This is a genomic window from Oscillibacter valericigenes (assembly GCF_021531915.1).
GTDB classification, from domain to species: domain Bacteria; phylum Bacillota; class Clostridia; order Oscillospirales; family Oscillospiraceae; genus Oscillibacter; species Oscillibacter valericigenes_A.
Window position 1 is genome coordinate 1 of record NZ_JAFBIV010000010.1, and the last position, 56712, is coordinate 56712.

General features: G+C 60.9%; 54 protein-coding genes (1 of these 54 only partly in view). 33 read left to right on the top strand and 21 right to left on the bottom strand.

Translation table 11 applies throughout. From position 1 onward, the window contains the following. Together JQM66_RS08020 and JQM66_RS08025 are read left to right on the top strand one after the other, a co-directional pair. The coding region (locus JQM66_RS08020; RefSeq protein ID WP_235229360.1) for a SpoIIE family protein phosphatase at positions 1 to 1350 on the top strand (1350 nt) is incomplete at its 5' end. A 63-nt stretch (positions 1351 to 1413) separates the two neighbouring features. Then, entirely contained in the window at positions 1414 to 1686 is a 273-nt protein-coding gene (locus JQM66_RS08025) for a hypothetical protein (protein ID WP_235229361.1), read from the top strand. A 42-nt stretch (positions 1687 to 1728) separates the two neighbouring features. Here JQM66_RS08025 and JQM66_RS08030 read toward each other — a convergent pair whose 3' ends face one another. Continuing rightward, a complete protein-coding gene (locus JQM66_RS08030; protein WP_235229362.1) occupies positions 1729 to 1995 on the bottom strand; it encodes a hypothetical protein in 267 nt (88 codons plus the stop codon). A gap of 122 nt (positions 1996 to 2117) precedes the next feature. Here JQM66_RS08030 and JQM66_RS08035 point away from each other — a divergent pair, with 122 nt between their 5' ends. Next, a complete protein-coding gene (locus tag JQM66_RS08035; RefSeq protein WP_235229363.1) occupies positions 2118 to 2369 on the top strand; it encodes a helix-turn-helix domain-containing protein in 252 nt (83 codons plus the stop codon). A 27-nt stretch (positions 2370 to 2396) separates the two neighbouring features. On the opposite strand, the gene ribF is transcribed toward JQM66_RS08035, so the two are convergent. The 12 genes from ribF to JQM66_RS08095 form a co-directional block, all read right to left on the bottom strand. Next, positions 2397 to 3302: a riboflavin biosynthesis protein RibF gene (ribF, locus tag JQM66_RS08040; RefSeq protein WP_235229364.1), complete on the bottom strand. Its 906-nt coding sequence runs from the start codon at positions 3300 to 3302 to the stop codon at positions 2397 to 2399. Positions 3303 to 3307: 5 nt separating this feature from the next. Continuing rightward, complete coding sequence (gene truB, locus JQM66_RS08045) at positions 3308 to 4174, bottom strand: tRNA pseudouridine(55) synthase TruB (RefSeq protein WP_235229365.1); 867 nt, start codon at positions 4172 to 4174, stop codon at positions 3308 to 3310. Between the two features lie 215 nt (positions 4175 to 4389). Next, positions 4390 to 5346: a DHH family phosphoesterase gene (locus JQM66_RS08050; protein ID WP_235229366.1), complete on the bottom strand. Its 957-nt coding sequence runs from the start codon at positions 5344 to 5346 to the stop codon at positions 4390 to 4392. 3 nt (positions 5347 to 5349) lie between these two features. Then, a complete protein-coding gene (gene rbfA / locus JQM66_RS08055) occupies positions 5350 to 5742 on the bottom strand; it encodes a 30S ribosome-binding factor RbfA (RefSeq protein ID WP_235229367.1) in 393 nt (130 codons plus the stop codon). A gap of 1003 nt (positions 5743 to 6745) precedes the next feature. Further along, a complete protein-coding gene (infB, locus tag JQM66_RS08060) occupies positions 6746 to 9130 on the bottom strand; it encodes a translation initiation factor IF-2 (protein ID WP_235229368.1) in 2385 nt (794 codons plus the stop codon). A 41-nt stretch (positions 9131 to 9171) separates the two neighbouring features. Next, the gene (locus JQM66_RS08065) at positions 9172 to 9852 is read right to left on the bottom strand and encodes a L7Ae/L30e/S12e/Gadd45 family ribosomal protein (protein ID WP_235229369.1); all 681 of its coding nucleotides are present in this window, start codon (positions 9850 to 9852) and stop codon (positions 9172 to 9174) included. Continuing rightward, positions 9842 to 10120 carry an RNase P modulator RnpM gene (gene rnpM / locus JQM66_RS08070; protein ID WP_235229370.1) on the bottom strand — a complete coding sequence of 93 codons (279 nt, stop codon included), beginning with the start codon at positions 10118 to 10120 and terminating at the stop codon, positions 9842 to 9844. Before rnpM ends, JQM66_RS08065 begins: the two co-directional genes overlap by 11 nt. A 21-nt stretch (positions 10121 to 10141) precedes the next feature. Next, positions 10142 to 11290, bottom strand: a complete 1149-nt coding sequence (gene nusA / locus JQM66_RS08075; RefSeq protein WP_235229371.1) for a transcription termination factor NusA — start codon at positions 11288 to 11290, stop codon at positions 10142 to 10144. Between the two features lie 136 nt (positions 11291 to 11426). Further along, positions 11427 to 11888, bottom strand: a complete 462-nt coding sequence (locus tag JQM66_RS08080) for a ribosome maturation factor RimP (protein ID WP_235229372.1) — start codon at positions 11886 to 11888, stop codon at positions 11427 to 11429. Positions 11889 to 12106: 218 nt separating this feature from the next. Then, positions 12107 to 12916, bottom strand: a complete 810-nt coding sequence (locus JQM66_RS08085) for a metal ABC transporter permease (protein ID WP_235229373.1) — start codon at positions 12914 to 12916, stop codon at positions 12107 to 12109. Then, positions 12913 to 13626, bottom strand: coding sequence for a metal ABC transporter ATP-binding protein (locus JQM66_RS08090; protein WP_235229374.1), 714 nt, complete (start codon positions 13624 to 13626; stop codon positions 12913 to 12915). Before JQM66_RS08090 ends, JQM66_RS08085 begins: the two co-directional genes overlap by 4 nt. Next, positions 13613 to 14029, bottom strand: coding sequence for a Fur family transcriptional regulator (locus JQM66_RS08095; protein ID WP_235229375.1), 417 nt, complete (start codon positions 14027 to 14029; stop codon positions 13613 to 13615). Before JQM66_RS08095 ends, JQM66_RS08090 begins: the two co-directional genes overlap by 14 nt. Before the next feature lie 160 nt (positions 14030 to 14189). On the opposite strand from JQM66_RS08095, the gene JQM66_RS08100 reads away from it, so the two are divergent. From JQM66_RS08100 to JQM66_RS08120, 5 genes are all read left to right on the top strand, one after another. Next, positions 14190 to 15104, top strand: a complete 915-nt coding sequence (locus JQM66_RS08100; protein WP_235229376.1) for a sugar phosphate nucleotidyltransferase — start codon at positions 14190 to 14192, stop codon at positions 15102 to 15104. A 191-nt stretch (positions 15105 to 15295) separates the two neighbouring features. After that, complete coding sequence (locus JQM66_RS08105; protein ID WP_235229377.1) at positions 15296 to 16165, top strand: GDSL-type esterase/lipase family protein; 870 nt, start codon at positions 15296 to 15298, stop codon at positions 16163 to 16165. A gap of 647 nt (positions 16166 to 16812) precedes the next feature. Further along, the gene (locus JQM66_RS08110; protein WP_235229378.1) at positions 16813 to 17250 is read left to right on the top strand and encodes a MarR family winged helix-turn-helix transcriptional regulator; all 438 of its coding nucleotides are present in this window, start codon (positions 16813 to 16815) and stop codon (positions 17248 to 17250) included. Continuing rightward, positions 17247 to 18983 carry an ABC transporter ATP-binding protein gene (locus JQM66_RS08115; protein WP_235229379.1) on the top strand — a complete coding sequence of 579 codons (1737 nt, stop codon included), beginning with the start codon at positions 17247 to 17249 and terminating at the stop codon, positions 18981 to 18983. The genes JQM66_RS08110 and JQM66_RS08115 overlap by 4 nt, the downstream gene beginning before the upstream one ends. A gap of 4 nt (positions 18984 to 18987) precedes the next feature. Next, positions 18988 to 20883 carry an ABC transporter ATP-binding protein gene (locus tag JQM66_RS08120; protein WP_407946012.1) on the top strand — a complete coding sequence of 632 codons (1896 nt, stop codon included), beginning with the start codon at positions 18988 to 18990 and terminating at the stop codon, positions 20881 to 20883. Between the two features lie 42 nt (positions 20884 to 20925). Here JQM66_RS08120 and JQM66_RS08125 read toward each other — a convergent pair whose 3' ends face one another. Further along, positions 20926 to 22164, bottom strand: coding sequence for a helix-turn-helix domain-containing protein (locus JQM66_RS08125; protein ID WP_235229380.1), 1239 nt, complete (start codon positions 22162 to 22164; stop codon positions 20926 to 20928). A 205-nt stretch (positions 22165 to 22369) separates the two neighbouring features. Here JQM66_RS08125 and JQM66_RS08130 point away from each other — a divergent pair, with 205 nt between their 5' ends. After that, positions 22370 to 23713 carry an MATE family efflux transporter gene (locus JQM66_RS08130; RefSeq protein WP_235229381.1) on the top strand — a complete coding sequence of 448 codons (1344 nt, stop codon included), beginning with the start codon at positions 22370 to 22372 and terminating at the stop codon, positions 23711 to 23713. A 50-nt stretch (positions 23714 to 23763) separates the two neighbouring features. Here JQM66_RS08130 and JQM66_RS08135 read toward each other — a convergent pair whose 3' ends face one another. Beyond that, on the bottom strand, positions 23764 to 24285 hold the full coding sequence (locus JQM66_RS08135; protein ID WP_235229382.1) for a GNAT family N-acetyltransferase: 522 nt from the start codon (positions 24283 to 24285) through the stop codon (positions 23764 to 23766). 59 nt (positions 24286 to 24344) lie between these two features. After that, entirely contained in the window at positions 24345 to 26531 is a 2187-nt protein-coding gene (gene ftsH, locus JQM66_RS08140) for an ATP-dependent zinc metalloprotease FtsH (protein WP_235229383.1), read from the bottom strand. 184 nt (positions 26532 to 26715) lie between these two features. On the opposite strand from ftsH, the gene rlmB reads away from it, so the two are divergent. The 5 genes from rlmB (at position 26716) to JQM66_RS08165 (ending at position 33722) form a co-directional block, all read left to right on the top strand. Further along, positions 26716 to 27483, top strand: a complete 768-nt coding sequence (gene rlmB / locus JQM66_RS08145) for a 23S rRNA (guanosine(2251)-2'-O)-methyltransferase RlmB (RefSeq protein ID WP_235229384.1) — start codon at positions 26716 to 26718, stop codon at positions 27481 to 27483. A 37-nt stretch (positions 27484 to 27520) separates the two neighbouring features. After that, complete coding sequence (locus JQM66_RS08150; RefSeq protein ID WP_235229385.1) at positions 27521 to 29599, top strand: hypothetical protein; 2079 nt, start codon at positions 27521 to 27523, stop codon at positions 29597 to 29599. A gap of 269 nt (positions 29600 to 29868) precedes the next feature. Continuing rightward, positions 29869 to 31944: an elongation factor G gene (locus JQM66_RS08155; protein ID WP_235229386.1), complete on the top strand. Its 2076-nt coding sequence runs from the start codon at positions 29869 to 29871 to the stop codon at positions 31942 to 31944. A gap of 185 nt (positions 31945 to 32129) precedes the next feature. Next, entirely contained in the window at positions 32130 to 32693 is a 564-nt protein-coding gene (locus JQM66_RS08160; protein WP_235229387.1) for an NADH peroxidase, read from the top strand. A 483-nt stretch (positions 32694 to 33176) separates the two neighbouring features. Continuing rightward, positions 33177 to 33722 carry a hypothetical protein gene (locus tag JQM66_RS08165; protein ID WP_235229388.1) on the top strand — a complete coding sequence of 182 codons (546 nt, stop codon included), beginning with the start codon at positions 33177 to 33179 and terminating at the stop codon, positions 33720 to 33722. Between the two features lie 49 nt (positions 33723 to 33771). On the opposite strand, the gene JQM66_RS08170 is transcribed toward JQM66_RS08165, so the two are convergent. Both JQM66_RS08170 and JQM66_RS08175 read right to left on the bottom strand, forming a co-directional pair. Next, positions 33772 to 34389 carry an NUDIX hydrolase gene (locus JQM66_RS08170; protein ID WP_235229389.1) on the bottom strand — a complete coding sequence of 206 codons (618 nt, stop codon included), beginning with the start codon at positions 34387 to 34389 and terminating at the stop codon, positions 33772 to 33774. Continuing rightward, on the bottom strand, positions 34386 to 35273 hold the full coding sequence (locus JQM66_RS08175; RefSeq protein ID WP_235229390.1) for a diacylglycerol/lipid kinase family protein: 888 nt from the start codon (positions 35271 to 35273) through the stop codon (positions 34386 to 34388). The genes JQM66_RS08170 and JQM66_RS08175 overlap by 4 nt, the downstream gene beginning before the upstream one ends. A gap of 152 nt (positions 35274 to 35425) precedes the next feature. Here JQM66_RS08175 and JQM66_RS08180 point away from each other — a divergent pair, with 152 nt between their 5' ends. The 7 genes from JQM66_RS08180 to JQM66_RS08210 all read left to right on the top strand — a co-directional run bounded on the left by JQM66_RS08180 (position 35426) and on the right by JQM66_RS08210 (position 42866). Beyond that, positions 35426 to 36688, top strand: a complete 1263-nt coding sequence (locus JQM66_RS08180) for an AI-2E family transporter (RefSeq protein ID WP_235229391.1) — start codon at positions 35426 to 35428, stop codon at positions 36686 to 36688. Between the two features lie 193 nt (positions 36689 to 36881). Next, positions 36882 to 38429 (top strand): ABC transporter substrate-binding protein, encoded by a 1548-nt coding sequence (locus tag JQM66_RS08185; RefSeq protein ID WP_235229392.1) that lies wholly within the window; start codon positions 36882 to 36884, stop codon positions 38427 to 38429. 51 nt (positions 38430 to 38480) lie between these two features. Next, positions 38481 to 39431: an ABC transporter permease gene (locus JQM66_RS08190; protein ID WP_235229393.1), complete on the top strand. Its 951-nt coding sequence runs from the start codon at positions 38481 to 38483 to the stop codon at positions 39429 to 39431. Further along, positions 39428 to 40243 carry an ABC transporter permease gene (locus tag JQM66_RS08195; protein WP_235229394.1) on the top strand — a complete coding sequence of 272 codons (816 nt, stop codon included), beginning with the start codon at positions 39428 to 39430 and terminating at the stop codon, positions 40241 to 40243. Before JQM66_RS08190 ends, JQM66_RS08195 begins: the two co-directional genes overlap by 4 nt. Beyond that, positions 40243 to 41034: an ABC transporter ATP-binding protein gene (locus JQM66_RS08200; protein WP_235229395.1), complete on the top strand. Its 792-nt coding sequence runs from the start codon at positions 40243 to 40245 to the stop codon at positions 41032 to 41034. Before JQM66_RS08195 ends, JQM66_RS08200 begins: the two co-directional genes overlap by 1 nt. Further along, positions 41031 to 41765 carry an ABC transporter ATP-binding protein gene (locus tag JQM66_RS08205; RefSeq protein ID WP_235229396.1) on the top strand — a complete coding sequence of 245 codons (735 nt, stop codon included), beginning with the start codon at positions 41031 to 41033 and terminating at the stop codon, positions 41763 to 41765. Before JQM66_RS08200 ends, JQM66_RS08205 begins: the two co-directional genes overlap by 4 nt. A 3-nt stretch (positions 41766 to 41768) precedes the next feature. Further along, entirely contained in the window at positions 41769 to 42866 is a 1098-nt protein-coding gene (locus JQM66_RS08210; RefSeq protein WP_235229397.1) for a DUF3810 domain-containing protein, read from the top strand. Positions 42867 to 42954: 88 nt separating this feature from the next. Here the strand turns inward: JQM66_RS08210 and JQM66_RS08215 are convergent, their stop codons facing one another. Next, a complete protein-coding gene (locus JQM66_RS08215) occupies positions 42955 to 43518 on the bottom strand; it encodes a GNAT family N-acetyltransferase (protein WP_235229398.1) in 564 nt (187 codons plus the stop codon). Next, positions 43515 to 43802 (bottom strand): hypothetical protein, encoded by a 288-nt coding sequence (locus JQM66_RS12805; RefSeq protein WP_407946011.1) that lies wholly within the window; start codon positions 43800 to 43802, stop codon positions 43515 to 43517. Before JQM66_RS12805 ends, JQM66_RS08215 begins: the two co-directional genes overlap by 4 nt. A gap of 292 nt (positions 43803 to 44094) precedes the next feature. On the opposite strand from JQM66_RS12805, the gene JQM66_RS08225 reads away from it, so the two are divergent. Continuing rightward, a complete protein-coding gene (locus JQM66_RS08225; protein ID WP_235229399.1) occupies positions 44095 to 44619 on the top strand; it encodes a helix-turn-helix domain-containing protein in 525 nt (174 codons plus the stop codon). A 215-nt stretch (positions 44620 to 44834) separates the two neighbouring features. Here the strand turns inward: JQM66_RS08225 and guaA are convergent, their stop codons facing one another. Beyond that, entirely contained in the window at positions 44835 to 46124 is a 1290-nt protein-coding gene (guaA, locus tag JQM66_RS08230; RefSeq protein ID WP_235229400.1) for a glutamine-hydrolyzing GMP synthase, read from the bottom strand. Between the two features lie 168 nt (positions 46125 to 46292). Here guaA and JQM66_RS08235 point away from each other — a divergent pair, with 168 nt between their 5' ends. The 11 genes from JQM66_RS08235 to JQM66_RS08285 form a co-directional block, all read left to right on the top strand. Beyond that, positions 46293 to 47417 carry a glycerate kinase family protein gene (locus tag JQM66_RS08235; RefSeq protein ID WP_235229401.1) on the top strand — a complete coding sequence of 375 codons (1125 nt, stop codon included), beginning with the start codon at positions 46293 to 46295 and terminating at the stop codon, positions 47415 to 47417. An 81-nt stretch (positions 47418 to 47498) separates the two neighbouring features. Beyond that, positions 47499 to 48224, top strand: coding sequence for an SdpI family protein (locus tag JQM66_RS08240; RefSeq protein WP_235229402.1), 726 nt, complete (start codon positions 47499 to 47501; stop codon positions 48222 to 48224). Positions 48225 to 48432: 208 nt separating this feature from the next. After that, positions 48433 to 49203: a FadR/GntR family transcriptional regulator gene (locus JQM66_RS08245; RefSeq protein ID WP_235229403.1), complete on the top strand. Its 771-nt coding sequence runs from the start codon at positions 48433 to 48435 to the stop codon at positions 49201 to 49203. A gap of 262 nt (positions 49204 to 49465) precedes the next feature. Then, entirely contained in the window at positions 49466 to 49978 is a 513-nt protein-coding gene (locus JQM66_RS08250; RefSeq protein WP_235229404.1) for a TRAP transporter small permease, read from the top strand. Continuing rightward, positions 49975 to 51285: a TRAP transporter large permease gene (locus JQM66_RS08255; protein ID WP_235229405.1), complete on the top strand. Its 1311-nt coding sequence runs from the start codon at positions 49975 to 49977 to the stop codon at positions 51283 to 51285. Before JQM66_RS08250 ends, JQM66_RS08255 begins: the two co-directional genes overlap by 4 nt. A 66-nt stretch (positions 51286 to 51351) precedes the next feature. Continuing rightward, entirely contained in the window at positions 51352 to 52413 is a 1062-nt protein-coding gene (locus tag JQM66_RS08260) for a DctP family TRAP transporter solute-binding subunit (RefSeq protein WP_235229406.1), read from the top strand. A gap of 273 nt (positions 52414 to 52686) precedes the next feature. After that, positions 52687 to 53388, top strand: coding sequence for a GntR family transcriptional regulator (locus JQM66_RS08265; protein WP_235229407.1), 702 nt, complete (start codon positions 52687 to 52689; stop codon positions 53386 to 53388). Between the two features lie 160 nt (positions 53389 to 53548). After that, a complete protein-coding gene (locus JQM66_RS08270) occupies positions 53549 to 54313 on the top strand; it encodes an MBL fold metallo-hydrolase (protein WP_235229408.1) in 765 nt (254 codons plus the stop codon). A 64-nt stretch (positions 54314 to 54377) separates the two neighbouring features. Beyond that, positions 54378 to 54851, top strand: a complete 474-nt coding sequence (locus JQM66_RS08275) for a PPC domain-containing DNA-binding protein (protein ID WP_235229409.1) — start codon at positions 54378 to 54380, stop codon at positions 54849 to 54851. 129 nt (positions 54852 to 54980) lie between these two features. Then, entirely contained in the window at positions 54981 to 55925 is a 945-nt protein-coding gene (locus JQM66_RS08280) for a thiamine pyrophosphate-dependent enzyme (protein WP_235229428.1), read from the top strand. Continuing rightward, positions 55922 to 56712, top strand: the 5' portion of a protein-coding gene (locus JQM66_RS08285) for an alpha-ketoacid dehydrogenase subunit beta (RefSeq protein WP_235229410.1). It continues 193 nt past the right edge of the window; 791 of the gene's 984 nt are visible here — the first part of the coding sequence; its start codon is at positions 55922 to 55924; its stop codon lies beyond the right edge, outside the window. The genes JQM66_RS08280 and JQM66_RS08285 overlap by 4 nt, the downstream gene beginning before the upstream one ends.

The window sequence follows — 56712 nt, forward strand, 5'->3', positions numbered from 1 at the left end:
GGCTGGGCGAAGGGATCGCTGGCGGGGAGCCGCCAGGGGTGTCGGCGCGTGGGGGCGGCCGGGGCCTTTCTGGCCGCAGCCATGGCGGCTCTGCTGCCCGCCAGCGATCCCTTCGCCCAGCCTCTGCTGATGGAATCCATCCTGGGGATGCTGCTGTTTCTGATGCTGCCGGGCAGGCTGTTCGGCGGCAAGCGGATCAAGCGGGCGGAAAAGGCGGACTCTCCCGGTGCTGCCCAACTGAAGGAACGGCTCACCAAGGCGGCAGGGGCCCTGCGGGACCTGTACGACAGCATGGGCCGCAGCACCCCCCGGTCCACGGAGGAGAACCCCGCCATCGTCTTTGACCGGGCGGCGGAAAAGGTCTGCCGGGGCTGCGCCCTGTGCGACCTCTGCTGGCAGCGGGAGTACACCGGCACCTTCAACGCCCTCAACGACGCCACCCCCAACCTGCTGGAGCGGGGCCGGGCCCTGGCCAAGGACTTTCCCCGGTACTTTGCGGACCGGTGCATCCACCTGCCGGACTTTCTGACGGCGGTGAACGGGGAGCTGTCCGCCTTCCTTCTGCGGCGGCAATACCGGCGGCAGCTGGAGGAGACCCGCCGCAGCGCCCGCGGTCAGTATGCCCAGCTCAGCGAGCTTTTGACCGCCACGGCGGCGGGACTGGGGGAGACGGTCCCCGCTTCCGGCACGGCTCAGCCCCCCTGCCGGGTGGGGGCGGCCCTGCGGCCCAAGGAAGGGGAGACGGTCTGCGGGGACACGGTGGTGTCCTTTCAGCGGGAGCGGGGAGATTGGTGCCTGCTGCTGGCGGACGGCATGGGCAGCGGGGAACCCGCCCGCAAGGAATCAGCCCTCACCTGCCGCCTGCTGCGGCAGTTTCTGGAGGCTGGGATCGAGCCGGAGGCAGCCCTCAAGACCCTGAATGCTGCCATGGCCCTCCGGGGGGCGGAGACCGGCAGCTTCACCACCATCGACCTCTGCGTCTTCGACCCGGCCGGGTCGGAGGCGGCCTTCTACAAGTATGGCGCAGCCCCCAGCTACCTGAAAAAGGGCGGCGCCGTGCGGCGGGTCACCGGCGGCAGCCTGCCGGCGGGCCTGCGGGGGACCCCGGCACCCCCGGACGTGACCCGTATCCGGTTGGAGCCAGGCAGCTTTGTGGTTATGGTCAGCGACGGCGTGGCGGACCCGGGCCGGGACGACTGGCTCCAGGACCTGCTGGCGGGCTGGGAGGGGGAGGACCCCCAGACCCTGGCGGGGCTCATCCTGGCGGAGAGCATCCGCCGGGAGCATCTGCAGGACGACTGCGGCATCCAGGTGCTGTACCGGCCCCTGCCCGGTGAAAAAATGGTGTGAGTGTGGTATAGACCGGCGCCCGGCGCGGAAAAATGGAAGTATCAACATCAGGAGGCAGGGACTATGGTGAAAGGTATTTCCAGACGGGTCGTGGTGGTGGATTCCCCGGACCAGAGGTTTTTCGAGCAGGCCATCTTCATCGTGCGGAACGACGCCGCCGGGGAGGGGGTCACCTCCAAGGAGCTGGTGGAGGAGGCCCGGCGGGTGGCCCGCAATTACGCCGGGGGGGACCACGGACGGTTCAGTCGGGTCTGGCGGGAACTGAGCCCGGCGGTCTACACGCTGATGGGCGCTGGGTGCATCGGGCTGGTGTGGCTCATCGCGGCACTGGCCTGAGGGAGAACAGGGAAACGCCGCAGGCAAATGCCTGCGGCGTTTTCAGCTGAAATCGTGGCGGGGGACGGTGGTGTAGCCCAGCAGTTCCAGAATGCGGATGATCTCGTCGATGCAGGCAAAGTCCCCGGTATCCGCCCGCAAAGCGGCGGCGATGGCGTCCAGGGCGTTCGCCTGGGCAGACTGCTGATGCTGGGCCAGCGCCTCCCAGACAGCCGGATCGTGGTCCGGGGTCACGGAGAAGGAGAGGTCCACGCCGCAGTCCAGCATGGCTTTGGCGATCAGTTGGAGAAAAAGCTGTACGGAAGTCATAAAAACGCTCCTTTATATAACAATGACAGATTAAAAATTAACCAGCAGTTCAGGTCAATTATAGTGCCATTATTACATAAAATAACCTCATTGACAAGTACAACAGGTCAAATGAGGTGTCTATGTATAAGACAAAAGGCCCGGATGGACGATTGAATATCTGCGGTATGAACATTGCGAGGCTCCGGACTGCCATGGTTCCGAAATGTTCACAGCGTGCCTTTGCGGATAAATTGCAACTGTTGGGCATCAATATCACAAAAAATGCGATACAGTGCATTGAAAGCGGGAATCGCTTTGTAACAGATATCGAGTTGAAAGCAATCGCCAAAGCGCTGGAGGTCCCCGTGGAGGAACTTTTGAAGGAAGAATAAAAGGACGGCATCAGCCGTCCTTTTTATTTATTCCAGCTCCGCCAGACACCGGCGGGTGGTCTCCGCGTCCCGCATGATCTGGGCCTTCAGAGCGTCCAGAGAGTCAAAGCGGACTTCGTCCCGGATGTGCTTCAAAAACTCCACCCGGACCGTCTGGCCGTAGAGGTCCCCATCAAAGTCCAAAATCCAGGCCTCCACCGTCACATCGGTGCCGTTGTTCACAGTGGGCCGGGTGCCCACGTTGGTGACGGCGGGGTGGCTGGCACCGTCGGGCAGCACCACCCGGGTGGCGTAGACGCCGTGGCTGGGCACCAGCACATGGGGCGGGGCCACCAGGTTGACGGTAGGGATGCCGATGGTGTGGCCGATGCGGCGGCCGTGGCGGACCTCCTGGGTCAGCACATGGGGATGCCCCAGGAAGGCATTGGCCCGCTCGATCTGCCCCAGCTCCACCAGCCGGCGGATGTAAGTGGAGCTGACGGTGATGCCGCCCACCTCCACCTTGGGGATGATGTCGCAGCCCAGACCCAGCTCGGCGCATTTCTGGACCAGCAGCTCGGGAGAGCCCTGGTTCTTGTGGCCGAAGTGGTGGTCGTGGCCCGCCACCAGATGGACGGCGTGATACCGCTTCACCAGGATCTCTGTGACGAAATCGTCCCAGGCGGTGGTCCGCATCTCGTCGTCAAAGGGGACCATGAGGACCTCCCGGATGCCGTACAGGCGGCGCACCAGGTCCTTCCGGTCCTCCGGAGAGTTGATGAGGGGGCAGGGAATGCCGGTGACCACCTCTTTTGGCACCCGGTCAAAGGTGAATACCGCGGGGGCGGCGCCCCGGGCGGCGGCCACCTCCACCGTGCGCCGCAGCAGGGCGGCGTGGCCCAGATGGACTCCGTCAAAGAAGCCCAGGGCAATGACTTTTTCCTTCGTGGACATATCGTTTACGCTCCAAAGAAGTTCTTGATGGATGTGAGCGTGCCGTTTTCGGCACGGGAGAGACAGAGAAATTCACCGTTCTGGCCACAGACTCGGTAGGTCCCGTCCGGGGTTCCCGGCATGGTGATGGGATTGCCGCAGCGGACCCGCTTCTCCTTTTTCTCCGAGGAGAGGGTCAGCACCGGATGCTCCGCAAACAGGCTGTCCGTGGGCCGCAGCAGGGCCTCGCCCTGGGCCTGCACGTCCTCCAGAGTGACGGCCTGGTCCAGGGTGAAGCCAGCCACCATGGTCCGGCGCAGGGAGTATAGGGTGCCGCCGCAGCCCAGGACCTGGCCGATGTCGTGGCAGAGGGTGCGGATGTAGGTGCCCTTGGAGCACACGCAGCGGAACGTATAGTCCGTTTCGCTGACCTGCTCCAGAAGCTCCAGCTCATAGATGGTGATGCTCCGGGGCTTCCGCTCCACCTCCTTGCCCTTACGGGCCAGATCGTAGAGCTTCTGACCATTGATCTTGATGGCGGAGTACATGGGGGGAATTTGCTGAATGTCTCCCAGGAAGCGCCCAAGGGCGGCTTCCACGTCAGACCGGGAGGCGGTGACGGGATGGGTCTCCAGGGTCTCGCCGCTGGTGTCCTGGGTGTTGGTCACCTGGCCCAGCCGCAGCCCCGCCACGTATTCCTTCCGGCTGTTTTCCGCAAATTCCACAGCCCGGGTGGCCTGTCCCACGAATACCGGCAGCACGCCGGTGGCCATGGGGTCCAGGGTGCCGCCGTGGCCCACCCGCTTTTCCCGCAGGATGCCCCGCAGCTTGGCGCAGACGTCCATGCTGGTCCAACCGGCGGGCTTGTCGATGATGACGATGCCGTTAGGCATAGGAACGCACCCCCTTTCCTCGCGGCACAGCCCAGCGAAGCGGGTGTGCTGCGAAAAGGAGGAGTCGCCCGCCCGGATAAGCCGAATCGTTTCCGATTCGGCGTTCCCTCAGGGCGAACTCCGATGCGGTCCAGCCGGCGGGCTTGTCGATAATGATGATCCCATGAGGCATTGGGGAGTTCTCCTTTGTTGGGAATATCCTCCGACTGGGGGACTTATCTCGTAAAATCCGGCACGTTTTGAGCGATGGCCGCCAGAACCCGGTCCCGGCAGTCGGCCCAGGGGCCTTCGATGGTGGCGCCCGCAGCAGCCCGGTGGCCGCCGCCGCCCATCACCCGGCAGACCTCCGTGGCGTTGACCCGGTCTCCGGTGCGGAGGGACAGCTTCCACACGTCCGGCTGCAGCTCCCGCATGGTGACGGCGCAGTCCACACCCTGGATCTGACCGCCTAGGGCGCTGAGGTCCTCGGCGTCGCTCTCGGTAGCCTGGACCCGTTCCATCAGGGAGATGGGCACGGACAGAATGGCGACACGGTCACGGTCATAGAATTCCATCGAATCCAGCATGGCGCCCTCCAGCTGCATCCGCTTGCGGGTCTTGGTGCGGAAAAAGACCTTGTTGACGGTTTTATAGTCAATGCCGGTCTGCATGAGGGCTGCCGCCACCGCGTGGGTCTGGGGGGTGGTGTTGGCGTAGGCGAAGCAGCCGGTGTCCGTGGACACGGCCACATACAGGGGCAGGGCCATCTCGGGCGTGATGGGGCCCAGGGCCGCCAGAATGTCGTACATCAGCTCGCCGCAGGCGGCGGCCTCAGGGCGGACGATGTTGGCCTTGCCGAAGTGCTCAAAGGAGGGGTGGTGGTCGATGGCCAGGTCCACCCGTCCGATATAGGGCTTGGCATTGTCGGGGAACAGGCCCACGGTGGCGATGTCCGTGGACACCACCTTGTCCGGAAAGAAGCCGTCAGGGGCGGCGTAGGAGATGAAATAGGGGGCGGTGGTGTCCGTCAGGCCCGGGTTGGGCAGGAGATACGCAGTCTTGCCCAGGGCCCGCAGGCCGGCGCACAGGGCGGCGGCGCAGCCCACGGTGTCGCCGTCGGGGCGGATGTGGGTGAGAATGAGGATGTTGTCAAAGGTCCGCAGCGCTTCTGCGGTCTCGGAGACGGTCAGCATGGCTCACTCCTCCTCGGGCAGGACGGCGTCGTTGTCGGGGTTCACGGGCTTCACCTTGTCCGGGTCCCGCAGGACCTCCAGAATGTGGGCGCCGTACTGGATGGAGTCGTCGCCGATGAACTGCAGCTCCGGGGTGTAGCGCAGCTGCAGGGCGCGGCCCAGCTCCCGGCGCAGGAAGCCGGAGGCGGACTTGAGGCCCTTCAGCACGTCCTTTTCCTGGTTCTTGTCCAGAACGCTGACATAGACCCGGGCGTAGCGCAGGTCGCCGGTGGTGTCCACCCGGGTGATGGAGACCATGCCCACCTGGGACACGCGGGGGTCCTTCAGATGGCGGAGCTGGTCGGCCAGCTCCCGCTGGATCTCTTCGTTGATACGGCCAATTCGATTGCTGGGCATAGGGAAGTACCTCCTTTTGGGTCCCCTGGCAGGGGACGGGGGAATGCGCCGCTTGGCGGCGCGGGAAGTTGAACCCCCCCATTTCTCTTTTTGAAGCGTCAAAAAGAGAAACGGGCCGTTCACGGTCCAAAGAGAAAAACGCTTGGGTGGTCAAATCGACATGTTTATGTCGATTTGACCGCAAAACGGGAGTCGCCGCAGTTGGTGCGGCGGAGAACTGCGGGTTTGTGCCGGGTGCGCCCCACATCGGTGGAACAGAGAGCTCTGCCGCCGCAGCTGGGACTTCCGGTGTGCTTTCGGGGCGGTTGACGAATGGAGCTGCTCCGATTTCTACACTCAGCGCTGTCCTGGCATGCAGCCAAAGTCTGCCAAGCAACAGGCGAGATACTTTAGCAACTACTCACTTTTTTGCATTTACCTGCCGATATGATTTGTAGGGGCGGCTATCAGCCGCCCGTGCAGGGTAACCGCTTTCGAAAAACGAAGGGGCGGCGACGCGGTCGCCGCCCCTTTATCCTTTGCGGTTATATGGCTTTTATCAGAGAAATACAGTGGAAAAGGACTTATCTGGGGATCTCCTCCATGGTGAAGCCCTCAATGACATCCCCTGTTCCCATGAAACCGGGGGGTTCATGGGGTCCCATCGGACATCCTCGGCAGGCAAAGCCCGCCTGCGGCAAGGCTTTGCCGCGAAGCGTCAAAACGCTTGGACGCGCTGATGCGCGGCGCCGCCTTGCGGCTCAGGAAGGCGACCGGAGAAAGACGCAGGTCCTGGAAAAGGGCTTATCTGGGAATCTCCTCCATGGTGAAGCCCTCGATGATATCCCCTGTTCCCATGAAAACAGAGTTTTCATGGGGTCCCATCGGACATCCTCGGCAGGCAAAGCCCGCCTGCGGCAAGGTTTTGCCGCAAAGCGTCAAAACGCTTGGACGCGCTGATGCGCGGAGCCGCCTTGCGGCTCAGGAAGGCGACCGGAGAAAGACGCAGGTCCTGGAAAAGGACTTATCTGGGGATTTCCTCCATGGTGAAGCCCTCAATAATATCCCCTTCCTTGATGTCGTTGAACTTCTCAATGGTCAGGCCGCATTCGAAGCGCTGGACGACTTCCTTGGCGTCATCCTTGAACCGCTTCAGGGAGGCCAGGCTGCCCTCGTGGATCACGATGCCGTCCCGGACCACGCGGACGGAGCAGGCGCGGACGATCTTGCCATCCTGGACGTAGCAGCCGGCCACGGTGCCCACGCCGGAGACCTTGTAGGTCTGGCGGACCTCGGCGTGGCCCAGGACCACTTCCCGGAACTGGGGCGCCAGCATGCCCTTCATGGCGGCCTCGATCTCGTCAATGGCGTCGTAAATGACCCGGTACATCCGCATATCCACGTTCTGGCGGACGGCGCTCTCACGGGCGGCGGCGTCGGGACGGACGTTGAAGCCAACAATGATGGCATTGGAGGAGGCGGCCAGCATGACGTCGGACTCGTTGATGGCGCCCACGCCGCCGTGGATGACACGGACGTTGACCTCGTCGTTGGAGAGCTTCTCCAGAGAGGCTTTCACGGCTTCCACGGAGCCCTGGACGTCGGCCTTGACGATCAGGGCCAGCTCCTTGCGCTCACCGGCCTGGATCTGGTCGAACAGGTTCTCCAGGGATACCTTCTGGGTGGGAGCCAGGGACTTGGCCTTCTCCTCGGCCTTGCGCTGCTCCACCAGCTCGCGGGCCATGCGCTCGTCGGCCACGGCGAAGAAGGGGCTGCCGCCGATGGGGGCCTCGCTGAGGCCCGCAATCTCCACGGGGACGGAGGGACCGGCCTCAGTCAGACGGGTGCCCTTGTAATCCAGCATGGTGCGGACACGGCCCACGGCGGTGCCGGCGATGATGATATCGCCCTGCTTCAGCGTACCGTTCTGCACCAGCAGCGTGGCCACGGGGCCGCGGCCCTTGTCCAGACGGGACTCGATGACGGTGCCCTGACCGGCCCGGTTGGGGTTGGCCTTCAGCTCCTGGATCTCGGCCAGCAGCACCAGGTTCTCCAGCAGGTTGTCGATGCCGATGTTCTTCTTGGCGGAAATCTTGCAGACGATGGTCTCGCCGCCCCACTCCTCGGGCACCAGACCGTGCTCGGTCAGCTGCTGCATGACGCGGTCGGGGTTGGCGTTTTCCTTGTCGATCTTGTTGACGGCCACGATGATGGGGATGTTGGCGGCCTTGGCGTGGTTGATGGACTCGATGGTCTGGGGCATGATGCCGTCGTCCGCCGCCACCATCAGGATGGCGATATCGGTGACCATGGCGCCGCGGGCGCGCATGGAGGTGAAGGCCTCGTGGCCCGGGGTGTCCAGGAAGGTGATGGACTTGCCGTTGATCTGCGTCTGATAGGCGCCGATGTGCTGGGTGATGCCGCCGGCCTCGCCCGCAGCCACGGAGGTGTTGCGGATGGTGTCCAGCAGGGAGGTCTTGCCGTGGTCGACGTGGCCCATGACCACCACCACGGGAGCGCGGGGGAGCAGGTCCTCGGCCTTGTCCTCGGAGACGTCGATCAGCTTCTCCTCAATGGTGACCACCACTTCCTTCTCCACCTTGCAGCCCATCTCCTCGGCGATGATGGCGGCGGTGTCGAAGTCGATGATCTGGCTGAGGGAGGCCATGATGCCGTTCTTCATCAGGCACTTGACCACCTCGGCGCCGGTCTTCTTCATGCGGGAGGCCAGCTCGCCAACGGAAATCTCGTCGGGGATCTGGACCTTCACGGGGGCCTTCTTGGCGATCTCCAGCTGCAGCTTGCGCATCTTCTCAGCCTCGTCCTGACGGCGCTTGTTGGAGAAGGTCATGTTGCCCTTGCGCTGGTTGTTGCGGAACTTCTCCTTGCCGCCCTTCTGCTGCATCCGCTGACCGCGCTCGCCGCCCAGATCCTCCAGGCGCTCGTCGTACTTGGCCAGGTTCACGTCGCCGCCCTTGCGGGTGTCCACGATCTTCTTCTGGGGGACACGGGTGGTGGGCTGCTGCACGGGCTGCTTCGCCGCCTCGGCAGGCTTCTGTGCGCCCTGCTGGGGAGCGGCCTTGGGAGCAGGTTTGGCCTGCTGCGCGGGCTGCTTGCCGGGAGCGGACTTGGCGGTCTGGTTCTGAGCCACCTGCTGGGGAGCGGGAGCAGCCTGGGGAGCGGGCTTGGGCTGCTCCTTGGGCTGGGTGTCGGCGTAGATCACCTGGATGCCGGACACCTGGTTGTGCTGGGTCAGATAGTCGAAAATGACGGACAGCTCATGGTCCGACAGGACCTGCATGTGGTTCTTGGGCGCGGCCACATACTTGGTCAAAATCTCGGTAATGGTCTTGGTGGGCAGGCCGAAGTCCTTAGCCACCTCATGGACCCTGTATTTCTCAATAGCCAATCAAAACACCTCATTTTTGGGGGATTTATATATCAATGGGATCAGGTTTCCTGCTTGCGGAAGGAGCCCTTGCCCTTTTTCACCGGGCGGCTGTGGGCGTAAGGGTTGTATGCGCTCCGGGACTTGGGACGGTTGCCCTTGGAGGGCCGGGACTTGCCGGGGCCGGGACGGCCGGTCCGGGGCTTTCCGGCGGCGGGAGCGGTCCTGGTGTCCTTCCGGGCGGCGGGCTTTGCGGGAGCGGCCTGTTTGGGCGCCGCCTTTTCGGGCACCGCCTGTTCGGGGACCTCCTTTTTCGGCTTGCGCTTACCGGTGCGGAGGTTCTTCTCATGGGCCAGTTGCTCGGCCCGCCGCTCGGCGGCCCGTTTGGCCTTCAGCTCCAGCTTGGCGGCGGCCTCGTCATACTTGACGGGGTCCAGCTCCGCTAGACGGTGGACGATGGTGTTGGCAAGGCCGATGTCCGTCACCGCTGTGACGGCGGCGGAGGAACGGCCCACGGCCCGGCCCAGCTCCGCCTTGGTGAAGGGGACCCGGAGCCACAGGCACTGGCCTGCCTCGGCGAAGTGCTCCACCCGGCGGCGGGTGTTGTCCGCCGCGTCGGAGGCCAGCAGCAGCACACGGGCGTCTCTGGCCCGGGCCACGGCCTCCACGGGCTCCTCGCCTACGGCCAGGTTCCCGCCCCGCAGGGCCAGACCCAGCAGGGAGAGGATACGGTTACTGTCCATCCGCACCTCGCAGTTCCGCCTCCATGGCGTCGTAGACCTCGGGGGGAATGGCGGTCTCAAAGGCCCGCTCCAGCGCCCGGGTCTTCCGGGCCTTTTTCAGGCACTCCACGTCGTGGCACACATAGGCGCCCCGGCCGGGCTTTTTGCCGCCGAAGTCCAGGCTGACGGCTCCCTCCGGGGAGCGGACCACCCGCAGCAGCGCCTTTTTATCTTTCATTTCCCGGCAGCCAACACACTGCCGCTGGGGAATTTTTTTCACTTTCGGCATGGCTCAACCGCCTTTCCGCAATTATTCGGTGACCTCGTCCAGGATCTCCACGTTGTCCTCGTCCACACCCTCCTCGGGGTCCTTGTAGCTCTGGGGCTTGATGTCGATCTTGTAGCCGGTGAGGCGGGCGGCCAGGCGGGCGTTCTGGCCCTCCTTGCCGATGGCCAGGGACAGCTGATCGTCGGGCACGATCACGCGGCAGGCCTTGCCCTCGTCGGCCATCCACACGTCCACCACGTCGGCGGGAGCCAGGGCGGCGGCGATGAAGGCGGCGGGGTCCTCGCTGTACTTGATGATGTCGATCTTCTCGCCCCGCAGCTCGTCGACGATGTTGGCCACCCGCTGGCCCTTGGGGCCCACGCAGGCGCCGATGGGGTCCACGTTCTCGTCGTTGCTCCAGACGGCCATCTTGGTGCGGCTGCCGGCCTCCCGGGCGATGGACTTCACCTCTACGGTGCCGTCATAGATTTCAGGCACCTCCAGCTCAAACAGGCGCTTGACCAGGCCGGGATGGGTGCGGGAGATCAAAATCTGGGGCCCGCGGGTGGAGCGGCGGACGTCCACCACATAGACCTTTACATGCATGCCCTCGGACAAAACCTCGCCGGGGACCTGCTCGCCGGCCATCAGCAGGGCTTCGGTGGCCTCGGTGCCGGTGCCGATGCGCAGGGACACGTTGCCGTTGCGGGGGTCCATGCGGGTCACCACGCCGGTGAGGATCTCATGCTGCTTGCTGTTGAACTCGTCGTACACCATGCCCCGCTCGGCCTCCCGGAGGCCCTGGATGATGACCTGCTTGCCGTTGCCGGCGGCGATGCGGCCGAACTCGGTGTTGTCCACGGGGATATTCACGATGTCGCCGATCTCATACTTGGCGGAGAGGGCCTTGGCCTCGGCCAGGGTCATCTCGTTGGCGGGGTCCACATAGTCCTCCTCGTCCACCACGTTCTTCTGGACGAACATCTTCAGGGTCTGGTGCTCCTCGTCCACGTCCACGATCACGTTCTCCACGCCGTCGTGGTCCCGCTTGTAGGCGGTGGTGATGGCCTGGATGATCTTCTCCATCATAAAGGTCTGGGGGATGCCGCGCTCCTTCTCCAGCAGAGCCAGGGCGGCGAAGATCTCCGCGGGGTTCATACCAACGGGTTCCTTCTGTTTTTTGCCTCTCATTGTCTGATTCTCCTTATTCTTTTTTCAAATACGTCTTTTCCTGACGGGGATTGGTTGATTGGGGCGGGGGAGCCCTCCCCCTCATCCGGCCCCTGCGGGGCCACCTTCCCCACGGGGGAAGGCTGAAAGGAGTGGATTAGAATTCCACCCGCAGGCGGACCAGGGCCACGTCCTTCTTGCCGAAGGTCATGTCCTCCTTGCCCACGGTGACGGTCACGTCGCCGGTGGCCTCATCATAGGCGGCCAGGGTGCCGGCGAATTCCTTCCGGCCGTCCAGGTTCCGGTACAGCTTCACCAGCACGGGGCTGCCCAGATAGCGCTGAAAATCGGAGGGGCGCTTCAAAGCCCGCTCGGCGCCGGCAGAGCCCACCTCCAGGGTGTAGCTGCCCTCAATGGGGTCCACCTCGTCCAGCAGGTCGCTGAGCTTGCGGGAGATGGCCTCGCAGTCCAGGATGTCCACGCCGCCCTCCTTGTCCAGCAGCACCCGCAGATACCAGGTGCCGGCCTCCTTGACGTACTCCACGTCCCAGAGGGTGCAGCCCTGCTCCGCAATGGCGGGAGCGGCCAGCTCGGCGGTCAGTTCCGTGATCTTCTTCATGGAAAAACCTCACTTCATTTGACAGATTTTTCAAGTTTTAGGCAGTCAAAAATGACCAACAAAAAGAGCGGACCTTTGGGTCCACTCCGCAGCTTACTCTTTCTAACATACGCAATATATCACAGTTTACTCTCAAGCGCAAGGGGTTTTCCACTTTTTTATTAAAATAAGTAGGCAAAAAGCAGATAAAACAGGCCGGCGGATGCCGGCCTGCTGGCTTAACGATGGAGAAAGCGGAAGAGACAGGAGAGAAGGAACAGGGTCAGGTTGGCGGCCACCACCGTGGCGCCCACCGGGGTGGAGAAGGCGAAGGAGATGGTCAGGCCCGTACAGAAGCAGACCACCGATGTGACGGCGGCACAGACCACCACACCCCGGAAGCTGCGGAACAGCCGCATGGCCGTCAGGGCCGGGAAGATCACCAGGGAGGAGATCAGCATGGCGCCCATCATCCGCATGCCCAGCACGATGGTCAGGGCCGTCAGGATGGCCAGCAGGGTGTTGTACCGGCTGACCTTCAATCCGGTGGCCCGGGAGAAGTTCTCGTCAAAGGTGATGGCGAAGAGTTTGTGGTAGAACAGGATGAACAGCACCAGCACGGCGGCGCACAGCGCCACGGCCAGGGCCACGTCCGTCTTTGTCATGGCCAGCACGCTGCCGAACATGTAGTTGTCCACGTCGGTGGTCATGCCGGTGGTCAGGGAGATCACCAGAATGCCCACGGCCAGGGAGGAGGCGCTCATGACAGCGATGGCGGCGTCACTGTTCCAGCGGGGGTTGTCCGCCACCCGCAGCAGCAGAAAGGCCGCCAGGATCACCACCGGGATGGAGAACCACAGGGGCGTCACCCCCAGAGCCACGGCAATGGCCAGGGCACCGAAGGACACGTGGCTCAGGCCGTCGCCGATCATGGAGTACCGCTTCAATACCAGGGACACGCCCAGCAGCGCGGCGCACAGACTCACCAGCACCCCGGCGATCAGGGCCCGCTGCATGAAGGGGTAGGAAAACATCTGCAGAATGTTCATGGCTGCTCCTCCCGGAAACGGCGACCCATGGGGGAGGCCAGGTATTCGGCGGGCGTCCCCAGGAAGGTCCCCCGGCGGCCGATGTGCAGCACCGTCCGGGCACTGCGGAGGGCGGCTTTCAGGTCATGGGTGACCATGACCACCGCCATGCCCTCTTTTTCATTCAGATAGGCCAGGGTTTTGTAGAGGTCCTGGGCGGCGGCGGGGTCCAGGCCGGTGATGGGCTCATCCAGGATCAGCAGGCGGCTGGCGGCGCACAGGGCCCGGGCCAGCAGCACCCGCTGCTGCTGTCCGCCGGACAGGTCCCGGTAGCTCTGGTCCTTCAGCTCCAGAATGCCCAGCTTGCCCATGTTCATCAGGGCCTCGGACTTCTGGGCCGAGGTGTAGAAAAACCGCATGCCCTTCCGGTTCAGACAGCCGGACAGCACCACCTCAAACACGGTGGCGGGGAAGTCCTTCTGTGCCTTTGTCTGCTGGGGCAGATACCCCACGGCCCCCTTTTCCAGCTCCGATGCCCGCCGGATCGTGCCGGACTGGGGCGCGATCAGCCCCAGCAGCCCCCGCAGCAGGGTGGACTTGCCGGAGCCGTTGTCCCCCACGATGCAGAGGTAGTCCCCTGCCCGGATGGTCAGGTCCAGGCCCGTCAGCACGCTCTGCCCCTCGTAGCCCAGGGAGACGTTTTCGCAGACGATCAGTTCATTGCAGCTCACAGGCGGCCTCCTTTTCCTCGCAGGACCGGCACCGGCCGGTCAGAATGGTCCGGCGGGGGTCGATGCGGAAGTGGTGCTGCTGCTCCAGATGCCGGTACAGTTCCTCCAGATGGCTGCAGTCCAGATGGACCATGCGGCCGCAGGATTCGCACCGCAGCAGAAAGCAGCCGTGGTCTGCCTCGGGATGGGGGCAGAACTGGAAAAAGGCGCCCTCCTCCGTGTGGACCTTATGGACCCGGCCGGCGGCCTCCAGCTTTTCCAGCTGGCGGTAGATGGTGGCCAGCCCCACCGGGCAGCCCTCCCGGCGCAGGTCCTCCGCCAGCTGGTTGGCGGAGAGGGCCTCCTCCGCCCGCTGCTCCAGACAGCGGAGGATGGCCTGATGCTGTTTTGTAGTATATGCCATAACATGCCTCGTCAAAAATGAAATTGAGAATCGTTTTCATATTATAGCCGAACGTGAAAAAAAGTCAAGAGCGGTTGCAAACCTGACTCAAATGGGGTAAGGTAGAGACAGGAAAACCTGTTGCGTAAACATACGTGAAAAACGATAGGAGATCAATACAATGAAAGTTTCACTGGTCATCATGGCCGCGGGACTGGGCTCCCGCTACGGCGGCAGCAAGCAGGTGGACGGCATCGGCCCCAACCATGAGATTTTAATGGAGTACTCCATCCACGACGCCCTGCGGGCGGGCTTCAACAAAGTGGTGTTCATCATCAAGCCGGAGATGGAGGAGATGATGGAGCGGCTCTGCGGCTACCTGCGGAACAAGACTGCGAAGGACGGCAGCCCCGTGGAGGTGGCCTACGCCTTCCAGGACTTCTCCTCCGTGCCGGACTTTTACCGCATCCCTGCGGAGCGGACCAAGCCCTTTGGCACGGTCCATGCCCTGCTGTGCGCGGCGGACGTGGTGGACGGTCCCTGCTGTGTCATCAACGCCGATGACTATTATGGCATCGACGCCTACCGGACCATGTACGAGGCCCTGACTGACCTGCCTGCCGACGGCCAGGCCGTCATGGTGGGGTATCTGCTGAAAAACACCGCCAGCCTTCACGGCACCGTGTCCCGGGGCGTCTGCACCGTGGAGAACGGCAAACTGCGGAGCGTCCGGGAGGCCCTGAAGATCCAGCTGTATCCCGACGGAACGCTGCGTGATTTGGCGGAGGACCGGGAGCTGAGCCCGGAGACCATCGTCTCCATGAATTTCTGGGGCTTTGCCCCCTCCATCTTCCCGGCTTTGAAGGAGTATTTCGAGGACTTCCTGCAGAACGAGGCGGGGGACAACATCAAGGCGGAGTGCCTGCTGCCCGTGATGGTGGACCACCAGATGCAGGCGGGAAAGCTGGAGGTCACCGTCCTCCACTCCGCCGACAAGTGGTTTGGCATGACGTATCAGGAGGACCGGGCCACCGTGGCGGCGGAGCTGAAAAAGCTCCACGACAGCGGCGCCTATCCCGAAAGCCTGCGGGCATGAGGCTGTGAGAATGGAAAAACACGGGCGGCTGTGGCCGCCCGTGTTTTTTTGGAGCGGCATGCCCGGAAAATATTTGTCGGTTTCCATAAAAAATGCCGCCAAAATTCTCATAATTTGCTTCGACTTTTTTGCCCTGTTTTCGTCTATAATAATAGACAGGAAAAACCGGGCAGAGAAATGGGGCAACGATGTTGGGAAAGAGAGAAAAAAGAGAGGGCCGTCTGCGGCTTCCGGCCATTCTGGTGTTGACGGTGATGGTGGCGCTGGTGGTGGCCTCGGGGGGGCATCAGACCGTGGCGGCGGATTCCCCGGTGGAGGCTCCCGTGGAGCGCCGGATCCAGCTGAAGGAGGCCGCCGAAGCGGTGCGATCCGTGCTGGCGGAGGAGGTCCGTGACCCGAAGCCGGAAGTGCCGGAAACTCCGGCAGGTCCGGTGCCGGAGGGCGGCCCGGTGGAGGATACATATTTTGAGAACATCGCCTTCTTGGGGGATTCCCGGACGCAGGGCTTCCAGCTTTACAGCGGCTTGAAGGCCGGGACCTATTACACCGCCGTGGGGGCGACGGTGGAGTCTGTGTTCACCAAAAAGGTGGAGACAGAAGCAGGGAAGATGCCCCTGCTGGACGCCATGGCGAAGCAGGACTTTGATAAGATCTATGTGATGCTGGGCGTCAACGAGCTGGGCTGGAACGGCACGGAGATTTACCATAATCAGTACGCCAAGCTCATCGACCGCCTTCGCCAAGACCATCCGGACAGTGAGATCGTTTTGCAGACGCTGATCCCGGTCAGTGCAAAGCAGGAGGCCAAAAAGAGCTATGTGAACAATACCCGCATCGCCGCCTATAACGAGGTCATCCGTCAGCTGGCGGAGGAGAAGCAGTGCCCCTATATCGATGTGGCCCCGGCCATGACCGATGAAAAGGGCTGCCTGCGGGCCGACTGGACCTCCGATGGCGTCCACCTGAACACCAAGGGCTGCAAGGCATGGCTGGACTACCTGCGGACCCATCCTGTTGGAGAGGTCCCGGAGAGCGAGCCTGCCGCTCAAGCGGAAAGTTGAATCAAAAAAGGAGCTGCTCCACGCAGCTCCTTTTTTGGCGTCATTCACCGCCTGCCATCCGGAAAGCACAGAAAAACAGGAACCGGGACAGCCCTTGCGGACTGTCCCGGTTCCTGCCAGTATGTCGAAAAATCTCTGTTTGAAGAGAAACCGTTCGGTTTCGCAGGGGGAGTACGAGGGGGCGGGAGCCCCTTCGTGTTGAATCGAATGTCTGCAAAAAGCCTGCTGTGGCAGGCGTTTGCGCCGCATAGCGGCAGCTTTTCGGGCCGCAGTGCGGTCAGAAAAGCGAGACATTAGGAAGGCTGTCGGAAAAGTCAGCGGACTTTCCGACAACCTGACAGGAACCGGGACAGCCCTTGCGGACTGTCCCGGTTCCTGTTTGATATAGAGAAAGGAGAGGGAAAATGGTGTGTGTCAATCAAGCGTTCCTGTTTGATGGCCTTATCATACAGGGGCGGAAAAAGAATGTCAACGGCCCGGAAGCAACCTTCACAATTTGTTTACAAGAATGGAAAATATATGGGTTTTCGTTCACAAATCGTTCAAAATATATCGTGATTTTGCACATTGACGGTCATGCGCTGATATGGTATTATTTAGCCTGCTAATATTTAGTACACTAAATAATTTGGAAGAGGGAGGAGCGTATGGAGTATCCGAAAGCGCTGGGCCCCATGCTGGGCTGCTGCGCCCATCTGGCCCGGGAACGGATGGACGCCCGCATGTCCCGGTTTGGCATGACCCCGGCCCAGACCCATGTACTGCTGCATCTGCACCAGAGCGGCGGACAGCTGCCCCAGCGGGAGCTGCTGGACAGTCTGAAGGTGAAGCCCTCCACCGTCAACGGCATTCTGGACCGGATGGAGGAAAAGGGACTGGTGGAGCGCACCGTCAGCGGCACCGATGCCCGCCAGCGGCTGGTGGCCCTGACTCCCGCCGGACAGGAGCGGGAGAAACAGGTGAAGCAGACCTTTCTGGAGGCGGAAGCGCTGATCGCCCGGGGCCTGACGGCGGAAGAGACGGACACGCTCCGCAGTCTGCTGGAGCGGGTGATACACAATCTGGAGGAGGACCGAACCGTATGATCAAAAAACTGTGGCCTCACGCCAGACCCTATGAGGCCTGGATCGCCGCAGGCATCGCCTGCAGCGCCGGTGAGGCGATTTTTGAACTGCTGATCCCGCTGGTGATGAGCGATATCGTGAATATCGGCATCCCCGCCGCGGACCAGTCCTATATCCTTTGGCACGGCTTGAAAATGGTGCTGATGGCCCTGGTGTCCCTGGCCCTGGGGGCGGGGGCGGCGGTGTGCTCCTCTGTGGCCGGCCAGGGCTTCGGCGCAAACCTGCGCCGGGCGGAATACGAGCACATCCAAGAATACGCTTTCTCCAACATCGAGAAGTTTTCCACCGCGTCTCTCGTGACCCGCCTGACCAGCGACGCCAACAACATGCAGATGTCCCTGATGATGAGCATGCGCCTGCTGGTGCGGGCTCCGGTGATGCTGGTGGCGGCGCTGGTGCTGTCCATCCGCATCAGCCTGCGGCTCAGCAGCGTGTTCCTGGTGGCATTGCCCCTGCTGGCAGTGGTGGTGGCCACCATCCTGATCCGGACCGGCCCCGTCTTCCGTTCCCTGCAGGAGCGGACCGACGCGCTGAATCTGGTGGTGCAGGAGAATCTGGCCGGTATCCGGGTGGTGAAGTCCTTCGTCCGCGCGGACTATGAACAGGAGAAGTTCACCAAACGGAACCGGAACCTGAAGGAGACCTCCGAAAAGGCATTCGGCATGGTGGTCATCAACATGCCCATCATGATGCTGATCGTCAACGCCACGCTGATCGCCGTGATCTGGTTCGGCGGCGGACTGGTAAACCGTGGGGAACTGCTGACCGGAGATCTGATGGCCTATTTCACCTATATCATGCAGATCATGATGTCCCTGATGATGGTCTCCATGGTGTTTATGATGCTGACCCGCTCCGTGGCCTGTGCCCGCCGCATCGTGGAGGTGCTGGAGGAGCGGCCTGCCATGACCGACGAGGCGGCGAAGGAAGACGCCGTGGTCCGGGACGGCAGCATCGACTTTGACCATGTGTATTTCAAGTATCATGAAAACAGTCCGGAGTGGGTCCTGCGGGACGTGGACCTGCACATCAAGTCCGGTCAGACCGTGGGCATCCTGGGCGGAACCGGCAGCGCCAAGACCACCCTGGTATCCCTGATCCCCCGGCTGTATGAAGCCCAGGAGGGCACCGTCCGGGTGGGCGGACGCCCGGTGAAGGACTACACCATGGTCCACCTGCGGGACGCCGTCAGCATGGTGCTGCAAAAGAACACTCTGTTCTCCGGCACCATCCGGGAAAATCTACTGTGGGGCGCCCCTGACGCCACCGAGGAGCAGCTGTGGGCGGCCTGCAGGGCCGCCTGCGCCGATGAATTCCTGGAGCGGATGCCGGACGGCCTGGACACGGACCTGGGCCAGGGCGGCGTCAACGTCTCCGGCGGCCAGAAGCAGCGGCTGTGCATTGCCCGGGCCATTCTGAAGCAGCCCAAAGTGCTGATCCTGGACGACTCCACCAGCGCGGTGGACACGGCCACGGACGCGAAGATCCGGACTGCCTTCGCAAACGAGCTGAAGGATACCACCAAGATCATCATTGCCCAGCGGGTGACCTCCGTCATGGAGGCGGATCAGATCTTGGTAATGGACGACGGCCGTCTGGTTGCCCACGGCACCCATGAGGAATTGATGAAGACCTGCGACATCTACCGGGATGTCTACCAGGCCCAGCAGGAAGGAGTGAGCATCGGTGGCTGAGAAAATGACGAGACCCGGCCGTGGTCCCGGCGGTCCCCACGGCCCCGGCGGCCCTCACGGACACGGCTTCCAGAAGCCCAAGGACCTGCGGGGGACCCTGGGCAAGCTGATGCGCTATCTGGCGGGCTACAAGGGCTGGCTGATGCTGGTACTGGTGCTGCTGGTGATCAGCTCCGCCTGCACCGTGGGCGGCTCCTATCTGCTGAAACCCCTCATCAACGACTATATCCTCCCCGGCGACTTCCCGGGCCTGGCCCGGATGCTGGTGGTGATGGCGCTGATCTATGTGACCGGCGCGGCCTGCACCTTCGGCTATGCCCGCATTATGGTGCGGGTAGCCCAGACCACGGTGGCGAAGATCCGGGAGGACCTGTTTGAGAAAATGCAGGCCCTGCCCCTGAAATACTTCGACACCCACACCCATGGCGAGCTCATGAGCCGCTATACCAATGACATTGAGACGGTGTCCGAAGCCCTGAACAACAGCTTCGGCAGCCTGATCTCCTGCACCCTGAACTTTACCGGCACGATCGTGATGATGCTGGTGCTGAGTCCCATCCTGACCCTGGTGACCTTCGCCATGCTGTTCGTGATGCTGCAGGTGGTCAAGGTCATCGGCGGCCGCAGCCGCCGGTATTTCGCCGCCCAGCAGAAGGCGGTGGGCGCGGTGAACGGCTATATCGAGGAGATGATCGAGGGTCAGAAGGTCATCAAGGTCTTCAACCACGAGACCGCGGCCAAGGAGGGCTTCAACCAGCTCAACGAGGCCTACCGCCAGGCCGGCACCCGGGCCCAGATCTTCGGCGGCATCATGATGCCCGTCATGGGCAACCTGTCCTATGTGAACTACGCCCTGACCTGCTGTGTGGGCGCCATCTTCGCCATCCAGACGGGGGCCTTTGGCCTGGGCGACCTGGCGGCCTTCCTGCAGTACTCCCGGCAGGTGAGCCAGCCCATCACCCAGATCTCCCAGCAGGTGAACACCATCCTCTCCGCCGTGGCCGGCGCCGAGCGCATCTTCGAGGTCATGGAGACGGAGCCGGAGGTGGACGAGGGCAAGGTCCAGCTGGTGCGGGCCACGGAGCAGCAGGACGGCACCGTGACCGAGGCAGACTTCCACACCGGCGTCTGGGCCTGGAAGAAGCCGGACGGGGAGCTGGTGCCCCTGCGGGGCGACGTGCGGTTCGATCATGTGGTGTTCGGCTACGACGAGCGGAAGGTGGTGCTGAACGACATCTCCCTGTTCGCCAAGCCGGGACAGAAGATCGCCTTCGTGGGCTCCACCGGCGCCGGCAAGACCACCATCACCAGCCTCATCAACCGATTCTACGAGATCCAGTCCGGCACCATCACCTATGACGGCATCGACGTGCGGGAGATCGAAAAGGACTCCCTGCGCCGCTCTCTGGGCGTGGTGCTGCAGGATACCCACCTGTTCACCGGCACCGTGGCGGACAACATCCGCTACGGCCGCCTGGACGCCACCGACGAGGAGGTGGAGGCCGCCGCCAGACTGGCGGGGGCCGACAGCTTCATCCGCCACCTGCCCGACGGCTATCAGACGGTCCTTTCCGGTGACGGCGGCAACCTGAGCCAGGGCGAGCGGCAGCTGCTGAACATCGCCCGGGCATCCTGCGCCAACCCGCCGGTGCTGATCCTGGACGAGGCCACCTCCTCCATCGACACCCGGACGGAGAAGATCATCGAAAAGGGCATGGACCGGCTCATGGCGGGCCGTACCGTGTTCGTCATCGCCCACCGGCTCTCCACGGTCCGCAACGCCAAGGCCATTATGGTCCTGGAGCAGGGCCAGATCATCGAGCGGGGCGACCACGATGACCTCATTGACCAGCATGGAAGATACTATCAGCTGTATACAGGCCAGATGGAACTGGACTAACGCAAAGCGCCCGGACGCAGGTCCGGGCGCTTCCTTTTGCGCTCAAAATTCCCAGTGGGATGGGTCGGTATCCAAATCAACTTCATCCGGCCAGGTGAGCTCTTCACCGGTCTCATCCAGAACATAAGACATGCCGGGACAGACGGTGGTGCGCCCGTATTGGTCCGTGAGGATGGCGGCAAAGCAGAGGACGTCTCCTTTTGCCAGGGGGAGCTGCAGGTCTGGAAGGGCGTAGAAGTCATAGCGGTCAAACCCCTGAAAACTGTCCGGCTGGTCGCAGGGCTCCGCCCAGGAGACCAGGGTCTGGTTTTTGAACAGACCTACCCGTATCGTTGAGATGGCCGGAGTATCGCCTTTCTGCGCCGGGTCGATCAGCACATAGCGAACGGAGGAGTCCTCTGGAACGGGGATGGCAAAGAGACCGGGGTCTGCCAGCTTGGAGTACATCAGGTTATCTATGGAAATATCCACGCGGGGCAGAGAATCGGTATAGAGGTACTCATAGGTGTCCAGCAGCTGGGTCTGGAGCGTGCCGTCGGGGTAGAGAAAAGAGACAGAGAGGGCGATGCTGTCCGTCAGCTCGCAGGCCAATGTAGCGGAGAAGCGCTGGTTGAAGCCCTCCTCGCCCATGCTGCTCTGGATGCCCCCGGTGCCGTTATCGGCGGAGAACTTCACTGTCATGCCCTCTATGTAGGTCTTGGGTACAGCGTAGACGTTGAATACCACCTGATTTTTCTGGAGATTGGTGTGGACGATTTCCGTACCATATTCCGCCGTCAGGTTATTCTGCGCCTTCAAAATCTCCTCCACCCGGTTGGAGATGCTGCCGATCTGGCTGTTGACGGAATAGGTGACATTGTTGACGGAATTCTGCAGGTTGTCGTACTGCTGGTCCATTTGGTCCAGACGCTGGAACAGGTTCCATCCCACAAGGAGCAGCGCCATGGCTGCCAGCACCCAGGGCCATCGCCGCCGGGGCTTCGGCCTGGGCAGGGCGGCGATGTAGCGGTCCACGATCTCCTCCACCATCTTCAGCTGCGCCTCCGTCAGCTCGCCGGAGGGGGCGGTCTCCGGGGCGGCGTCCTCCTCCACCCCCAGCAGCCACCCCACCGATACGCCGAAGAGCCTGGATAAAGCAATGAGCTTTTCCACCTCCGGCAGGGCGGAGTCCGATTCCCATTTATAGATGGACTGGCGGGATACTCCCAGCCGGTCTCCCAGGGCCTCCTGGGACAGGCCCAGTTCCTTTCGTTTCTGCGCGATGCGCTGGCCGATGCTCATAGACAGGTTCCTTTCTGTGGATGTTGGGACCAGTATAGCGGAAAACGGCCCCGATTTCCACCAACCGGGGCCGTTCTTTTTGTCAACCGACGGTTAGCAGTGAGAAAAATACAGGGAATTTGGGGGAAATCACGGTTGAGAAGACCGATTGCCTATGCTACACTGGGGAGCGAAAACGAAAGAGACGCAAAGGAGCGTGAGAGGAATGAAGACGGCGCAGCAGGACCTGACCACAGGCCCGCTGGGAAAACAGATCCTGGTGTTCAGCATCCCGCTGATCCTCTCCAACCTTTTGCAGGTCCTGTTTAATATGGCGGACGTGGCGGTGGTAGGCCGCTTCGCGGGCCCCGTGGCCTTGGGCGCGGTGGGCTCCACCACCATTCTGGTGTCCCTGTTCACCGGATTCCTTATCGGTCTCTCCGGCGGCGTCAGCGTGCTGGTGGCCCATCATTTCGGCGCCGGGGACCGGAAGAGCCTGTCGGACACGGTCCACTCCGCCGCTCTGGTGTCCGCGGCAGTAGGCATCCTGCTGCTGGCGGCGGGCTGCGGTTTTGCGCAGATGATCCTGGAGATGCTGCACACCAAGCCGGAGCTCATCGGCGGCGCGGTGCGGTACTTCCGCATTTACTGCCTGGGCATGCCGGCTCTTGCCATGTACAATTTTGGCAACGCCGTGTTTTCCGCCGTGGGCAATACCCGGCGGCCCCTGTGCTATCTCTCCGTCGCGGGCGTGGTCAATGTGGCGCTGAACCTGCTGTTCGTCATCGTCTGCCGGCTGGATGTGGCGGGCGTGGCCATCGCCAGTGTCATCTCCCAGTATCTCTCCGCCGTCCTGGTGCTGGCGGCCCTGTTCCGCAGCCGGGAGGCCTACGGCCTGCGTCTGGGAGACCTGGGGTTCCACAGAACGCGTACGAAGGCGATTCTGGCCATCGGCATTCCCTCTGGCATGCAGAACGGCATCTTCGCCCTGGCGAACCTCTTCATTCAGATGGGCGTCAACACCTTCAGCGCCACCATGGTGGCGGGCAACTCCGCCGCCACCAATGCGGACGCCCTGGTCTATGACGTGATGGCGGCCTTCTATACCGCCTGCGGCAGCTTCATCGGCCAGAATTACGGCGCCGGGAAAAAGGACCGCATCCGCCGGAGTTTTTCCATCAGCATGGGCTATTCCTTCGGCGCCGGACTGGTCCTGGGCCTGCTGCTCCTGGCGTTGGGCCGCCAGTTTCTGGGCCTGTTCACCACGGACCCGGCGGTCATTGAGGCGGGCATGCACCGCCTGACCATCATGAGCCTGTCCTACTGCGTGTCGGCCTTCATGGACTGCACTATCGCGGCCTCCCGGGGACTGGGCAAGAGCGCGGTGCCTATGGTCATCGTGATCCTGGGCTCCTGCGTGTTCCGTATCCTCTGGGTCTACACCGTCTTCGCCTGGTTCCGGACCATCGCCTCCCTGTACCTGCTGTATGTGTTCTCCTGGACCATCACGGCGGCGGCGGAGATCGCCTACTTCGTCCGCATCTACCGAAGGGCCACAAGGGACATGTGATATCCGCACGAAAAGCGCCCCATGGAATTTTCCATGGGGCGCTGGTATGTTCACAGTGCTTTTTCGTAGCAGTTCAAAATTTCCCGGATAAAGCCCTGGAAGAAGAACTCCGCAGCTCCGGCGTACCGGTAGCCCAGGGCGGGATACATCCGGTTGGCGGGGAGATTCCCCTCCCAGGTGTCCAGCCGCATGACGGTTTTGCCCTGGCGGCGGGATTCCTCCTCGCAGAAGGCCACCATCTGTTTGGCCCGGCCCTGTCCGGAGGCGGCGGGGTGGATGCAGAGGGTGTGAATGACAGCCACCCGGTCCCTTTCAGCGGGGATAGTCCAGGGGATGACGTCGTACTCCGGCAGCTGGATACCGTTCAGGTTCACCACGCCCCAGAGAAAGCCGTTTTCCTCGCCTACATACAGGGTCCCGGCCTCCAGGGCCTGCCGGGCGGTGTCCGCGGTGGGGTATTTGCCCCGCTGCCAGTTGGTGTACACGGGACCGGCTTCCTCCCGGTCCAGAATGGCGTCGTAGATGGCGGTGATGGCCGGAATGTCGGCGGCGGTGGCGGGACGGATATTCATAGCGGTTTCTCCTTGTAAAAACCAGGCGCGCCTTGTCCGGGCGCGCCTGGTTTGATTGATTACTTGGGCTCTTCTGCGGATTCGTCAGCCGGTTTTTCGGGCGTTTCCCCGGCGGGCTTTTCCGAATCTTCCGCGGGCGCCTCCGGGGCTTCGATCTTCTGGGAGATCATGTGGACCTTTTTGGCGGGAGCCTCAATGACCGCGGGCTGGGAGGGGCGGAAGCCCTTTTCCTCCCGGGCACGGGTGGAGGCGTAGGCGTCCTCCACCAGCTCGGGGTCCCGGCCTTCGATGATGGCCACCATCTCGGCGCCGGTGATGGTCTCCTTCTCCAGCAGGTAGGCCACCACCTTGTCCATGTCCTCCCGGTTTTCCTTCAAAATATCCACCGCGGACTGGTAGCACTTGTCCAGGATCTCCTTCACCGCCTGGTCCATCCGGGCGGCGGTGTCCTGGGCGCAGTCCATGCCGTAGCCGCCGTCCAGGTACTGATTTCTCCGGGAGGCCAGGGCCATCATGCCGAACTCGTCGCTCATGCCGAACATGGCCACCATGTTCCGGGCCACCTGCGTGGCGTCCTGGATATCCTGGGATGCGCCGTTGGTCATGGTGTTCATCACCACTTCCTCGGCGGCGCGGCCGCCCATGGAGACGGTGATCTTCGCCATCAGTTCATCCCGGGTCCGCAGTTCCGTTTTGTCCTCCTCGGGCATCAGCAGGGTGTAGCCCAAGGCGCCCTGGGTGTGGGGGACAATGGTGATCTTCTGGACGGGCTCGCTGTTCTTCTGCTTGTAGGCCACCATGGCGTGACCCACCTCGTGGTAAGCCACCAGCTTCTTCTCAAACTCGGTGAGGACGCTGCCCTTTTTCTCCGTGCCGGCGATGACCAGCTCGAAGGCGGCCAGCAGGTCTTCCTGGGTCACCAGCTTGCGGCCCTTGCGGACGGCCCGCAGGGCGGCCTCGTTGACCAGGTTGGCCAGGTCCGCGCCCACGCAGCCGGCGGTGGCGAGGGCCACCTTCTTAAGGTTCACGTCCTCCGCCAGCTTGATGTTACGGGTGTGGACCTGGAGGGTCGCAAGTCTGCCCGCCAGGTTGGGCCGGTCGATGATGATGCGGCGGTCAAACCGGCCGGGCCGCAGCAGGGCCTGGTCCAGGACCTCGGGCCGGTTGGTGGCGGCCAGCAGGATGATGCCCTTGGTTGGGTCGAAGCCATCCATCTCCGCCAGCAGCTGGTTCAATGTCTGCTCCCGCTCGTCGTTGCCGCCCATACGGTTGTCACGGGATTTGCCGATGGTGTCGATCTCATCAATGAACACGATGCAGGGGGCAACTTTGGAGGCTTCCTTAAACAGGTCGCGGACACGGGAAGCGCCCACGCCCACGAACATCTCCACGAAGTCGGAGCCGGAGATGGAGAAGAAGGGCACGTTGGCCTCGCCGGCCACGGCCTTGGCCAGCAGGGTCTTGCCGGTGCCCGGAGGGCCGACCAGCAATGCGCCCTTGGGCAGCTTGGCGCCGATCTCAGTGTATTTGCCGGGATTGTGCAGGAAGTCGATGATCTCCGTCAGGGATTCCTTGGCCTCGTCCTGGCCCGCCACGTCGGCAAAGGTGACGCCGGTGGATTTTTCCATATACACCTTGGCGTTGGCCTTGCCCACGCCGCCGATACCGCCGATGCCGCCCATGCCGCCCTTCTTGGCGGCGATGTTCATGATCAGCAGCATGACCGCCATGATGATGAAGAAGGGGGCCATGTTGATCAGGAGCATCATCATGATGCCCATGGGGGCCTTGTAGTCCTCGTTGATGTCATAGACGCCGTGCTCATTCAGGAAGGTCACGATGGCGTCGTTGGACTGGACCTTCACTGTGAAGAGCTGCAGGGAGACGGGGGCGCTGCCCATTTTATCAGAGGTGTAGACAGGATTGCCCTTTTCGTCGGTACCCTTGGTGTACACGGTGCCATCCTGTGCGGTATGGGTATAGCCGTCCACTGGGGTGACAATGAGGATATCCTCCTCGTTGTCGAAGTCCACGGACTGCACGTCCCCGGCAATGACCATCTGCTGGAAGTCACCATATTCCAGCTCCACGGAGGAGGCCCGGCGCCCGGCGCTGTTCATGTAGTTGGTGGCATAGCTGACGATGATGGTCAGCAGCAGCGCCCAGCTGATCAGGGACAGCAGACCCCGCCAGTTGCTGTTTTTCCCGCCGTCTGGGCGGGAATTCTTTTTGTTGTTTTGATTCATATATGGAAAACTCCTTTCAAAGAGGCAAAAAACTGAAACATAATATACCATAAACCCGGGGAGGGGGCAAGGCGCGGGGGTGCTTTTTTCATGAAGTTTCTGTAAATTCATGCTTTATTGTATCCCGCTGGTATGGTATACTAACTTCTGAATGTAACAATATTCTGTATGAGAGGGAAAAAGTATGGACGAACAGAAGAAAAACGCGCTGACCGCCGAGGCTGACGGCGTCATCGAGGGCCGCAACGCCGTCATCGAGGCCCTGCGGGCGGGGGAGACCATTGATAAAATTTATATCCTGAAGGGCGAGACGGACAAGACCCTGGGGCATATTGCCTCCAAAGCCCGGGCCGCCGGCATCGTGGTGGTGGACGCCGACCGGCGGAAGCTGGACAACATGAGCCGCACCCATGCCCATCAGGGCGTCATCGCCCTGGCGGCGGTGCGGGAGTACGTCACCGTGGAGAGCATTCTGGAGGGCGCCGCCGCCAGGGGGGAGAAGCCCCTGCTGGTGATCTGTGACGAAATTTCAGACCCCCATAACCTGGGCGCCATCATCCGTACCGCCGAGTGCGCCGGGGCCCACGGCGTGGTGATCCCCAAGCGCCGCAGCGCGGGCCTGACCGCCGTGGTGGCAAAGACCTCCGCCGGCGCGGTGGCCCACATGCCCGTGGCCCGGGTGCCCAATATCCCGGCCCTGCTGAAGGATCTGAAGAAGCAGGGCGTGTGGGTCTTCGGTACGGCGGCCGACGGCACCACCAGCCTGTACGACGCCGACCTGAAGGGCCCCGCCGCCATCGTCATCGGCAGCGAGGGCGACGGCATGACCCGCCTGGCCGCTGAAAACTGTGACTTCCTGGTCAGTATCCCCATGCGGGGGCGGCTGAATTCCCTGAACGCCTCCGCCGCCGCGGCCATTCTGCTGTACGAGGCGGTCCGCCAGCGGGGATGAGGCACTGACCGGATACCAAGCCAAAGAGGAGCTGCGCATGTCTGAACATCAGGAAACAACCAAATATGACGCGCCGCTGACGGACGTTCCACCTCTGGCGGAGGACTTCTCCCTGGAGGAGATCCTGGCGGAATACGGCGGCAGTCGGGAGCAGAGGATCATGGAGGACGTGGAGCAGGCGGTCCGGGAGACGGAGCCGGCCCCGGCTCCGGAGGAGCCTCCCGCCCCGCCGCCCCGGCGGACCGCGCCCAAAAAGCCGGAGTCAGAGCCGGGACCGCAGGAGCCGCCCCCCGCTCCAAAGCCCCAGCCGGAGCCCATTCCTGAATCCCCCCGGCCCATCTCCCTGGAAGAGGTGGTGGGCAGCACCGTGGACGCGGTGATGGAGGAGAAGGCGGAGCCGCTGTTAAAGCCCCGCCGGGGCCTGTTCTCCCGGCGGAAGCTGGAGGAGACGGAGGAGCTGTACGACAGCCCCGCCCCGGAACCGGAGCCGGAGATCGAGCCCATCGGTCCGGAGCTGGAGCCCTGCGAGGCGGCGGAGGACTACCGGCGGGAGTACCGGAGCCGCAAGGGCGGATTGCTGCCCGCCCTGCTGACGGCTCTGATCCCCGTGGTGCTCATGGCGGTGGAGCAGTACGGTTTGACCATCCCCATGTGGACCGGGGATTTCCGGTTCCAGAGCATCATTTTGATGGCCTGCCTGGCCGTTACGGCGCTGCTGTGCCGCCAGATGATCGTCAAGGGGGTCACCATGCTGCGGCGCAAGCGCTGCGTCAGCGAGCTGCTGATCTCCATCTCTGCCCTGGCGGCCCTGGGGGACTGCGGGGCCTGCCTGCTGCTGCCGGACCGCAGCCCGGTGCCGCCCTACGGCGCCGCGGCCTGTCTGGCCCTGGTGTTTGCCCAGTGGGGCATCAGCCGGGAGAGCCGGGGGATGTACGACACCTTCCGCACGGCGTCCCTGGACGATGAGCCCCCCTATCTGGTGACGGACACGGACCAGGGCGCCTGCAAGCAGCGGGGGTCTGTTCCAGGCTTTTACACCACGGCCATGCGGGAGGACGTGTCGGTCCTGTGGCAGACGGCCCTGCTGCCGGTGGTGCTGGTGGCCTCCTTTGTCTTCGCGGGTCTCAGCTCCCTGGGCCAGGGGCGGGGGAGCGACTTCCTGCTGAACTGGTCCGCCATCCTGGCGGCGGGCGCCACCTTCGCCCTGCCCCTGTGCTGGGGACTGCCCTTCTCCGGGCTGGCCCGCCACCTGCAGAAGGCGGGCTGCGCTGTGGCCGGCTGGTCCGGCGCGGAGAAGATCAGCCGCCGCAAGACCATGATCGTCACGGACGCGGACCTGTTCCCGCCGGGGACTATCCAGCTCAACGGCATCAAGATCTACGGCGAGGAGCGCCGGAAGGTCATGGCCTACGCCGCCACCATGGCCCGCTGCGCGGGCTGCGGCCTGGAGCGGCTGTTTGACGGCCTGCTGCGGAGCGAGCTGGGCTTTTATGAGAAGGCCGACGATTTCAGCTTCTACGAGGAGGGCGGCTGGTCCGCCAGCATCCACGGGGAGTCCGTGCTGCTGGGAACCACCTCCTTCATGCGGAAGATGGATGTGCGCATCCCGGGGGACATCAAGCTGAAGACCGGCGTCTTTCTGGCGGTGGACCGCCATCTGACGGCTGTGTTCGCGGTGAAGTACAACCCGGCGGAAAACGTGGACTTCGCCCTGCGGCTGATGCGCCGCAGTCATATCACCCCCATTCTGGCCTCCCGGGACCCCAACATCACCCCGGCCCTTCTGAAGCGGAAGTTCCACAAGAGCGTGCGGGTGGAGTACCCGGATCTGACCAGCCGGGTGGCTCTCAGCGAGGCGGAGAACGACCGGGACCTGCCCCGGGCCCTGCTGTTCCGGGAGGGCCTGCTGCCCTACGCGGAGATCGTGGTGGGCAGCCGCAGGCTGTGCGGCGCGGTGCGGAAGTCGGCGGTGTTCGGCCTACTGGGCAGCATCGTGGGGACCCTGCTGGTGTTTTATATGGTGTTCCAGGGAGCCTACGGCCTGCTGACGCCTCTGCTGCTGGAGGTGTTTTTGCTGCTGTGGACCCTGCCGGTGCTGATCCTTTCCAAAAATTAGAAATCAGAAATGAGAAATCGGAAATCGGGAGACTGAGGTGTGCGAAACCATTCCTCGTTCCTGATTTCCGATTTTTATTTTTGCGTACTTGTTAAAAATTTCAGGACTTTTTTCTACCTCCTGCCCAAAATGTAGAACCTGCCAAAATTTGTGTTGTATTGCCCCCGGAAATGTTGTATACTTTCTACATTAGGACTTTTGACACCCGTCAATTCCCTATCGCGGCCCTGTGCCGTGTCGACAGCACAACATAAGGAGTGGAATGAACAATGAGCTATTCAGTACAGAACATCCGCAACGTCTGCCTGCTGGGCCACAGCGGCAGCGGTAAGACCGCCCTGACGGAGAGCCTGCTTTATATGACCGGCGCCATCGACCGCATGGGCCGTGTGGCGGACGGCAACACCGTCTGCGATTATGATCCCGAGGAGACCAAGCGCCAGATCTCTCTGAGCACCGCCGTCGCTCCTCTGGAGTTCACGGGCTGCCGCATCAACGTGCTGGATACCCCGGGCGCTTTTGATTTCTCCGGCGAGGTCATGGAGGCTCTGCGTGCCGCGGACGCCGCCATCATCGTCTGCTCTGCCAAGGACGGCATTTCCGTTGGCCTGGAGAAGGCCTGGAAATACTGCGAGGAGCGGAACATGCCCCGCTTTATCTATATCTCCAAGACCGACGAGGATAACTCTGACTACAACGCCACCTTCGAGGCCCTGCGTGTCAAGTACGGCAACAAGATCGCTCCCCTGGTGGTCCCCATCTGGAACGAGGACAAGAAGGTCACCGGCATCATCGATGTGCTGAACAAGCGCGCCTATGAGATGCAGAACCTGAAGCGGGTGGAGATCGAGGTCCCCGACGACAAGATGGACGTCATCACCGAGTTCAACGACGCCCTGAAGGAGTCCGTGGCCGAGACCAGCGAGGAGTTCATGGACAAGTTCTTCGGCGGTGAGGACTTCACCTACGCCGAGATGATCCAGGGCCTGCGCCAGGGCGTCCGGGATCTGAGCATGTTCCCCGTGCTGTGCGGCTCTGCCGTCAACTGCATGGGTAGCCTGATGCTGATGGACTACATCGTTGACCTGCTGCCCAACCCCATGGAGGGCAACTATCACAAGGCCACCCGCGCTGACGGCGAGACCGAGGAATTCGTGGTCTCTCCCGGCGGCGTGCCCACCGCTTTCGTGTTCAAGACCGTCTCCGACCAGTACGGCAAGTACTCCTTCGTGAAGGTCCTCTCCGGCTCCATCACCCCCGATCTGGCCATGGTCAACGCCCGCACCGGCAGCACCGAAAAGCTGGGCCGCCTGTACACCATGCGCGGCAAGAAGACCACCGAGGTCAAGGAGCTGGGCTGCGGCGACATCGGCGTCATCGCCAAGATGGACAAGGTCAAGACCGGCGATACCCTGTGCGACCCCCGTAAGGTGGTGGCCCTGAAGAACATCCCCTTCGCCGAGCCCTGCTACTCCGTGGCCATCGTGCCCAAGACCCGGGGCCAGGAGGACAAGATCGCCCAGGGCCTGGCCCGCCTGAACGAGGAGGACCCCTCCTTCTCCGTGGTCAACAACGCCGAGACCCACCAGATGGTCCTCTCCGGCGCCGGAGACATGCAGGTGGACGTGCTGGTCAGCAAGCTGAAGAGCCGCTTCAACGTGGAGGCCGAGCTGAAGCCCACCCGCGTTGCCTACCGTGAGAAGATCCGCAAGACCGTTCAGAAGCAGGGCCGCCATAAGAAGCAGACCGGCGGCAGCGGCCAGTTCGGTGACGTGTGGATCCGCTTCGAGCCCCAGATGGAGCAGGACGACATGATCTTCGCTGAGGAAGTCTTCGGCGGCTCCGTGCCCAAGAACTTCTTCCCCGCCGTGGAAAAGGGCCTGCGTGAGGCCTGTGTCCATGGTCCTCTGGCCGGCTATCCCGTGGTGAACCTGAAGGCCGTCCTGTACGATGGCTCCTATCACCCCGTGGACTCCTCCGAAATCGCCTTCAAGACCGCCGCTCAGCTGGCTTACAAGGCCGCTCTGCCCGAGGCCAACCCCGTGCTGCTGGAGCCCGTGGGCGAGCTGAAGGTCACCGTGCCCGACAACTACATGGGCGATGTCATCGGTGACCTGAACAAGCGCCGGGGCCGCGTCATGGGCATGGACCCCACCGGTACCGGCGATCAGGTCATTACTGCCGAGGTCCCCATGGGCGAGATGGGCACCTATGCCATCGACCTGCGCGCCATGACCCAGTCCCGCGGCAGCTTTACCTTCCACTTTGTCCGCTATGAGGATTGTCCTCCCGCGGCCCAGGAGAAGGCCATCGCCGAGGCGAAGGCTCTGGCTGAGAAGGAATAAGCTAATCGAATGTCAGGCCGGGGAGCTTCTGGCTCCCCGGCCCTTTTTAAAATAAATTTCTGGTATTGTTGCATAAGCAACTGGCGTATATCAGAATATCCTGATATACTCATACCATCCCGAAGGGGTAAACAATAAATCAATCAAGATCATGATACATGATAAAAAACGAGGAGGAAATCATTATGAAAAAGTGGGTTTGCCAGGTTTGCGGTTATGTTTGGGAAGGCGAGACTGCCCCCGAGAAGTGCCCCCAGTGCGGTGTTCCCGCCTCTAAGTTCACCGAGCAGAAGGGCGAGATGAGCTGGGCTGCTGAGCATGTCCTGGGCGTGGGTAAGTCCTTCGGCGCTGACGTGCCCGAGGAGGTCCAGAAGGAGATCATCGACGGTCTGAACGCCAACTTCATGGGCGAGTGCACCGAAGTCGGCATGTATCTGGCCATGGCCCGCGTTGCCCATCGTGAGGGCTATCCCGAGATCGGTGAGTATTGGCGCCGCGCCGCTCTGGAAGAGGCTGAGCACGCTGCCAAGTTCGCCGAGCTGCTGGGCGATGTTCTGACCGATTCCACCAAGAAGAACCTGGAGATGCGCGTCGAGGCCGAGAACGGCGCCACCGCCGGCAAGTTCGAGCTGGCCAAGCTGGCCAAGAAGTACAACCTGGACGCCATCCACGACACCGTGCACGAGATGGCCCGCGACGAGGCCCGTCACGGCAAGGCTTTCGCCGGCCTGCTGAAGCGTTACTTCTAATCGACTGAAATCCCTGATACAGCAAGGATTTATCCAAGAGGAGATCACGAAAGTGGTCTCCTCTTTTTTTGTGCCCTCCGCCGGGTGGGGTGGAAGTTTCTGTGGAAGTCTATCTCTGTTTTTCTTCTGAAAATGCCAGATGTGGAAGTCAGCAATGTGGATGTCTGTATTATAAACTTTTAAGTGTTCAGGAAACCAGATGTTTGAACTAAATTATACATCTTCGCACATCTTTTATCGCCTTTGAAGGACAACGAACAAGTGTGGAACGACTTTGAACTTAAACCACGCATCTTCCGAGAGAAATAAAGAAAAAGAATATGAATTATCTTTATGGGGTATCCAGAAATATTGGATACCCCTTTTGCTATAATAAAGCCAGAAAGTGAGAGATGAAACAAAGCAAATCTCACCGAAAAAAATTAAAGGGTCTGGCTCCCGAATAACAGCCACCGTTCCAAAAGGAACAAGAAAGGAAACATTATGAAGAAGAACACTGTCAGCGCCGTCCGTTTCACCATCAACTTCATCGAGAATCAGATCATCGGCACCAAAGCCAGTTTTGACAAGGCAAGCAAGGGCTTCGGCCCCATCTACGAGGAATTGGCCGAGAAGGTTGCCAAGCATCCCGACTTCACTCTGATCGTTAAGGAGCAGAAGAAGCACACCACCAAGGCCAAGAAGACCTACAACGGTATGGACTTCGCCTTTATGAAGGCTTACATCTCCACCCGGAAAAACGCCGAGCAGATTATGAAGGAGTATGAGGCTGTTAAGAAGATGGCTGAGGATGAAGGCATCAGCGTTTATCCCTTCGTGAAAAAGTGGTTCCTGGGTGAGTTTGACCCCGACAAGCAGGGCTTTGATATGGAGAAGGCCAAGAAGGAAATCAGCGATTATCGTATGGATAAGGCTGTTATCAGTGCCAGTCCTTCTTCCAGCATTGTCTTTATTACCTGCTCTTTAAATTCCGGCGTATATCGTTTATTTGGTACTCCTTTTGGCATAGCAAAACACCCCACTTGTTAGATAGTATATCATACTGTCTAACAAATGGGGTGCAGTTCAACCGAGGCGGTCATGTTTTTTCAATATTCAGAATGTCTTTCACGATCCTTGCGGTCATGCCCCAGACGGCATGGCCCTGCCAGTACCACACCGGCACCTCCGTGCGCCCCTTTGCCCAGGGGTAGTCCCGTGTAATACCCACGGCTTCATAGGGGAAGTCCTCCGGTACCCGGGGCAGCAGGTCATAGGCCCAGGCCTGGGGCGGATTTTCCCGGAAAAAGGCCAGGGGAACGGTAAAGACCTCCGCCACCTCCGCAGGAGAGGGCCGCAGGGCCTCTATGCCGGCGGGGGATACCACGCCCAGAACGGGCCGCAGCAGAAAGCCCCGCTGATTGCAGATGAAATCTGACGCGCCGAATACGTCGACTTCACCGCGGGGGATGGACAGCTCCTCCTCCGTCTCCCGCAGGGCACATTGAACAGGCGTTTCCCCTGGCTCCATGCGGCCGCCGGGAAAGCAGACCTCGCCGCCCTGCCGCAGGCCCGCCGCCCGCACCTCGAACAGCAGGTGGGGGCCGTCCTCCCGCTCCACAAAGGGGCAGAGGACGGCGTATTCCTTCCGGGCGCCCATCAGTCCCGGCTCATGGCCCCCATAGCGGCGGCGCAGGGCCTCCAGCGCCCCGCTCACAGCAGCATGGTCAGCGACCGCTGACGGTTCTCAATGTCTACCACGGGAGTGCTGGCGGCGTACTCGCCGTCCAGGGACCAGGGCAGGTCCTGCTCCGTCTCCAGATGGATGGAGGACACGTGGCGGAACACCAGACCCTCCCGGTCATAGTGCTGGTCCAGTAGGGCCAGCACCAGGTTCTGGAGGTCCTGAGCCGTTTTGGGGTTGGGGATCAGCAGCATCTCGAACTGGCCGTCGTCCAGCACCACACGCTCCGGGTCCAGCTTCATGAGGCCGCCGATGGAGGTGGAGTTGCACACGGCGCCGAACAGGTACTCGCCGTCCAGCACCTCGCCGTCGGCGGTGAGCTTGACCTGATAAGGCCGCAGGGTGTTCAGATCCTTCATGCCCTCCAGGATATAGGCGAAGTGGCCCAGGGCGTTCTTGGCGGCCTGGGGCGCGGCGTAGGAACTGCGGGTAAAGGCCCCGAAGGAGGCCACATAGACAAAGTGGCGGTCATTCCACCGGCCGATGTCCAGCTGACGGGGAGCGGCCTGGGCAATGGCGGCGGCGGCCACGGCGGGTTTGTTGGAGATGTGCAGGCTGGAGGCAAAATCGTTGGTGCTGCCCTGGGCCAGATACCCCAGCATGGGGGGATGCTCCAGCCGCAGCACGCCGGAGACCACCTCGTTCAACGTGCCGTCGCCGCCCACGGCCACGATCACGTCGTACTGCTCGCCCTCCCGGGCTGCCGTCTCGGCGGCGTCGCCGGCGCAGGCGGTGGTGTGGATGGAAATGAGATAGCCGGCCTGGGAGAGGATGGCCGCCGCGTCAAACAGCGGTCCCCGGGACTTGCTGCGGCCGGCGGATGGATTGACGATCATCAGCAGTTTTTTCTGCGTCATAAAATTGCCTCCTGGAAAACGAAAAACAGATGCTTACAGGGAAGAAATCGCCGTTTCGGGCGTGTAAAAAACAGTATATCACGGGAAAATGGTGATTGCAATTCCTCTGGGAGCCGTGTAGAATAAAATTAAATCACTATGGGGGAACGGACATGATCTGGAAGAACCGCTATGTGAAATGGGGGCTGACGGCGTTTTGCACCGTGGGCGCCATTTTGCTGTTTTACGATACGCTCTTCGGCAGCCATGCCCTGATGGCCTTTGCCCGGAAGCTTCTGAAAGCGGCACAGCCGGTGCTGTACGGAGCTTTTATGGCCTATCTGCTGGCCCCGGTGGTGAACTTCTTCGAGCTGCGCCCCTTTGCCCAGGTGTCCCGGAAGCCCCTGCCCAGAGAGCCGGAGCGGCAGCGTATCTCCAAGGGTGTCCGGGCTGTCAGCATCCTGCTGACCTGGGCGTTGATCCTGGTGATGGTCTACGTGCTGTTCTCCATCCTGATCCCGGAGCTGTACAAGAGCCTGCTGCAGCTGGTGTCCAACATCGAGACCTATTACAACACCATCAGCGGCTGGGTCCAGCATCTGCTGGAGACCAACCCGATGCTGGAGCGGTGGGCCACCCTGCAGATGGAAAACTACTTCAAACTTCTGGAGGACTGGGTGAAAAACGACCTGCTGCCCCAGGCCACCACTCTGATGGGGGTGGTCTCCGGCGGCGTGTTCAGCGGGGTGTACAGCCTGGTGCGTTTTTTCGGAGACCTGCTGGTGGGCATCATCGTGTCGGTCTATTTCCTGGCCACCAAGGAAACCTGCGCCGCCCACGCCCGCAAGGTGGTGTACAGCCTGTTCTCTGAAAAGCATGTTTACTGGGTCCTGCGGGGCAGTGCCCGGGTGGATGATATCTTCTCCGGCTTCGTCCGGGGCAAGCTGCTGGATTCCCTGATCATCGGCATCCTGTGCTTCTTCGGCTGCACCCTGCTGAAAATGCCCTATACGCCCCTGATCTCCGTAATCGTGGGCGTCACCAATATCATTCCCTTCTTCGGTCCCTTTCTGGGAGCCATCCCCAGCACCTTCCTGATCCTGCTGGTGTCCCCCATGAAGGCCGTGTACTTCGTGATCTTCGCGCTGGCTCTCCAGCAGCTGGACGGCAATGTCATCGGCCCCAAGATCCTGGGCAATCAGACCGGCCTGTCCAGCCTGTGGGTCATCATCGCCATCCTGGTGGGCGGCAGCTTCTTCGGCCTGGCTGGCATGTTCTTCGGCGTGCCGGTGTGCGCCTGTCTGTACAGCCTGGCGGACTTCCTGGTGGAGTCCCGGCTGAAGGAGAAGGACCTGCCCATGGACACGGCGGCCTACGGCCCGGACGGCCCAAAACCGGAGCCCAGGGTGGAAAACGGCCCGAAATCAGAGGAATAAACCGGAAAAAACTCTTGCAATCCCGGTATATATCCTGTACAATACTGCCTTGCGGGATGCTCGTTATAAAAATAACGACATACCGCAAGGCTTTCTATTTGACAATTGAATAGAGCCGAAGATTCTGATTGGATGGCCGGAAGCCATCCCACATTGACCCCGAATGGGGCAGTGATGAAAGGAGAAACAAATCATGAAGAAACGACTCACCGCATTCCTTCTGCTGGCAGCTCTCCTGTGTGCCGCACTCACCGGCTGCGGAGGCGGAAGCACAGAGCAGACGCCCGCTGAGAAGGAACCCAGTACCCCTGACGCCCCCGTGGCCAATGAGATCACCGTGGGCATCGCACAGGACCTTGACGACAGTCTTGACCCTCACAAAACCGTGAAGGCAGGAACCAGAGAAGTCATGTTCAACGTATTCGAGGGGCTTGTGAAGCCCACTCCCGACGGAGATTTGACCCCTGCTGTTGCTGAAAACTACACGGTTTCCGAAGACCGCCTGACTTACACCTTCACCCTGCGGGAAGGCGTGAAGTTCCATAACGGCGACACGGTGACAGCAGAGGATGTGGTATATTCCATCAACCGCTGCGCCGCCGCCACTGAGACGGGTATCGTCCAGGTGGAGGCGTTTTCTGTTATCCAGAATATCGCGGCCGCGGATGAGCGCACCGTGACCATCACCATCGCCGAGCCCAGCAACGAATTCCTGTCCTATCTGACGGTTGCCGTTTTGCCCTCTGATTACGACAAGCAGGACACCGCCCCCATCGGCACCGGCCCCTTCAAGTTTGTCTCCCGGGCCGCCCAGGATTCCATGGTGCTGGAGAAGTTTGACGAGTACTGGGGCACCCCCGCCAACCTGGACAAGGTGACCCTGAAGATCATCGAGAACGCCGACAGCCTGATGATGAGTCTCCAGAGCGGCGCCATCGACCTGTGTTCTCACCTGACCAGCACCCAGGTTGCCCAGCTGGGCGACGATTTCAACGTGGCCGAGGGCACCATGAACCTGGTCCAGGCCATGTACCTGAACAACGCCGAGAAGCCCTTTGACGACGTGCGGGTCCGCCAGGCCCTGTGCTATGCCGTGGACAAGCAGGCCATCATCGACATCGCCTTCGACGGCTACGGCAGCCCCATCGGTTCCAGCATGTACCCCGCCTTCGGCAAGTATTTTGACGACAGCCTGACCAACTACTACACCAAGGATGTGGACAAGGCCAAGGCCCTGCTGGCGGACGCCGGTTATCCCAATGGCTTCGAAATGACCATCACTGTTCCCAGCAACTACAAGCCCCACATGGATACCGCCGAGGTGCTGGTGCAGCAGCTGGCGGAGATCGGCGTCAAGGCAACTATTCAGCCCATCGAGTGGGAGAGCTGGGTGTCCGATGTGTACGTGGGCCGGCAGTTCCAGTCCACCGTGGTGGGCGTGGACGCCTCCACCATGACCGCCCGGGCCCTGCTGGAGCGGTTTACCTCCACCTACGGCAAGAACTTCATCAACTACAACAGCGCGGACTACGATGCCCTGTTCCAGCAGGTGCTCTCCAGCAGCGACGACGCGGAGCAGACCTCCCTGTACAAGCAGATGGAGCAGAACCTCACCGAAAACGCTGCCAATGTCTACATCCAGGACCTGGCGGATCTGGTGGCAGTGCGGAAGGGCCTGGAGGGTGTGACCTTCTACCCCATCTATGTGCTGGACCTGGCCACCATCCGTTACGCAAAATAAAATGAGCGGCGGCACCTTGTATGCCGCTGACCCGAAAGGAGACGATGACCCATGAAGTACGCGGCCAAGCGCATCGCCATGCTGCTGCTGACCATGGTCATCGTCTCCCTTTTGGCGTTTGTGGCCTTTGACCTGATCTCCGGCGACCCCGCCACCGCCATGCTGGGCACCGAAGCCACCCCGGAGAAGGTGGCCGCCCTGCGGGAGCAGCTGGGCCTGGACCGGCCCCTGCTGGTCCGGTACGGGGAGTGGCTCCTGGGCTTCTTTACCGGAAACCTGGGTGTGTCCTACAGCTACCGCCAGCCGGTGTGGGACCTGATTGCCCCCAAGGTGCTGGTGACCCTGTGTCTCAGCGGATTGACTTTTGTGCTGATCGTGGTGGTGTCCATTCCCCTGGGACTCCGGTCCGCCCGGTCCTCCGGCGGTGTCCTGGATGGGGCCCGCACCATGGTGAACCAGCTGTGTATGGCGGTGCCGCCCTTCTTTACCGGTATTCTGCTGAGCTGGCTGTTCAGCACCTTGCTGAAGTGGTTCGTCCACGGAAAGTTCCCCTCTCTGACGGAGGACTTCGGCGGCGCCGTGAAGTACCTGTTCTTCGCCGCCCTGGCCCTGGCCATTCCCCGCATCGCCATGACCGTGCGGATGCTGCGCAGCACCGTCCAGGGAGAGATGCAGAAGGACTATGTCCGCACTGCCATCTCCCGGGGCAATGACCGGGGCGGCGTGCTGTACCGCCATGTGCTGAAAAACGCCCTGGTGCCGGTGGTGACCTTCCTGGCCCAGACCATGGCCGAGATCGTGGCCAGCAGCATCGTGGTGGAGCAGGTCTTCGCCATCCCCGGTCTGGGCCGGATGCTGGTGACCTCCATTTCCAACCGGGACTATCCCACGGTGCAGGCCATCGTGGTGATTTTGGCCTTCTGGGTGGTGCTGGCGGGCACCGTGGCGGACCTGATCAACCAGCGGATCGACCCCCGCCTGCGGCTGGGAGGTGCGGCATGAAGAAAGCAAAGCTGAATGGCTATCTGAAAGCCGGCCTGATTCTGACGGCCATCCTGACGGTCCTGATCATCCTGGGCTTCTTCTGGACGCCCTACGACCCCGAGGCCATGATGACCGGTCCCAAGCTCCAGGGACCCACCTGGCAGCATCTGATGGGCACCGACAAGTTTGGCCGGGACATCTTCAGCCGGGTCCTCCGGGGTGCCGGCAGCACCTTTACCATCGCGGCCTCCGTGGTGGCCATCGGCGCCGTCTGCGGCACCGCCGTGGGCGCCCTCACCGGCTATTTCGGCGGCATGGTGGACGAGACCCTCATGCGGCTCAATGACGCCCTGACCGCCTTCCCCAGCATCCTGCTGGCCCTGGTGATCATCTCCATCCTGGGTCCCGGTAAAAAGTATAACGTGATCGTGGCTCTGGGACTGGTGTTTATCCCCAGCTTTGCCCGGGTCACCCGCACCGCCTTCGCCGCTCTGCGGGATGTGAACTATGTGAAAAGCGTCCGCCTCATGGGCGCTTCCAACGGGCGCATTCTGCTGGTCCATATCCTGCCCAACACCATGTCGGTGCTGCTGCCCGCCATTACCATCGGCTTCAACAACGCCGTCCTGGCGGAGGCATCCATGAGCTTCCTGGGCATCGGCGTCACGCCTCCGGATGCCTCACTGGGCTACATGCTCTCCGAGGCCCAGGGCATGTTCGTGGCCGCTCCCTGGTACGCCCTGGGCACCGGTATCACCATCGTGCTGCTGGTGTTCGGCGTGGGTCTGATCGGCGAGGGTCTGCAGCGCCGGAACGGGGAGGTGGCCTGATGCTTGAGATCAGAGACCTGCATGTGAAATTCCACACCCGGGACCGGGAGGCCGTGGCCGGGGTCAGTCTCACCATCCACGACGGTGAGATTCTGGGCCTGGTGGGCGAATCCGGCTCCGGAAAGTCCGTCACCGCCATGAGCGTGGCGGGCCTGCTGCCCCGGAAGCAGTGCGCCTATTCCGGGGAAGTGCTGCTGGACGGCACGGAGCTGCTCCACGCGGACCGCTCCATCCTGCGCAAGGTCCAGGGCAGGGACATCGGCGTGGTATTTCAGGAGCCTATGAGCGCCATGAATCCTTTGATGAAGATCGGCCCCCAGGTGGAGGAGGTCCTCCGCATCCACACGGACATGTCCCGGGAGGAGCGGAAGCGGATGGCCCTGGAGGCCCTGGACGCCGTGGAGCTGCCGGACCCGGCAGCGGTCTATGAAAAGTATCCCCATGAGCTGTCCGGCGGCATGCTGCAGCGTGCCATGATCGCGGCGGCCATCATCGCCCAGCCCAAGCTGCTGCTGCTGGACGAGCCCACCACCGCCCTGGATGTGACCATCCAGGCTCAGATTTTAGAGCTGCTGAAAAAGCTGAACCGGGAGTCCGGCATCTCCATGCTGTTCATCTCCCACAACCTGAACGTGGTGCGGAAGCTCTGTACCCGGGTTGCCGTGATGCAGCGGGGCGTTCTGGTGGAGGAGGGGAACACCGACCAGGTGTTTTACCATCCCCGGCACCCCTACACCCAGCGGCTCATCGCCGCCATTCCCACCCGGAAGCGGAAGGAGGACACCCTATGAACGAGGAACTGGTGCTCTCCGTCTCCCATGTCAGCGGCGGCTACCATGAGGGCGGCCCCTTCCGTAAGGGAACCTATCAGGAGGTCCTCCATGATGTGACCTTCGATGTTCACCACGGCGAGATTCTGGGTCTGGTGGGGGAGTCCGGCACCGGCAAATCCACCCTGTCCCGGGCGATTTTAGGCATTATCAAGCCCGACCAGGGCACCATCACCCATTATACAAAGCGGCCCCAGATGATCTTCCAGGACCCGTACAGCTCCCTGAACCCGGCCTATACGGTGGAATGGATTTTGGAAGAGCCCCTGCGGATCTACGGCAAGTATGATGGCCCAGAGCGCAAGCGCCGGGTCCGGGACATGCTGAAACGGGTGGAACTGCCGGAGGAGGTCCTGGCGGCGAAGCCCTCGGAGTTGTCCGGCGGCCAGCGCCAGCGGGTCAGCATCGCCACCGCCCTGATCCAGCGGCCCCGGTTCCTCATTGCGGACGAGCCGGTCAGCGCCCTGGATGTGACCATCCAGGCCCAGATCCTGAAGCTGCTGCGACAGCTGCGGGACGAGCTGGACCTGAGCTACCTGTTCATTTCCCACGACCTGAACGTGGTCTATCAGCTCTGTGACCGGGTGCTGGTCATGAAGTCCGGCCGCATCGTGGAGCAGGGGACCGTGGAGGACATTTTCGACCATCCCAAAGAGGATTATACCAAACAGCTGCTTGCCGCAGCCGAATAAGTCATGAAGCAATTTTTCTTACATCACAAAAAACTTCATATCTGGCTGCTGACGGACCTGTGTCTGCTGGCACTTTTTGTCCTGCTGCGGGAGAGCCGTGGGGTCATGAACGCCTTTGTGGGCCATGTCTCCACCCCGGTTCGCCGATTTGTTGGCCGGCTGTGCTACCTGGTGGACTTCTCCGTGGCGGAGGTGCTGTGTGTCCTGCTGGTGCTGGCGGTCATCGCCTATGTGATCTGGAGCGTCGCCGCTGTGGTCCGGGCCAAGGGCCGCCGGGGACGCCGGGCCTATACCGCTTTCCTGGGAGCCGCCTGCGGCGCATTGACCCTGGGAGCAGTATTCTGCTGGTTCTGGGGCGCGGATTACTACACGGACAGCTTTCAGGAGCGCTCCGGCATCTATGCCCAGCCGGTGGCGGCGGAGGACCTGCTGCGGGTGACGGTGTACTTCGCCCAACAGACCGCCCTGACCGCGGATACTGTGGCCCGGGACGAAAGCGGTGTCTTTGCCGTCCCCCGGGAGGACATCCTGGCGGACAGCCCCCATGCCTACGACGCCCTGGAGGAGCAGTTTCCCTTCCTGGCCTTTGATGACCTGGGGGTGAAGCCCATCCGATTGTCCCGCGTCATGAGTATGCTGGACTTCACCGGCGTCTACTGCCCCTATACCGGGGAGTCCAACGTGAATGTGGACAGCCCGGCCTGTATGCTGCCCGCCACGGCGGCCCACGAGATGGCCCACCAGCGGGGCTACGCCTCGGAGCAGGAGTGCAACTTCCTGGGCATCCTGGCTTCCGTCACCAGCGGAAACGACGCCTATGCCTATTCCGGCTGGCTCATGGGGTACATCTACCTGGGCAATGCCCTCTACCGGATATCCCCGGACACCTACTGGGCCATCCGGAAGGCCCTGCCGGAGACGGTGGAGGCGGACCTGACTGACGACACCGCCTACTGGAATCAGTTCCGGGACACGGCGGTCCAGAAGACTTCCAACAAGGTCTACGACGGTATGCTGAAGGCCTACGGCCAGGAGCAGGGCATCCAGTCCTACGGGACCGTGGTGGACATGCTGGTGGCCTACTATAAAGACATTGCATAAAAAATTTCCTCATCAAGCAATAATTGATATGCTCCTCCCAAAGTCTACTTTGGGAGGAGCATATCAATTATTGCGGCGGAAGCCTTTTTCAATTCTGGGTCAGGGAGGTGGGACAGGCCATCAGGTAGTAGTTGTTCTGATTGAATTGGAAGCTGCCTGTCTCCGTCATGGGTACTTTTCGGGTGTGAGCGGCATAAGAGCGGGGATTGATGTGGTTGATGAAGGTGGCCATGATGGGGTAGCGGCTCTTCATACTGGCCAGAGAGAAATAAAAGACCTTCTCAAACAGACCGGTGCCGCGGTGCTCGCCCGCCACACAGACGGGACCGTACTGGTAAGAGTTTTCCTCTGACAAGGTCTGCCCGCCCAGGGAATACTCCTCCAGATGCTGGATCATGTGGGTGAACAGGGGCCACTGGGCCCAAAACGCCCAGGAAGCCGCCATGGCGTAGGCGCAAACCCTGCCGTTGTCATCCTTGGCGATGGTGACGCCCCGTTCCTGGGTGATCAGTGCCTCCAGCTGTTCCGGTGTAAAGTTGGTAGTGACGAAGCCGTTGGGCCGGTCCTCCGGGGAGATGTAATCCGTGTGATAGATTTTGTGGAGCGCCAGGATGCCGTCGAAATCCTCCATGGTTGCCAGTGTGATCGTCATATGGGCCTCCTTTCTATGCTGTCCGAAGAAGCGGAGCTGGTTACTCCCACTCGTTGCAGGGACTTGCACATTAAACAATTTTGCTTAGGAGATATTGTACCTGCTGTTCTGATTATTTTGATTACCCATATTATTATAGCTGTACGATGGATGCTTATCAAAATCTTATCAGTGGTGATAAAGGGTAACTCTCGGTTGAGCTTACGCATAATCTTGTATGCGTGGGATTCCGAAATCTCCAACTCCTTTGCAACTTCGTCCACTCTGATGAACTTCTTTTCCATTCAATTCCTCCTTTTTGATTTTTGGGTATAATATTCCTTATTTAGTGTCGGAATACTTTCTGGCCGCCATCCGATTTGCCCGGGCGGATAAACCTTCAACGATATGTGTGTTAGAGACCTTCTCCCCGACTTAAACATATTCGCTTAAGCTTATGCCATCATTATACTAAGCAAATTCCGTTATGTCAATAGGCTTCGGAGAAAATATTAAATAATTTTATTTAAGTTATCTTGACACGATCTAAACTTTTATGCTATATTAATAGCAACAATCCGAAAGGAAGAGAAAACTATGGCAATCGGTGAAAGAATCCGTTTTATACGCAACCTGCGTGGCATGACGCAGAAGTGGCTCGGTCAAGCCGTGGGGTTTCCCCAAAAGACCGCTGATATTCGTATGGCTCAGTATGAGTCCGGCTCCAGAACGCCCAAGGAAGATTTGGTGAACGCTCTTGCCAATGTTCTGGAGGTTTCTCCTTTGGCTTTGCGCATCCCCGACATTGACAGCAATCTTGGCTTTATCCATACGCTTTTTGCTGTCGAGGACATTTATGGTGTCAGAGCTGAAAAACAAGGAGGCGAAGTACATATCGTCTTTGATGGCAGCAAGCGCACAATGGATGAGTCCATTTTCAAAATGCTTTCTGCATGGGCTGACCAAGCCGAAAAGCTGAAAAACGGTGAAATCAGTAAGGACCAGTATGACCGTTGGCGTTATACATTCCCGGCAGAGGACACCACTCAGATTTGGGCGAAAGTACCGTCCAAAGCACTCAGCGATATGCTTGTAGAGGCATTCAAAGAGGACATCAAGTAAAAATGAACGACAAAAAGCCCGTACTGACATCCGATCAGTACGGGCTTAAATGCTAATATGGGATTTTTGTGAGGTAATTGAAATTATTCTTTACTCTCAAGCCACTGGCAACGCAGAATAATTGCGTTTCAGCGGAATCTTATCAAAACCTTATCAGAAGCGGTGGGCAAAGTCCGAAAAACCTTGTAAACACTGGGCTTTTCGGCTTTTTCAACTTATTCCCACTCGATGGTGCCCGTGGGCTTCGGCGTCAGGTCGAACAGTACGCGGTTGACGCCCTTCACCTCAGCAGTGATGCGGGCGGTGATATGCTGCAGCAGGTCGAAGGGCACATTCTCCACGGTGGCGGTCATGGCGTCCACGGTGTTGACGGCGCGGATGATGACGCACCACTCGTCAGCCCGCTTGTTGTCCCGCACGCCCACGCTCTTCAGGTCGGGAATGGCGGTGAAGTACTGCCACACCTTGCCCTCCAGGCCGTTTCTGGCAAACTCCTCCCGCAGGATGGCGTCGGATTCCCGGACGGCCTCCAGCCGGTCACGGGTGATGGCGCCCAGGCACCGGACACCAAGGCCGGGGCCGGGGAAGGGCTGCCGGTAGACCATGGAGGCGGGCAGGCCCAGGGCCACGCCGCAGGCGCGGACCTCGTCCTTGAACAGCATCTTCAGGGGCTCCACTAGCTCGAAGTTCAGGTCCTCCGGCAGGCCGCCCACGTTGTGGTGGCTCTTGACGGCCTTCACCGTCTTGGTGCCGGACTCGATGATGTCGGGATAAATGGTGCCCTGGCCCAGGAACTGGATGCCGTCCAGCTTGCGGGCCTCCTCTTCGAAGACGCGGATGAACTCGGCGCCGATGATCTTGCGCTTGCGCTCCGGCTCAGCCACGCCCGCCAGCTTGTCCAGGAAGCGGTCCACGGCGTCCACATACACCAGGTTGGCGCCCATTTCCTCCCGGAAGACCTGCACCACCTGCTCGGGCTCGCCCTTGCGCAGCAGGCCGTGGTTCACATGGACGCAGGTCAGCTGATCGCCGATGGCCTTGATCAGCAGAGCGGCCACCACGGAGGAGTCCACGCCGCCGCTGAGGGCCAGCAGCACTTTCTTGTCGCCCACCTGGCGGCGGATCAGCTCAATCTGGTCGGCGATGAAGTTGTCCGTGTTCCAGTTGGCCTCTGCCTTGCAGGTGCCGAATACGAAGTCCCGGATGGCCGTTTCCCGAGTCTTGCCATCGGCGGCCAGAGGGGCAGAGCCCTTGTGGTCGATGGCCCAGAGGGGAAGGCCGCTGCCGTAGACGGCGGCGGAGGCGTCGATCTCCACGCCGTCCACCACCCGGTTGACGCCGCCGTTGAGGATGATGCCCTTCACATTGGGCAGGGCCGCCAGCTCGGCGGCGGAGATGTCGTGGGGATGGATCTCGGTATAGACGCCCATGGCGCGGATCTCACGGGCGAGGCGGGGGTTTTCTTCACTGCCCAGGTCCAGAATCAAAATCATGTCCTGTTTCATAGAATCCTCCTGCAAATATTTGGTACGATCATCCTACCATGAAAGGCCCCACATACGCAATAGAAAGGGCGAAAATTGGGGGAAAAGGGGAAAAGCAGCAAGACTGGAGGTGGCGCGCAGCGGGAGACTGTGATAAAGTGATCACATGATACGAAAGGGGAGGACCGTATGGAGCGATATGTATTGGTGCCGGATTCCTTCAAGGGAACGCTGGCTTCCAGAGAGGTCTGCGCCATCCTACGGGAGGAGATCCTGCGGGCAAAGCCGGATGCGGAGGTGGTCTCCATTCCGGTGGCGGATGGAGGTGAGGGCAGCGTGGATGCTTTCTTGACAGCAGTGGGCGGACAGCGGGTGCAGGTCCCATGCCACGGCCCCCATATGGAGGAGATGACCGGGTTTTACGGCCTGCTCCCCGACGGTACGGCTGTGGTGGAGATGGCTGCCGCAGCGGGCCTTCCCCTGGTGGGCAGCCGACTGGAACCGGACACGGCCACCACCTACGGCGTGGGAGAGCTGATGGCGGACGCTGCGGCCCGGGGAGCCAGACGCATCATCCTGGGCCTTGGAGGCAGCGCCACCAACGACGGCGGCTGCGGCGCCGCCGCGGCCCTGGGAGCCAGATTCCTGGATGAACAGGGAAATGCCTTTTTGCCCACGGGCGGGAATCTGGACCGCATTGCCCACATCGACCTCAGAGGCCAGCGGTCCCTGCCGGAGATCACGGTCATGTGCGACATTGACAATCCCCTCTGCGGCCCCACGGGCGCCAGCGCGGTGTTCGGCCCCCAGAAGGGGGCGGACCCGGAGATGGTCCGGCGGCTGGACGGGAACCTGCGCCATCTGGCGGAGGTCATTCGCCGGGACCTGGATGTGGAAATTCTGGACCTGCCCGGTGCCGGCGCAGCCGGTGGCATGGGCGGCGGTGCCGCGGCCTTCTGGAACGGAACATTGAAGATGGGCATTGAAACGGTGCTGGACACCGTGGGTTTTGACGAGACCGTTCGGGGCGCCCGGCTGGTGATCACCGGCGAGGGGCGCCTGGACGGCCAGAGCCTGCGGGGGAAGGTGGTGTCCGGCGTAGCAGCCCGGGCCAAACGGGCCGGTGTGCCGGTGGTGGCCCTGGTGGGCGCCGTGGGAGAGGGCGCCGACGGGATCTATGACCTGGGGGTCTGCGGCGTGTTCACCACCAACCACAGGCCGGAGCCCTTCGAGGAGGCCCGCCTCCACGCCGCTGACAATCTGCGGCGGACCATCCGGAACCTGATGGGCTTTTTGAAGGCCGTGGAGGGGTGACCGGGCGGGACAGTTCTTTACAAATACCCCGAAACCCAGTATAATACTCCCCAACGGATGACAAAAGGAGGGCTTCGCCCTATGAGCAGTAAGAAAAACAAAAAGATTCCCGGCATGACCCGGGAGATGGAGATGGAAAGCGCCCGCATGTTCGGCAAGCACGTGACCAAGGAAAAGGCCCTGCTGCTGTTCGTGGTGACCATGCTGGCCTGCGCCATGCCCATGCAGCTGGGCCTCCGCCTGTGGGACAAGATCCCCGAGATCGTGGAGACCGGCCTGATCGGCATGGACGGAAAGGATGACTCCCTGCCCCGGGCGGCGGTGGTGTTTCTGGTGCCCGGGCTCATGTGCTTGCTGAACCTGATTTGCCACGGGCAGCTGTGGTTCAACCAGAAGCGTATGACGCTGCCCAACACGCCGGTGCGGCTGGTGGGCCGGTGGGGCTTCCCCGTGATTTCCGTCCTGTTCTGCAGCGGCCTCATGCTGGAATCCGCCGGCGGCGGGCTGTCGCTGCTCTTCCTGACGCCCTGTGTGCTGGGACTGGTACTGCTGATGCTGGGCGGTCACGTGTGGGACTGCCCCCGGGATGCAAAGATCGCCCTGCGGTTCTCCTTTACTGAAGGGAATGAGCAGGCCTGGCGGGAGGTCCATCGCTTCGCCGGCTGGCTGTGGTCCGTCGGTGGTCTGCTGGTGCTGGAGGCGACCATGCTGACGGATGGCACCAACATGATGGTGCCCCTGCTGGGACTGGTCCTGCTGGTGGTTCCCGTGATCTACGGCTATCTGCGCGGCAGCCGGCTGAGGTGACACAAACGTGGAAGGAGCCGGATGCCGGAGCGGGGAAGATTCTGCGCAGCAATGGGCTTCATGAACGGTAACTGGCTGTAAATGCCGCAGGTTTGCAAGAAAAACCTGCGGCATTACATTTATTATGCCCCTGATTTTAACAAAGTGGCCAAACTTTGAATTCAATTTTCTACGATTGGCGTTCTTGACGGGAAAAATGCGGCGGACTATGATAAAAGCAGAAATCGCCTTGACGGAAGTGGTACGAAGACCGGTCCGCTGGGGCGCTGAAAAGGAGACAGCCATGCAGCTGGCAAAGAAGGGAAGCGGCGACCAGAAGATTCCTGAAAAGGTCATGTGGGCGCTGATTGATGCCATAGAGAGTGGCCAGATCAAAGTTGGTGAAGAAATGCCCTCGGAGCGGGACCTGGCGGAGACGCTGGGCGTGGGCCGGGGGTCCCTGCGGGAATGCCTTGGTATCCTGGAGTTTTTGGGAGCGATCGAGAACCGGGGCTACCGGAAGGCGGTGGTCCGGGACGCGGATTACATTCGCAGGATCATCTCTCTGGTGCGGGTCTCCGATCAGGAGGGCATCCAGGACGATTTCAGTGAGTTCCGCCGGGTGACGGAGGCCGCCATTGCGGAGCTGGCCAGCCAGCGGGCGACCGAGGAGGATCTGGAGCAGCTCCGGGCGGCACTGGCGGCACTGGAGGCTGAACCGATGGACTATCAGAACGACGTCCGCTTTCACGACGCCCTGGCCAAGGCCAGCCACAACATGATGCTGGCAGCCTCTATCCATCTGGTCAACGCTATGCTGGGGGATATCCGGACCCGGTTTGGCGGCCACGAGGATTATCAGAAGAGGACCCATGCCTCCCACTGCGCCATTTACGAGGCGGTGCGGGACCATGACGCGGCCCGTGCCAGATCGGAAATGGAGAAGCATCTGCAGATCGTGGAGGAATATCGGGACAAATATCCGGAGAAGTTTGAATAAAAAAATGGTGATTTGTGCAAAACAGAGAGAATTCCCGGCAGATTTTGGCGGACCTTCTTGGAGTCTTTATTTGACTAAAAGGCCGTGGAATGGTATGATAACTTCAGATGCAGATGGTCCGACCAAGTTGCGGTCGAACTGAAAGAGTCCACAACTCAGAAATACAGCCGTATTTCTGTGGAGCGGCTGCCGGGGAGCGTCCTCATGGTGTGGAATGAGGAAGAGCTGGTGGCTGCAGCAAAACGAGGAAGGGATTGATTCAATGAGAGTCTACAAAAAGATCATGGATGCTCTGGCCGGTGTTGAAGCGGTCGTGCTGTCCCTGATCACCGTGTTCGTGACGGCGTTGGCCTTTATCAATGTCGTCGTCCGTAAGTTCACCAGCAGTGCCTTCGGCTGGAGCGAAGAGCTTGAGGTGAACCTGTTCATTCTGATGATCATGCTGGGCTGCGCTCTGGCCATTCGTGAGGGCAGTCTGATCAGCCTGACGCTGATTTTTGATCGTCTGAAGAAGAACGGGAAGAAGATCTTTGTCACGATCTGCACGGTCGTCTCCACTGTGTTCTGGGTGTTCCTGCTGAAGTATGGCGTGGACAAGGTCCTCTCCCAGATCAAATCCGGAAAGACGACCCCGTCTCTGGGCTGGCCGGAATGGGTGTTTACCATATTCCTGCCGATCGGTGCGGTATTCCTGATCATCCACACCATTGAGTATTTCATTGACGCGATGTCCGGTACGCTGAAGCTGGATGGAGAGGAGGGTGACGCAGAATGATCAACCTGATCCTGTTTGGTTCTTTCTTTGTCATGCTGCTGCTGAACATCCCCATCTGCGTCAGCCTGGGCATGTCCGCCATCTTCGCCATGCTTTACTCCGGGGACAAGCTGTCCATTGTTCCCACCAATGTCTATAACGGCATGGCCAAGTTCCTGCTGATGGCCATTCCGTTCTTCGTCCTGTCTGGCAACATTATGGCCAAGGCCGGCATTTCCACCCGTCTGGTCCAGTTTATTGATGACTGTATCGGACACCGGCGCGGCGGCATCGCCATCGTCTGCGTGGTGGTTGCCTGCTTCTTCGGCGCCATCTCCGGTTCCGGTCCGGCCACCGTGGCTGCTCTGGGCATCATTCTGATCCCCGCCATGATCAACCGCGGCGGCTTCTCCGCACCCTTCTCCTCTGCCATGATGGCAACGGCATCCTCCATCGCCATCGTTATCCCGCCCTCCATCGCATTCGTGGTGTACGCCTCCATTACCGGCGTCTCCGTGGGTGAAATGTTCATGGGCGGTATCATCCCCGGCATCATGATGGGCCTGGCTCTGGTCATCATCATTATGATCGAGGTCCGCAAGAAGGGCCTGACCGCTTCCCGTGAAAAGGCCACCTGGGGCGAGCGCTGGAAGTCTTTCCGCACCGCTTTCTGGGGCTTCCTGATGCCCGTCATTATCTTGGGCGGCATTTACGGCGGCTTCTTCACTCCCACCGAGGCTGCCGCAGTCTCTGTGGTGTACGGACTGATCGTCGGCGTGTTTATCTATCGTGAGGTCAAGGCCAAGGACCTGGTCGAGATCCTGGTGGACTCCGGCAAGACCACCGGCGGCATCATGCTGATCATCGGTGCTGCCACCCTGTTCTCCTACATCTGCACTGTCCACGGCATTTCCGCGGCCGCACAGAACCTGCTGCTGAATATCGCCGGCAACAAGTATGTATTCCTGGTGATCGTCAACATCATCCTGCTGATCGCCGGCTGCTTCGTGGACGCTAACTCTGCGTTCTACATCTTCATGCCCATCATGTACCCCGTGGCACAGCAGCTGGGCATTGACCTGATCCACTTCGGTATCATCGCAACCGTGAACCTGGCCATCGGTCAGGTGACTCCTCCCGTGGGCGTCAACCTGTTCGTGGCCATCGGCGTCAGCGGCAGACTGCGTGATATCAAGGACAAGACCCGCGTCACCATCGAGACCATGTCCAAGGCCGTGTGGCCCATGATCATGGCCTGCGTGATCACCCTGCTGCTGGTCACCTACATTCCCTTCTTCTCTCTGGTCCTGCTGGGCCGAGGCTTCTGATCTGTGATCACATATTGATGTGATATCAGATATACAATGTCCCCAAAAAAATAAGGAGGAAAAACAATGAAAAAGTTTCTTGCACTGATCCTCGCGCTCGTCATGAGCCTGTCTCTGGTCGCCTGCGGCGGCGGTAAGACCGAGGAGAAGCCCGCGGACACCAAGGAGCCCGCACAGAGCACCGATACCAACGTTGCTCCCGAGTTCGAGAAGATGACCTGGAAGTTCGCCTGCTCCGCCAACGACCAGTCCAACTGGGTCGGCGCTGCCAAGGTGTTCGCTCAGATCGTCGGCGAGAAGACCGGCGGTGCCATCACCGTTGAGTACTATCCCCAGGACCAGCTGACCGCCGGCAGCCAGACCGAAGGTATCCAGGCTATGCTGGACGGCACCACTGAGCTGTCCATGCACTCTAACCTGATCTGGGCTGCTTTCGACTCCCGTTTCAGCGTTGTGTCCCTGCCCTTCCTGTTTGCCAACACCGACGAGGCCGATGAGAAGCTGAACGGCGAGGGCGGCAAGGTCCTGCAGGGCATCATGGAAGAGAGCGGCGCTCACCTGCTGGGCATTGCTGAGAACGGCTTCCGTCACATCACCAACAATGTCCGTCCCATCGAGAAGGTGGAGGACATGCAGGGCATCAAGTTCCGCGTGGCCGGCAACAAGTTGCTGAACAAGGCCTACACCCTGTGGGGCACCAACTGGTCCAACGCCAACTGGTCCGAGGTCTTCACCGGCCTGCAGACTGGTACCTATGAGGGCCAGGAGAATCCTCTGCCCACCGCTGACTCCGCCTCCATCGCTGAGGTCACCAAGTACATGACCTACTGGACCGGCGTGTATGACTGCCTGTATTTCTGCATGAACGGCGAGCTGTATGATTCCCTGTCTCCCGAGCTGCAGGCCATCGTTGACGAGGCCGGCGCTGAGGCTTGCGCTTGGCAGCGTGAGCAGAACCGCAGCGAGGACGAGGGCATCATCGAGAAGTGGGAAGCCGCTGGCATCCAGGTCACTCGCCTGTCTGAGGAGGCCGCTGCTGGCTTCCGTGCCGCTGTTGAGCCCATGTACAGCGATCCCGAAGTCGTCGATATGCTGAGCCAGGAGCTGATTGACGCTTTCACCAAGTAATTGGGGCGCCAACCATCTTAAGCTTATGAAAGTAAGGCATGACCGCATGTTTGCGGTCATGCCTTTTTTTATTTACACAAAGAGGAGAAAAATGAATTCAAAATGACGAAAATCAGCCTTAATTTTTGGCACTATAAAATGCGCGAGATGGCTTGTTGGATAAAAAGAGGAGTGTTATAATCGGGGCAGATGGAGAAAATGCCGAAAAGTACCCGCGTGCGGTAATGGCAGTCCATCAGCAGAAATACCGCACGTTGGATATAGGAGGATGACATGAAACGAGAGACTTCGCTGCAGGATTACGCATTTCTGGAGATTCGGAAGCGGATCCAGAATGGAACGTATCCCCCCGGCTCCAAGCTGTCCACCCAGGAGATTTCCGATTCTCTGGGCATCAGCCGCACGCCGGTGGTGGCAGCCATCAATCGTCTGGTAGCCCAGGGGGTGGCGGAGGCGATCCCCAACCGGGGCGTCACCGTGGCCAAGATCACGCCCCGGCGGATTCTGGAGACCGTGGATATCCGCATGATGATCGAACGTTTCTGCGTGCGTCCCGCCATCAAGAATGTGGATTATGCGCCGGAGATCATCGCGGAGATGCAGGAAGTGGTAGATGCCCTGCAGGACATTGAGGACTTTAATGCCGCCTATGAGCTGGAGAGCCGGTTTCACACCCTGTATGTGAAGCTGGCGGGCAATGAAAAGCTGCTGAATATCTATGAATCCAACTGGAGCATCGGCAGCATCTTCTTCCTGTGGACTTCCTCCACCACCAATGTGGACTTTCTGCGGGATTCCCTGAAGGAGAGCCGGAAGATCCTGGACCTGCTGCTGGCCAAGGACGCGGAGGCGCTTGAGGCCTTTATTCAGCAGCATATCCAGGTGGTGTACGACACCATTGACTGGTATATCCGCCAGGGAATGGACCAAGTCACCATGATGCCCAAACGGAAAGTTGCCTGGGAGAAGAAGTGAGCCTTGGCAAAAAAACCAAAGATGGTCCTACCATTTATTCAAAAAGTAGACTTTTCGTGCAATGTCGCATTTTATCGTTGACTTTTTGAATATCAAATGATAATTTTGTATCGGAGAAAATGGCAAATTGAATTCAATTTTACATAATCAAGAGGAAAGCATGGATGAAAGCCTGCGGGTAACGCTGGTCTGCAATGCGGGATTACTGCTGGAATACCGGGGGACCACGGTGCTGATGGATGGCATCTACGGTCCGGAGGGGCATCCCTTCAGCAACCTGACGGATGTGACCTGGCAGCAGATGCTGCAGGGGGAGGGCCTCTTCTCCAAAGTGGATTACCTGCTGTTCACTCACGCCCATCCCGATCACTTTTCCCCTGCTATGACCATGGAGTACCTGCGGCACCGTCCGGTGAAGGGGATTTTCAAGCCCCAGGCAGACCGGCCAGACTCCGCCCTGGATGCCTTCCTGCGGGAACGGCATATCCCCTGCGTGGACCTCTCCCGAAAGACGGACCACGCCGCTTTCCGCGTGGAGCCCCACCTGACCGTGCGGGCGTTCACCGCCCAGCATCTGGACCGGAAGTTCTGGGGAGTTCGGCATCTGTGCTATGTGCTGTCCTTCGATGACAAGCATGTGCTGTTCACGGCGGATGTGGATTATATGAGTACCTCATTCGATGTGGTAAAGGACTTGCCGCTGCGGGCGGTGTTTCTGAACCCCCTGTTTTTCCGGGCATTCCACAACCCCAAGTTTTTTCACGGCAGCCTGAAAGCGGAGAATTTCTGCGTGTATCATGTCCCTTTCCAGGAAGATGACACTATGCAGATGCGCTATCTGCTGCAGCGGGATCTGGCTCGCTGGCCGACCGAAGAGGGGAATGCCGTTGCCCTGACGGAGCCCTGGCAGACCGTGGAACTTTAACTCGTATCCCATGAAGAGAACCGTCTCTTTTTTATCATATATCAACAGGAAGGAAGGGTAAGGTATGAGCTTTGACATGGAAATGGCTCAGGGCAAACTGGGCCGCGTGATCGCAGTCCGTCTGAAACCCGGTACGGATGTTCTTCTGGGTCTGCAGGAGGCCTGCGAGCGCAACGGCATCAACAATGGTGTCATCCTCAGCGCAATCGGCAGCCTGCAGGATCCCCATTTCTGCAATCCTGTGGAGATGTCCACCAAGGCAGGCTACGGCTACGGTGAGACTCTGCACCTCACCGGCCCCATTGAGCTGACCAACGCGTCCGGCATCATCTGCCATGATGATCAGGGCAACACGAACCTGCATGTCCACATGACCGTGACCGACCGGCACGGCAACGCCCACGGCGGCCATCTGGTGGAGGGCACCAAGGTCCTGCTGACCGTGGACGTGATCCTGGCCGAGATCGAGGGCCTGGTCATGGGCCGCAAGTTTGACGAGGAGCTGGAGGTCCCCCTGTTCGCTCCCCGTCAGGCATAAATTGTTTTCAATTGCATTGTGATCCATAGAGCCAAACATTTTAAGAAAGGCGTGAAAACATTGGCAACGAAAAAGAAGAACTCTGAAGAGAAGTACTCCAAGGAACTGCTGCTGGGTTTCTACCGGACGATGGTCCGCATCCGCTCATTTGAGGAACACGCGGCTGAATGCTTCACCAAGGGCATGCTGGCCGGCAACATCCACCTGAGCATCGGCCAGGAGGCCGCTGAGGCCGGCGCTTTCGCCACCATCCAGCCTCAGGACTATTTCACCTCCACCCACCGCGGCCACGGCCACGTCATTGCCCGCGGCGGCGATCCCAAGCGTGCCATGGCTGAGCTGTTCGGCAAGCGCACCGGTTACTGCAAGGGCAAGGGCGGTTCCATGCACATCGCTGATATGGCCAAGATGAACCATCTGGGCGCCAACGGTATCGTGGGCGCCGGCCAGCCCATCTCCGCCGGTTCCGCTCTGGCTTCCAAGATCCTGGGCGACAACTGCGTCACCGTCGGCTGCTTCGGCGACAGCTCTACCAACGAGGGCACCTTCCATGAGTCCCTGAACATGGCCGCCACCTGGAAACTGCCCATGGTCTGGTTCATTGAGAACAACTGCTACGGTGTTTCTACCGAGATCCACCGCGTCACCAACACCCCCGACCTGGCCACCCGTGCCGCCGCCTATGACGTGCCCTTCGCCGTCGTGGACGGCACTGATCCCGTGGCCGTTTACGAGGCCATGACCGTGGCTATGGACCATGCCCGCAGCGGCAAGGGCCCCTATGTGGTGGAGGCCAAGGTCTATCGCTATCAGGGTCATTACTGCGGCGACCCCGCCGTGTATCGTCCCGCTGAGTACATGGAGCAGGCTCTGGCCAACGATGGCATCGAGAAGCTGGGCAAGAAGCTGATCGCTATGGGCGTCAAGGAAGAAGAGCTGGAAGAGATCAAGAAGGCCGCTCAGGAGGAGATGGACGAGGCCGTCAAGTTCGCCGACGAGTCCCCCTATCCCGACCCTGCCGAGGTCACCGACGATATGTATACTGCGGATAACGAAAGGTGTGTGGCAAGATGAGCAAGAAGATTACCGTAAGCAAGGCCATTCGTGAGGGCCTGCTGGAAGAGATGCGCCGGGATGACAAGATGTTCATCATGGGCGAGGATATGGCCGTTATGGGCAACGTGTTCGCCGTCACCACCGGTTTCCTGGATGAGTTCGGTCCCAACCGTGTGATCGATACCCCCATTTCCGAAGAGGGTTTCCTGGGCATGGCCGTTGGCGCTGCCATGCGCGGTATGCATCCCTGCGTGGAGCTGATGTATGACGACTTTGTCACCGTCTGCGCCGATCCTCTGTTCAACCAGGCTGCCAAGCTGAAGTACATGTCCGGCGGCCAGTGCTCCATCCCCCTGGTGCTGCGTATGCCCATGGGTTCCGGCCGCCGCAACGCCGGTCAGCACTCCCAGTCCCTGGAGGGCATGGTCTGCCACTTCCCCGGCCTGAAGGTCGTGGCTCCCTGCTCCGCCGCCGACGCCAAGGGCCTGATTAAGTCCGCCATGCGTGACCCCGACCCCGTGGTGGTCTTTGAGCACAAGCTGCTGTACGCCAAGAAGGAAGAGATCCCCGAGGACGAGGATTATCTGGTCCCCATCGGCAAGGCCAACGTGAAGCGCGAGGGCAAGGACCTGACCATCATCACCTGGAGCCGCGAGGTCAACTTCTCCATGGAAGCCGCTGAGAAGCTGGCTGCCGAGGGCATCGACGTGGAGGTCCTGGACCTGCGTACCCTGGTGCCCATCGACTGGGAAGCCATCAAGGCCTCTGTTTCCAAGACCCACAACGTCATCATCGTTTCCGAGGA

Bases quoted from the DNA above. Each gene is read 5' to 3' on its own strand.
- rnpM (WP_235229370.1), bottom strand. From the start codon at position 10,120: ATGCCGAAAGTGAAAAAAATTCCCCAGCGGCAGTGTGTTGGCTGCCGG.
- JQM66_RS08225 (WP_235229399.1), top strand. From the start codon at position 44,095: ATGGCAATCGGTGAAAGAATCCGTTTTATACGCAACCTGCGTGGCATG.
- truB (WP_235229365.1), bottom strand. From the start codon at position 4,174: ATGCCTAACGGCATCGTCATCATCGACAAGCCCGCCGGTTGGACCAGC.
- JQM66_RS08065 (WP_235229369.1), bottom strand. From the start codon at position 9,852: ATGGACAGTAACCGTATCCTCTCCCTGCTGGGTCTGGCCCTGCGGGGC.
- JQM66_RS08125 (WP_235229380.1), bottom strand. From the start codon at position 22,164: ATGAGCATCGGCCAGCGCATCGCGCAGAAACGAAAGGAACTGGGCCTG.
- rlmB (WP_235229384.1), top strand. From the start codon at position 26,716: ATGGACGAACAGAAGAAAAACGCGCTGACCGCCGAGGCTGACGGCGTC.
- JQM66_RS08280 (WP_235229428.1), top strand. From the start codon at position 54,981: ATGGTCCGCATCCGCTCATTTGAGGAACACGCGGCTGAATGCTTCACC.
- JQM66_RS08210 (WP_235229397.1), top strand. From the start codon at position 41,769: ATGAAGCAATTTTTCTTACATCACAAAAAACTTCATATCTGGCTGCTG.
- JQM66_RS08255 (WP_235229405.1), top strand. From the start codon at position 49,975: ATGATCAACCTGATCCTGTTTGGTTCTTTCTTTGTCATGCTGCTGCTG.
- nusA (WP_235229371.1), bottom strand. From the start codon at position 11,290: ATGAGAGGCAAAAAACAGAAGGAACCCGTTGGTATGAACCCCGCGGAG.
- JQM66_RS08260 (WP_235229406.1), top strand. From the start codon at position 51,352: ATGAAAAAGTTTCTTGCACTGATCCTCGCGCTCGTCATGAGCCTGTCT.
- JQM66_RS08150 (WP_235229385.1), top strand. From the start codon at position 27,521: ATGTCTGAACATCAGGAAACAACCAAATATGACGCGCCGCTGACGGAC.
- JQM66_RS08185 (WP_235229392.1), top strand. From the start codon at position 36,882: ATGAAGAAACGACTCACCGCATTCCTTCTGCTGGCAGCTCTCCTGTGT.
- JQM66_RS08100 (WP_235229376.1), top strand. From the start codon at position 14,190: ATGAAAGTTTCACTGGTCATCATGGCCGCGGGACTGGGCTCCCGCTAC.
- JQM66_RS08095 (WP_235229375.1), bottom strand. From the start codon at position 14,029: ATGGCATATACTACAAAACAGCATCAGGCCATCCTCCGCTGTCTGGAG.
- JQM66_RS08035 (WP_235229363.1), top strand. From the start codon at position 2,118: ATGTATAAGACAAAAGGCCCGGATGGACGATTGAATATCTGCGGTATG.
- JQM66_RS08130 (WP_235229381.1), top strand. From the start codon at position 22,370: ATGAAGACGGCGCAGCAGGACCTGACCACAGGCCCGCTGGGAAAACAG.
- JQM66_RS08115 (WP_235229379.1), top strand. From the start codon at position 17,247: ATGATCAAAAAACTGTGGCCTCACGCCAGACCCTATGAGGCCTGGATC.
- JQM66_RS08165 (WP_235229388.1), top strand. From the start codon at position 33,177: ATGAAGAAGAACACTGTCAGCGCCGTCCGTTTCACCATCAACTTCATC.
- JQM66_RS08270 (WP_235229408.1), top strand. From the start codon at position 53,549: ATGGATGAAAGCCTGCGGGTAACGCTGGTCTGCAATGCGGGATTACTG.
- JQM66_RS08275 (WP_235229409.1), top strand. From the start codon at position 54,378: ATGAGCTTTGACATGGAAATGGCTCAGGGCAAACTGGGCCGCGTGATC.
- JQM66_RS08080 (WP_235229372.1), bottom strand. From the start codon at position 11,888: ATGAAGAAGATCACGGAACTGACCGCCGAGCTGGCCGCTCCCGCCATT.
- JQM66_RS08245 (WP_235229403.1), top strand. From the start codon at position 48,433: ATGATAAAAGCAGAAATCGCCTTGACGGAAGTGGTACGAAGACCGGTC.
- JQM66_RS08195 (WP_235229394.1), top strand. From the start codon at position 39,428: ATGAAGAAAGCAAAGCTGAATGGCTATCTGAAAGCCGGCCTGATTCTG.
- rbfA (WP_235229367.1), bottom strand. From the start codon at position 5,742: ATGCCCAGCAATCGAATTGGCCGTATCAACGAAGAGATCCAGCGGGAG.
- JQM66_RS08240 (WP_235229402.1), top strand. From the start codon at position 47,499: ATGAGCAGTAAGAAAAACAAAAAGATTCCCGGCATGACCCGGGAGATG.
- JQM66_RS08120 (WP_407946012.1), top strand. From the start codon at position 18,988: ATGACGAGACCCGGCCGTGGTCCCGGCGGTCCCCACGGCCCCGGCGGC.
- JQM66_RS08025 (WP_235229361.1), top strand. From the start codon at position 1,414: ATGGTGAAAGGTATTTCCAGACGGGTCGTGGTGGTGGATTCCCCGGAC.
- JQM66_RS12805 (WP_407946011.1), bottom strand. From the start codon at position 43,802: ATGGAAAAGAAGTTCATCAGAGTGGACGAAGTTGCAAAGGAGTTGGAG.
- JQM66_RS08215 (WP_235229398.1), bottom strand. From the start codon at position 43,518: ATGACGATCACACTGGCAACCATGGAGGATTTCGACGGCATCCTGGCG.
- JQM66_RS08190 (WP_235229393.1), top strand. From the start codon at position 38,481: ATGAAGTACGCGGCCAAGCGCATCGCCATGCTGCTGCTGACCATGGTC.
- JQM66_RS08110 (WP_235229378.1), top strand. From the start codon at position 16,813: ATGGAGTATCCGAAAGCGCTGGGCCCCATGCTGGGCTGCTGCGCCCAT.
- JQM66_RS08050 (WP_235229366.1), bottom strand. From the start codon at position 5,346: ATGCTGACCGTCTCCGAGACCGCAGAAGCGCTGCGGACCTTTGACAAC.
- guaA (WP_235229400.1), bottom strand. From the start codon at position 46,124: ATGAAACAGGACATGATTTTGATTCTGGACCTGGGCAGTGAAGAAAAC.
- JQM66_RS08135 (WP_235229382.1), bottom strand. From the start codon at position 24,285: ATGAATATCCGTCCCGCCACCGCCGCCGACATTCCGGCCATCACCGCC.
- JQM66_RS08180 (WP_235229391.1), top strand. From the start codon at position 35,426: ATGATCTGGAAGAACCGCTATGTGAAATGGGGGCTGACGGCGTTTTGC.
- JQM66_RS08085 (WP_235229373.1), bottom strand. From the start codon at position 12,916: ATGAACATTCTGCAGATGTTTTCCTACCCCTTCATGCAGCGGGCCCTG.
- JQM66_RS08265 (WP_235229407.1), top strand. From the start codon at position 52,687: ATGAAACGAGAGACTTCGCTGCAGGATTACGCATTTCTGGAGATTCGG.
- JQM66_RS08160 (WP_235229387.1), top strand. From the start codon at position 32,130: ATGAAAAAGTGGGTTTGCCAGGTTTGCGGTTATGTTTGGGAAGGCGAG.
- JQM66_RS08235 (WP_235229401.1), top strand. From the start codon at position 46,293: ATGGAGCGATATGTATTGGTGCCGGATTCCTTCAAGGGAACGCTGGCT.
- JQM66_RS08030 (WP_235229362.1), bottom strand. From the start codon at position 1,995: ATGACTTCCGTACAGCTTTTTCTCCAACTGATCGCCAAAGCCATGCTG.
- JQM66_RS08205 (WP_235229396.1), top strand. From the start codon at position 41,031: ATGAACGAGGAACTGGTGCTCTCCGTCTCCCATGTCAGCGGCGGCTAC.
- JQM66_RS08155 (WP_235229386.1), top strand. From the start codon at position 29,869: ATGAGCTATTCAGTACAGAACATCCGCAACGTCTGCCTGCTGGGCCAC.
- JQM66_RS08250 (WP_235229404.1), top strand. From the start codon at position 49,466: ATGAGAGTCTACAAAAAGATCATGGATGCTCTGGCCGGTGTTGAAGCG.
- JQM66_RS08200 (WP_235229395.1), top strand. From the start codon at position 40,243: ATGCTTGAGATCAGAGACCTGCATGTGAAATTCCACACCCGGGACCGG.
- ftsH (WP_235229383.1), bottom strand. From the start codon at position 26,531: ATGAATCAAAACAACAAAAAGAATTCCCGCCCAGACGGCGGGAAAAAC.
- ribF (WP_235229364.1), bottom strand. From the start codon at position 3,302: ATGTCCACGAAGGAAAAAGTCATTGCCCTGGGCTTCTTTGACGGAGTC.
- JQM66_RS08175 (WP_235229390.1), bottom strand. From the start codon at position 35,273: ATGACGCAGAAAAAACTGCTGATGATCGTCAATCCATCCGCCGGCCGC.